The sequence below is a fragment of the Nocardiopsis quinghaiensis genome (assembly GCF_008638365.1).
Lineage (GTDB): Bacteria > Actinomycetota > Actinomycetes > Streptosporangiales > Streptosporangiaceae > Nocardiopsis > Nocardiopsis quinghaiensis.
This window is the reverse complement of the sequence record NZ_VWVU01000006.1, coordinates 226,499-284,169: the sequence shown is the minus strand read 5'-3', so window position 1 is coordinate 284,169 and position 57,671 is coordinate 226,499. Positions and strand designations below refer to the sequence as shown.

At 68.1% G+C, this 57,671-nt stretch carries 40 protein-coding genes, 1 tRNA gene, 2 pseudogenes and 1 other annotated feature (2 of these 44 running past the window's edge); of the genes and pseudogenes, 26 read left to right on the top strand and 17 right to left on the bottom strand.

The window, feature by feature from the left end; translation table 11 throughout:
- The 8 genes and pseudogenes from FYX01_RS15150 to FYX01_RS15120 all read left to right on the top strand — a co-directional run.
- A protein-coding gene (locus FYX01_RS15150; protein WP_190394339.1) for a transposase crosses the window boundary here: on the top strand, positions 1 to 828 show its 3' portion. 30 nt of this gene lie to the left of the window's left edge; 828 of the gene's 858 nt are visible here — the last part of the coding sequence; the start codon falls outside the window, past its left edge; the stop codon is at positions 826 to 828.
- On the top strand, positions 825 to 1,022 hold the full coding sequence (locus tag FYX01_RS15145) for a hypothetical protein (protein ID WP_150241797.1): 198 nt from the start codon (positions 825 to 827) through the stop codon (positions 1,020 to 1,022). The genes FYX01_RS15150 and FYX01_RS15145 overlap by 4 nt, the downstream gene beginning before the upstream one ends.
- 339 nt (positions 1,023 to 1,361) lie before the next feature.
- Entirely contained in the window at positions 1,362 to 7,361 is a 6,000-nt protein-coding gene (locus FYX01_RS15140; protein WP_150241795.1) for a non-ribosomal peptide synthetase, read from the top strand.
- 15 nt (positions 7,362 to 7,376) lie between these two features.
- Positions 7,377 to 7,493, top strand: a pseudogene (locus FYX01_RS27035) (phosphopantetheine-binding protein); the annotation flags it as partial.
- A 120-nt stretch (positions 7,494 to 7,613) separates the two neighbouring features.
- A complete protein-coding gene (locus tag FYX01_RS15135) occupies positions 7,614 to 8,786 on the top strand; it encodes an SDR family oxidoreductase (RefSeq protein WP_263363751.1) in 1,173 nt (390 codons plus the stop codon).
- Complete coding sequence (locus tag FYX01_RS15130; RefSeq protein WP_150241791.1) at positions 8,783 to 10,153, top strand: cytochrome P450; 1,371 nt, start codon at positions 8,783 to 8,785, stop codon at positions 10,151 to 10,153. Before FYX01_RS15135 ends, FYX01_RS15130 begins: the two co-directional genes overlap by 4 nt.
- Positions 10,154 to 10,191: 38 nt before the next feature.
- Positions 10,192 to 11,340 carry a tryptophan dimethylallyltransferase family protein gene (locus FYX01_RS15125; protein ID WP_190394337.1) on the top strand — a complete coding sequence of 383 codons (1,149 nt, stop codon included), beginning with the start codon at positions 10,192 to 10,194 and terminating at the stop codon, positions 11,338 to 11,340.
- 32 nt (positions 11,341 to 11,372) lie between these two features.
- Positions 11,373 to 12,170, top strand: a complete 798-nt coding sequence (locus tag FYX01_RS15120; RefSeq protein WP_317846070.1) for a glucose 1-dehydrogenase — start codon at positions 11,373 to 11,375, stop codon at positions 12,168 to 12,170.
- Positions 12,171 to 12,316: 146 nt separating this feature from the next.
- On the opposite strand, the gene FYX01_RS15115 is transcribed toward FYX01_RS15120, so the two are convergent.
- On the bottom strand, positions 12,317 to 13,084 hold the full coding sequence (locus tag FYX01_RS15115) for a MerR family transcriptional regulator (protein WP_150241787.1): 768 nt from the start codon (positions 13,082 to 13,084) through the stop codon (positions 12,317 to 12,319).
- Positions 13,085 to 13,205: 121 nt separating this feature from the next.
- Here FYX01_RS15115 and FYX01_RS26665 point away from each other — a divergent pair, with 121 nt between their 5' ends.
- The 3 genes and pseudogenes from FYX01_RS26665 to FYX01_RS26195 all read left to right on the top strand — a co-directional run bounded on the left by FYX01_RS26665 (position 13,206) and on the right by FYX01_RS26195 (position 14,612).
- Positions 13,206 to 13,496, top strand: coding sequence for a transposase (locus tag FYX01_RS26665; RefSeq protein ID WP_223830474.1), 291 nt, complete (start codon positions 13,206 to 13,208; stop codon positions 13,494 to 13,496).
- Between the two features lie 20 nt (positions 13,497 to 13,516).
- Positions 13,517 to 13,623, top strand: a sequence feature (AL1L pseudoknot).
- A pseudogene (locus FYX01_RS15105) lies at positions 13,555 to 14,190 on the top strand (IS3 family transposase); the annotation flags it as partial. It overlaps the preceding feature by 69 nt.
- Positions 14,191 to 14,351: 161 nt before the next feature.
- Positions 14,352 to 14,612, top strand: a complete 261-nt coding sequence (locus tag FYX01_RS26195; RefSeq protein WP_190394336.1) for an integrase core domain-containing protein — start codon at positions 14,352 to 14,354, stop codon at positions 14,610 to 14,612.
- 932 nt (positions 14,613 to 15,544) lie between these two features.
- On the opposite strand, the gene FYX01_RS15095 is transcribed toward FYX01_RS26195, so the two are convergent.
- Positions 15,545 to 18,553, bottom strand: coding sequence for a helix-turn-helix domain-containing protein (locus FYX01_RS15095; RefSeq protein ID WP_150241781.1), 3,009 nt, complete (start codon positions 18,551 to 18,553; stop codon positions 15,545 to 15,547).
- Between the two features lie 60 nt (positions 18,554 to 18,613).
- Here FYX01_RS15095 and FYX01_RS15090 point away from each other — a divergent pair, with 60 nt between their 5' ends.
- Positions 18,614 to 18,826, top strand: coding sequence for a hypothetical protein (locus FYX01_RS15090; protein ID WP_150241779.1), 213 nt, complete (start codon positions 18,614 to 18,616; stop codon positions 18,824 to 18,826).
- A 257-nt stretch (positions 18,827 to 19,083) separates the two neighbouring features.
- On the opposite strand, the gene FYX01_RS15085 is transcribed toward FYX01_RS15090, so the two are convergent.
- Positions 19,084 to 20,028 (bottom strand): hypothetical protein, encoded by a 945-nt coding sequence (locus FYX01_RS15085; RefSeq protein ID WP_150241777.1) that lies wholly within the window; start codon positions 20,026 to 20,028, stop codon positions 19,084 to 19,086.
- A gap of 1,984 nt (positions 20,029 to 22,012) precedes the next feature.
- On the opposite strand from FYX01_RS15085, the gene cas7g reads away from it, so the two are divergent.
- From cas7g to cas3g, 3 genes are read left to right on the top strand one after another with little or no spacing between them, the layout of a single operon-like run.
- Positions 22,013 to 23,191: a type I-G CRISPR-associated RAMP protein Csb1/Cas7g gene (gene cas7g / locus FYX01_RS15080; protein ID WP_150241775.1), complete on the top strand. Its 1,179-nt coding sequence runs from the start codon at positions 22,013 to 22,015 to the stop codon at positions 23,189 to 23,191.
- A 4-nt stretch (positions 23,192 to 23,195) separates the two neighbouring features.
- Positions 23,196 to 24,647, top strand: coding sequence for a type I-G CRISPR-associated protein Csb2 (gene csb2, locus FYX01_RS15075; RefSeq protein WP_150241773.1), 1,452 nt, complete (start codon positions 23,196 to 23,198; stop codon positions 24,645 to 24,647).
- Positions 24,634 to 28,692, top strand: a complete 4,059-nt coding sequence (gene cas3g, locus FYX01_RS15070; protein ID WP_150241771.1) for a type I-G CRISPR-associated helicase/endonuclease Cas3g — start codon at positions 24,634 to 24,636, stop codon at positions 28,690 to 28,692. The genes csb2 and cas3g overlap by 14 nt, the downstream gene beginning before the upstream one ends.
- A 3,969-nt stretch (positions 28,693 to 32,661) precedes the next feature.
- Here cas3g and FYX01_RS15065 read toward each other — a convergent pair.
- Together FYX01_RS15065 and FYX01_RS15060 are read right to left on the bottom strand one after the other, a co-directional pair.
- Entirely contained in the window at positions 32,662 to 33,318 is a 657-nt protein-coding gene (locus FYX01_RS15065; RefSeq protein WP_150241769.1) for a class I SAM-dependent methyltransferase, read from the bottom strand.
- Positions 33,319 to 33,462: 144 nt separating this feature from the next.
- On the bottom strand, positions 33,463 to 33,918 hold the full coding sequence (locus FYX01_RS15060) for a glycine-rich domain-containing protein (protein WP_150241767.1): 456 nt from the start codon (positions 33,916 to 33,918) through the stop codon (positions 33,463 to 33,465).
- A gap of 178 nt (positions 33,919 to 34,096) precedes the next feature.
- Between FYX01_RS15060 and FYX01_RS15055 the strand changes: the two genes are divergently transcribed.
- Positions 34,097 to 35,395, top strand: a complete 1,299-nt coding sequence (locus FYX01_RS15055) for a helix-turn-helix domain-containing protein (protein WP_150241764.1) — start codon at positions 34,097 to 34,099, stop codon at positions 35,393 to 35,395.
- A 196-nt stretch (positions 35,396 to 35,591) separates the two neighbouring features.
- On the opposite strand, the gene FYX01_RS15050 is transcribed toward FYX01_RS15055, so the two are convergent.
- Positions 35,592 to 36,755, bottom strand: a complete 1,164-nt coding sequence (locus FYX01_RS15050) for a site-specific integrase (protein WP_150241762.1) — start codon at positions 36,753 to 36,755, stop codon at positions 35,592 to 35,594.
- Between the two features lie 649 nt (positions 36,756 to 37,404).
- On the opposite strand from FYX01_RS15050, the gene FYX01_RS26190 reads away from it, so the two are divergent.
- Together FYX01_RS26190 and FYX01_RS15040 are read left to right on the top strand one after the other, a co-directional pair.
- Positions 37,405 to 37,674 (top strand): tyrosine-type recombinase/integrase, encoded by a 270-nt coding sequence (locus FYX01_RS26190; protein WP_190394334.1) that lies wholly within the window; start codon positions 37,405 to 37,407, stop codon positions 37,672 to 37,674.
- A gap of 24 nt (positions 37,675 to 37,698) precedes the next feature.
- Positions 37,699 to 38,589, top strand: coding sequence for a tyrosine-type recombinase/integrase (locus FYX01_RS15040; protein WP_150241758.1), 891 nt, complete (start codon positions 37,699 to 37,701; stop codon positions 38,587 to 38,589).
- 719 nt (positions 38,590 to 39,308) lie between these two features.
- On the opposite strand, the gene FYX01_RS15035 is transcribed toward FYX01_RS15040, so the two are convergent.
- Positions 39,309 to 39,395, bottom strand: a tRNA-Ser gene (locus FYX01_RS15035).
- A gap of 558 nt (positions 39,396 to 39,953) precedes the next feature.
- Here FYX01_RS15035 and FYX01_RS15030 point away from each other — a divergent pair.
- Positions 39,954 to 41,096: an IS701 family transposase gene (locus FYX01_RS15030; protein ID WP_150241756.1), complete on the top strand. Its 1,143-nt coding sequence runs from the start codon at positions 39,954 to 39,956 to the stop codon at positions 41,094 to 41,096.
- A gap of 10 nt (positions 41,097 to 41,106) precedes the next feature.
- Here the strand turns inward: FYX01_RS15030 and FYX01_RS15025 are convergent, their stop codons facing one another.
- Complete coding sequence (locus FYX01_RS15025) at positions 41,107 to 42,027, bottom strand: helix-turn-helix transcriptional regulator (RefSeq protein WP_150241754.1); 921 nt, start codon at positions 42,025 to 42,027, stop codon at positions 41,107 to 41,109.
- Between the two features lie 199 nt (positions 42,028 to 42,226).
- On the opposite strand from FYX01_RS15025, the gene FYX01_RS15020 reads away from it, so the two are divergent.
- Genes FYX01_RS15020 through FYX01_RS15005 form a run of 4 tightly spaced genes read left to right on the top strand, consistent with a single transcriptional unit; the run spans position 42,227 to position 46,047 of the window.
- Positions 42,227 to 43,663: an MFS transporter gene (locus tag FYX01_RS15020; RefSeq protein WP_150241752.1), complete on the top strand. Its 1,437-nt coding sequence runs from the start codon at positions 42,227 to 42,229 to the stop codon at positions 43,661 to 43,663.
- Positions 43,660 to 44,550: an alpha/beta hydrolase gene (locus tag FYX01_RS15015; protein ID WP_150241750.1), complete on the top strand. Its 891-nt coding sequence runs from the start codon at positions 43,660 to 43,662 to the stop codon at positions 44,548 to 44,550. The genes FYX01_RS15020 and FYX01_RS15015 overlap by 4 nt, the downstream gene beginning before the upstream one ends.
- Entirely contained in the window at positions 44,547 to 45,059 is a 513-nt protein-coding gene (locus tag FYX01_RS15010; protein ID WP_150241749.1) for a hypothetical protein, read from the top strand. The genes FYX01_RS15015 and FYX01_RS15010 overlap by 4 nt, the downstream gene beginning before the upstream one ends.
- 13 nt (positions 45,060 to 45,072) lie before the next feature.
- The gene (locus FYX01_RS15005; RefSeq protein ID WP_150241747.1) at positions 45,073 to 46,047 is read left to right on the top strand and encodes an MsnO8 family LLM class oxidoreductase; all 975 of its coding nucleotides are present in this window, start codon (positions 45,073 to 45,075) and stop codon (positions 46,045 to 46,047) included.
- Here the strand turns inward: FYX01_RS15005 and FYX01_RS15000 are convergent.
- From FYX01_RS15000 to FYX01_RS14965, 8 genes are all read right to left on the bottom strand, one after another.
- Entirely contained in the window at positions 45,959 to 47,137 is a 1,179-nt protein-coding gene (locus tag FYX01_RS15000; RefSeq protein WP_223830473.1) for an acyltransferase family protein, read from the bottom strand. The genes FYX01_RS15005 and FYX01_RS15000 overlap by 89 nt on opposite strands.
- 111 nt (positions 47,138 to 47,248) lie before the next feature.
- Positions 47,249 to 48,502 (bottom strand): FG-GAP repeat domain-containing protein, encoded by a 1,254-nt coding sequence (locus FYX01_RS14995; protein ID WP_150241743.1) that lies wholly within the window; start codon positions 48,500 to 48,502, stop codon positions 47,249 to 47,251.
- A 36-nt stretch (positions 48,503 to 48,538) separates the two neighbouring features.
- On the bottom strand, positions 48,539 to 49,270 hold the full coding sequence (locus FYX01_RS14990) for a hypothetical protein (protein WP_150241740.1): 732 nt from the start codon (positions 49,268 to 49,270) through the stop codon (positions 48,539 to 48,541).
- A gap of 29 nt (positions 49,271 to 49,299) precedes the next feature.
- Positions 49,300 to 50,454, bottom strand: coding sequence for a non-hydrolyzing UDP-N-acetylglucosamine 2-epimerase (wecB, locus tag FYX01_RS14985; protein ID WP_150241738.1), 1,155 nt, complete (start codon positions 50,452 to 50,454; stop codon positions 49,300 to 49,302).
- A gap of 153 nt (positions 50,455 to 50,607) precedes the next feature.
- Complete coding sequence (locus FYX01_RS14980; RefSeq protein ID WP_223830472.1) at positions 50,608 to 52,317, bottom strand: FAD-binding oxidoreductase; 1,710 nt, start codon at positions 52,315 to 52,317, stop codon at positions 50,608 to 50,610.
- Positions 52,318 to 52,355: 38 nt separating this feature from the next.
- A complete protein-coding gene (locus FYX01_RS14975; RefSeq protein ID WP_150241736.1) occupies positions 52,356 to 53,144 on the bottom strand; it encodes an SDR family NAD(P)-dependent oxidoreductase in 789 nt (262 codons plus the stop codon).
- Positions 53,145 to 53,220: 76 nt separating this feature from the next.
- Positions 53,221 to 54,126: a UTP--glucose-1-phosphate uridylyltransferase gene (locus tag FYX01_RS14970; protein ID WP_150241734.1), complete on the bottom strand. Its 906-nt coding sequence runs from the start codon at positions 54,124 to 54,126 to the stop codon at positions 53,221 to 53,223.
- A gap of 264 nt (positions 54,127 to 54,390) precedes the next feature.
- Positions 54,391 to 54,918: a SigE family RNA polymerase sigma factor gene (locus FYX01_RS14965; protein ID WP_150241732.1), complete on the bottom strand. Its 528-nt coding sequence runs from the start codon at positions 54,916 to 54,918 to the stop codon at positions 54,391 to 54,393.
- A 520-nt stretch (positions 54,919 to 55,438) separates the two neighbouring features.
- On the opposite strand from FYX01_RS14965, the gene FYX01_RS14960 reads away from it, so the two are divergent.
- Both FYX01_RS14960 and FYX01_RS14955 read left to right on the top strand, forming a co-directional pair.
- Positions 55,439 to 55,663, top strand: coding sequence for a hypothetical protein (locus FYX01_RS14960; RefSeq protein WP_394350470.1), 225 nt, complete (start codon positions 55,439 to 55,441; stop codon positions 55,661 to 55,663).
- A gap of 9 nt (positions 55,664 to 55,672) precedes the next feature.
- The gene (locus FYX01_RS14955; protein ID WP_223830490.1) at positions 55,673 to 56,683 is read left to right on the top strand and encodes a methylamine utilization protein MauD; all 1,011 of its coding nucleotides are present in this window, start codon (positions 55,673 to 55,675) and stop codon (positions 56,681 to 56,683) included.
- Here the strand turns inward: FYX01_RS14955 and FYX01_RS14950 are convergent.
- Positions 56,680 to 57,333, bottom strand: a complete 654-nt coding sequence (locus FYX01_RS14950) for a hypothetical protein (RefSeq protein ID WP_150241730.1) — start codon at positions 57,331 to 57,333, stop codon at positions 56,680 to 56,682. The two genes, FYX01_RS14955 and FYX01_RS14950, sit on opposite strands and share 4 nt — an antisense overlap.
- Positions 57,334 to 57,555: 222 nt before the next feature.
- On the opposite strand from FYX01_RS14950, the gene hisC reads away from it, so the two are divergent.
- Positions 57,556 to 57,671 carry the 5' end (the start) of a histidinol-phosphate transaminase gene (gene hisC, locus FYX01_RS14945; protein ID WP_150241729.1) on the top strand. Its footprint extends 967 nt past the window's final position, so the window shows 116 of its 1,083 coding nt (coding positions 1–116); it begins with the start codon at positions 57,556 to 57,558; its stop codon lies off the right edge, out of view.

The window sequence follows — 57,671 nt, the reverse complement described above, 5'->3', positions numbered from 1 at the left end:
CGTGATCCACGCGGCCGCCGCTACACCCTTCCCGCCCTGCTCGCCCGCCTGGACCCCGCCCAGCTCACCGGTGCGGGTCTGGCCTGCCTGCACACCCGCACCCCGCCCGAGAAGTGCCCGCCGCGCACCCCGACCGGGGCACCCGAACGCGAGCACCGCCGCGCCCACAACGGGCAGCGGCGCCGATCCCCGCACCGGGCACCCCGCCACATCGCCTACGCCACCGACGGCAAGACCCAGCGCGGAGCCCGCACACGCAAGGGCCAACGCTCCACGTCGGTGGTCTTCCACGCCGCCCGCCACCACGACGCGGCCGTGGTGGCCAGCACCCCGATCCGGAGCAAGGGCGCCGAGACCAGCGCCTTCACCACCCTGCTCGACCAGCTCGACGACGACCACCTCCGCGGGGTGCTCATCACGGCCGATGCCCTGCACACCGTGGCCGACCACGCCGCATACCTGCGCGAACGCCGAGCCCACTACCTGATCTACGTCAAGGGCAACCGGCCGACCCTGCACGGGCAGCTTGCCGCCCTGCCCTGGGACGAGGTCCCCCTCGCCACACGGAGGGACCCGTCCATGCCCACGGGCGGGAAGAGCGCCGCTTGCTCAAGGTCACCGCAGTGGAGGGGCTGGCCTTTCCCGGAGCGCGCCAGGTGGTGCGCATCGAGCGTCACCGCCGCAGGCACGGCACCGTCAAGGGCAGCCGCGAGGTGGTCTTCGCCGTCACCGACCTGGACGCCCACCAGGTCTCACCGGCGGAGCTGGCCGCTCATGCCCGCGGGCATTGGACGGTGGAGAACCGGGTGCATTACGTGCGGGGCGTGACCTTCAAAGAGGACGCGCGCCGCACCCGTACCGGGGCGGCCCCGGTCGTGCTGGGGTGTGCGACCGACATCGTCCGCCAGGCGTTGGCCGTCGCGGGGTGGAAGAACCTCGCGTCCGGGCGCAGAGCCCACACCGATCCGGCAAAAGCTCTCGAACTCCACGGCATCAGCCGAGGTCGGCCTGTATGGATCTGAAACGCGAGAACCCCGGGGTCCTGGGCACCGAACCCAGGCAAAAATCCGACCAATTCCTTTGCCTTTTCTGCGAGTTTGTACCGAATTCTCTTCTTCGTTTTTCTTGTGGATTCGCAAAGTTCCACCCGGTCCGGCCTTCCAGTTTCAACAGGGAGGGTATCGTCGTCCACGGCATGTTGGACGTCTCGACTGTTCGATATGGGCTCCATTTATTTTTCATGCGTGGTTGAGGCCGTTTTTTCCGAAGATCCCGATGTGCTACGAAATTGCTGCCCGGGGTCTCTTGTCGAGCTCTGCCCGACATCCCTTCTTCCTGCTTTTCTTGAGGAGTGACGCGCCGTGCCGAGCGACCGGAATTCCAGTGGGCGACCGCTCACGCCCCCGCTCCTGCACCGCCTTTTCCAGGACCGGGCCGAGCAGTCCCCCGAAGCCGTCGCCGTGGTGTGCGGCGGGGACAGGCTGAGCTACGCCGGACTCGAAGCACGCGCCAACCGGATCGCCCGCCGCCTCGTCGGAAGCGGATGCCGACCCGGCGACATCGTGGGCGTGGCCCTGCCCCGCTCGATCGACCTTGTCGCCGCCGTCCTCGGGGTGGTCAAAGCGGGTGCGGCATACCTTCCGCTGGACGTCCGCCACCCCGCCTCGCGGCTGAGCGTCCTTCTGGCGGAGACCCGCGCGCGAATCGTCGTCTCCGACACCCCCGCCCCGCTCTTCGCCGCCGGAACCGACGTGCTCACCGTGGACGGAGCCGGTCCTGACGGCGACCCGGGGGCTCCCGACGTGCCGGTGAACGCCGAGGACCTCGCCTACGTCATGTACACGTCCGGATCCACCGGCCGTCCCAAGGGCGTGGCCGTTCCGCACCGCGCGGTGGTGTCCCTGGCCGCCGACAGCCGGTGGCGCAACGGCGCGCACGAACGGGTCCTGCTGCACTCTCCGCACACCTTCGACGCCTCCACCTACGAGATGTGGGTCCCGCTGCTGGGCGGCGGGTGCGTGGTGGTCGCTCCGGAGGGCCGCCTCGACATGGCCGAATTGGGGCGCGTCGTCGCCGACGGCGGTGTCACAGGCATGTTCGTCACCAGCGCGCTGTTCAGCGTCATCGCCGACGAGTTCCCCGCATGCTTCGCGGGAATGCGGGAGGTCTGGGTCGGAGGAGAGCAGGTCTCGGCGAAGGCGTGCCTCAGGGTCCTCGACCGCTGCCCGGACCTGGCGCTGGTGAACGGGTACGGACCGACCGAGTGCACGACCTTCGCCGTCTGCCATCCGCTGTCCGGCGGCCGGATCACCGAACCGGTGCCGATCGGTCTTCCGATGGACGACACGCACTGCTACGTCCTCGACGCCTGCCTCAAGCCGGTCCGGCCCGGTGAGCAGGGGGAGCTGTACCTGGCGGGAGCCGGGCTCTCGCACGGCTACCTGCATGCGCCCGGCCTCACCGCCGAGCGGTTCGTCGCCGACCCCTTCGGGCTGCCCGGCACGCGCATGTACCGCACCGGTGACGCGGTGCGCCGGAACGGGGACGGCGCGATCGAGTTCCTGGGCCGTACCGACGACCAGGTGAAGATCCGGGGTTTCCGGATCGAACCCGGAGAGGTCGAGGCGGTGCTGCGCGACCACCCCGAGGTGGCCCAGGCCGTGGTGACGGCGCGGGAGGACCGGCCCGGTGAGCGTCGGCTCGTGGGCTACGCGGTGGCCTCCGACCCCGACGGCCGAGCCGCCGAGGAGGCCGACGACCACCAGGTCGGCGAATGGCGCGGCGTCTATGACCGGTTGTACGGTTCCGCGGCGGAGGAGGGCCCGGCGGGGCTTGTCACTGACTTCTCCGGGTGGAACAGCAGCTACGACGGACGCCCCATCCAGCCCGAGCACATGTACGAGTGGCGCGACGCCACCGTCGAACGCGTCCGCTCGCTGGGCCCGCGGCGCGTGCTGGAGATCGGTGTCGGTACCGGCCTGCTGCTGGCGGGTCTGGCCCCCGGGTGCGAGGCGTACTGGGGCACCGACTTCTCGGCGCCGGTCATCGACGCGCTGCGCCGCCGGGTGGACGCGGATCCGCTTCTCGCCGACCGTGTGGAACTGAGGGTCGGACGGGCGGACGACCTGGGCGGCCTGCCCTCGGGCTGCTTCGACACCGTCGTGATCAACTCCGTCACCCAGTACTTCCCCCATGGCGGCCACCTCACCGATGTCCTGAGAGGAGCGGCCGAACTGCTTGCCCCCGGGGGCGCGATCTTCGTGGGTGACGTGCGCGACCTGCGGCTTGCCGGGATCTTTCACGCGGAGGTCGCCCTGCGCCGCGCGGACCCTGCCGCCGACGCGGCCGAGGTACGCGCGGCTGCCGGACGGCGAGCCGCTGCCGAACAGGAGCTCATGGTCGCGCCCGACTACTTCACCGCGCTCCCTCAAGACGTCCCCCGGATCACCGGCGTCGACGTGCGGGTCAAGCGGGGACGGTACGGCAACGAGATGTCGCGGTACCGCTACGACGTCGTGCTGCGCACCGCACCACCCGCACCGGGAAGCGGGGACCGCACGCCGCTCGACCTGGTATGGGGCGTCGACATCGCCGACACCGACCAGCTGGCAGCCGTCCTGGCGGCCCGGCGGGACACCCCCCATGTCCGACTGCTCGGTGTGCCCAACCGGCGCGTGGCCTCCGCCGCGCGCGCCTGGCAGGCGTTGCAGGACGGCGATGCGGCCCAGGCCAGGCTGTGCCTGGAGGACACCTCCCAGGAGATCCCCGACCCCGAGGAGCTGCACGAGGCCGCACGCCGTGCGGGCCGCGAAGCGGTAGTCACCTGGGCCGCGGACAGCAGCGACGGCGGTCTCGACGCGCACTTCTTCGACTGCCGGGGGGAACGACCGACCGCACCCGCGTTCTTGTACCGTGCACACGACTCCGGCGCCGCGCAACTCCCGCGCCACACCAACAGCCCGGGGCTGTCCCGCCGGGCCGGCGCCCTGTTGGAGCGGGTGCGCTCGCACTTGCGCGCCCACCTGCCCGACCACATGGTTCCTGAGCACGTCGTGGTGCTGGAACGGCTGCCCCTGACCCCCAACGGCAAACTCGACCGCGCGGCCCTTCCCGCGCCGGACCTCGGCGGTGCCGACGGCCGGGCGCCCCGCACTCCGATGGAGGAGCGTCTGTGCGCGCTCTGCGCCGAGGTTCTGGGCGTGGAGCGGGTGACCATCGACGACGACTTCTTCTCCCTAGGCGGGCACTCGCTGTCGGCGACCCGGTTCACCAGCCGGATCCGGAGCGCACTGGGCGCCGAGCTCTCGGTTCGGGACGTGTTCGAGGCGCCCCGCGTGTGCGATCTGGTGAGACGCCTCGACCGGAGTGGGAGGCGGCCCGAGGTCGGGCCGCGGCAGCGCCCCGACCGGGTTCCGCTGTCCCCCGCCCAGTCGAGGCTGTGGTTCCTGCACCGGTTGGAAGGGACCTCTACCCTCTACAACGTGCCGATGCGGATCCGGTTGACCGGACGCCTGGACCCCGAGGCGCTGCACACCGCGTTCACCGACGTCGTGCGCCGCCACGAGATCCTGCGCACGGTCATCGGTGAGCACGAAGGGGTCCCCCACCAGGTGGTGCTGGACGACGCGCGGCCGGAGTTCGGCGTGGTCCGCGCCGATCCCGAGCAGATCGAGGAGCGGGTGGCCGCGGCAGCGCGCCGCGGGTTCGCTCTCGACTCCGAGGTCCCGGTCCGCGCCACACTGTTCCGTCTCTCGGAAGAGGAACATGTGCTGCTGGTCGTCCTGCACCACATCGCGTGCGACGGATGGTCGCTCGCCCCGCTGTGGCGGGACCTGTCCACCGCCTACACGGCCCGCCTCGACGGCCGCGCCCCCGTCTGGCCCCGGCTCCGCGCGCACTACGCCGACTACACGCTCTGGCAGCGCGACCTCCTCGGTTCCGACGGGCTCGCCGAGCGGCAGCTGGCCCACTGGCGGAACGCCCTCGCGGGGCTGCCCGACCGGCTGGCCCTGCCCACCGACCGACCGCGCCCGCCCGTGGCGCGGCACCGTGGCGGCACCGTTCGCCTCGACATCCCTGCGCCGCTGCACCGGGGGCTGGCCGCCCTGGCCCACCGGCACGGCGCCACTCTGTTCATGGTGCTGCACGCGGGGTTCGCCGCGCTGCTCACCCGCATGGGCGCCGGCACCGACATCCCCGTCGGCAGTCCGGTCGCGGGCCGTGGCGACGACGCGCTGGAGGACCTCGTGGGGTTCTTCGTCAACACGCTCGTGCTGCGCGCCGACACCTCCGGCGATCCGCGGTTCCTCGACCTGCTTGCCCGGGTCCGGGAGACCGACCTCGCCGCACACGCCCACCAGGACCTGCCCTTCGAACGGCTCGTCGAGGAGCTCGGGCCCACACGCTCCCTCTCGCACCACCCCCTCTTCCAGGTCATGCTGGCCCTGCAGAACGCGCCTGTGGCCGAGGTCCGGCTGCCGGGAGCCACCGCCGAGGTGGACCTGGTGGGAACGGGGACGTGCCGGTTCGATCTGGTGCTCAGCCTCACCGAGCAGCTCGATGGAGAAGGCGAGCTCCTCGGGCTGACCGGGATCGTCGAGTTCGACACGGACCTGTTCGATCAGGAGACGGTCGAGGCGCTCTCGCGCACCCTGGTCAGGCTGCTCGACCGCGCGGTCGCCGACCCCGACCAGCGGATCGGGGCCATGGACGTCCTTGACGACGAGGAGCGCCGCTGCGTCCAGGTCACCTGGAACGACACCCGGCGGACCCTGCCGGCGGAACCCTACCCGGCGCTCTTCCAGCGCCGGGTCGCCCGGAACCCGGACGCCCCGGCCGTCATCCACGGCGGCACCGTCCGGACCTACCGTGATCTGAACGCTCGTGCGAACCGGCTCGCCCGCGCACTCATCCGCCGCGGCGCCGGCCCCGAACGCTACGTCGCGGTCGCCCTGCCCCGCTCCGCCGACCTGGTGGCCGTGCTCCTCGCGGTCATGAAATCGGGTGCCGGATACCTGCCGCTCGACCCCGCCCACCCCGGCGAGCGTCTCGCCATGATGCTCGCCGAAGCGCGCCCGGTCCTCGTCCTCGGCGCCGATCTGGGCATCGGCGGCCTTCTCTCCGCAGGGGTGTCTGTGGCGCTGGACAGGATCGAGGCCGAGGCCGCGGAGTACCCCGACAGCGATGTCACCGACGCGGAGCGCACCACCGCGCTGCGCCCACACCACCCGGCTTACGTCATCTACACCTCGGGGTCCACCGGACGCCCCAAGGGTGTCGTGGTCACCCACACCGGCCTTCCCGGCCTGGCAGCCGCCCAGCGCGAGCGCTTCGGTGTGACCGGTTCTTCCCGGGTCCTCCAGTTCGCCCCGATCGAGTTCGACGGCGCGGTGTGGGAGATCTTCGGAACGCTGGCCCTGGGCGCGGCCCTGGTCACCGCGTCTCCGGAGGAGACCGCCCCGGGGCCTGCGCTGGCCGGGTTGGTCGCGCGGCACGGCATCACGCACGCCACGCTGCCGCCGGGGGTGCTCGCCGCCATGGACCCGGCCGACCTGCCCGGGGTCTCCTCTCTGATCTCCTCGGGCGACGTACTACCGGCGCACCTTGCCGGGAAGTGGGCGTCCGGACGGCTGCTCGTCAACGGCTACGGGCCGACCGAGACGACGGTGTGCGCCACGCTGAGCCGCCCTCTGGCGGGGGACGACGGCACGCCTCCACCCATAGGGAAGCCCACCGTCGGCATGCGCTGCCGTGTGCTCGACGAGAGGCTCGCCCCTGTGCCCGTCGGAGTTCCGGGCGAACTGTATGTCGCCGGTCCTGGACTCGCCCGGGGCTACCTCGGGCGTCCCGGCCTCACCGCGACGCGGTTCGTGGCCGACCCGTTCGGGGTTCCGGGCGAGCGGATGTACCGCACCGGCGACCTGGTCCGCTGGAGGAGAACGGGGGAGCTGGAATTCCTGGGGCGGGCCGACGACCAGCTCAAGATCCGCGGGTTCCGCGTCGAGCCGGGCGAGGTCGCTGCCCTCCTCGAACAGCATCCGGGCGTCGCCCGCGCCGTGGCCGTGGCGCGCGAGGACACTCCCGGGGACAGGCGCCTCATCGCCTACGCGGTTCCGGCCGCAGACCCGTTGGACGGCGCCGAGCTGCGCCGGTACGCCGCCGGGCGCCTCCCCGCGGCCCTGGTCCCGGCCGCCGTCGTCCCGCTCGACACGCTTCCCGTACTGCCCAGCGGGAAGGTCGACCGGTCCGCGCTGCCCGCACCCCGGTACGGGGCTGGTGCCGTCGGCCGCCCACCGCGCACAGGCGCGGAACGCGTCCTGTGCGAGCTGTTCGCCGAAGTCACGGGGCTGACCCTGGCCTAAGTCGGAGCGGACGACGGGTTCTTCGACCTCGGCGGGCACTCGCTGCTCGTCCCCCGGCTCCTCGGCGGGATACGCGACCGGCTGGGTGTGGAACTCACGGTCCGCCGTCTGTTCGAACTCCAGACGGCAGCCGCGCTCGGCCGGGAGGTCGAGGGGACCGGAACCCGCCGGGTCGGCACCCGCCCCGCAGCACACGACCTCGCCGCCGAGGCCGAACTCGACCCGGGCATCGCCCCGCGCACGACCCGCGCCGTGGATCCCGCCCGTGTCGCCGACCCCCGACACATCCTGCTCACCGGGGCGACGGGATTCCTCGGTACCGCCCTGTTGCGCGAACTCCTGGCCCGTACGTCGGCGACCGTGCACTGCCTGGTTCGCGCCGACGACGAGTTCGCCGCCGCTGAACGCCTCCGGAACGCACTGAACAGCCGCGGACTGCGGATCGACGGCGAGGCGGCGGCCCGGATCGCGGCCGTCCCCGGTGACCTCGCCCGGCCGCTCCTGGGCCTGTCCGAGGACCGCTTCGACCGGCTCGCAGACCTCGTCGACGCGGTCTACCACAACGGGGCGAGGGTGAGCGCGGTGGAACCCTACTCCCGCCTGCGAGATCCCAACGTGTACGGCACACGCGAGGCCATCCGGTTGGCGGCACGCTCGCGTGCGGTGCCGGTGCACTACGTGTCCACCGCGGCGGTGGCGGTCTCCGCCGCCGACAACCCGCCTGTGATCACCGAGGACCGTCGCGTACCCGCGGAGGAGGTCCTGCCCAGCGGCTACGTGGCCAGCAAATGGGTCGGGGAGGGGCTGGTGCGCGCCGCGGCCGAACGCGGCCTGCCCGTCACCGTGCACCGCCCCGGCCGGATCGGTGGGCACTCCGGCACCGGTTCCGGGGGGACGGACGACACTCTGTGGCACCTCGTCCGGGCCATGCTCGTGCTCGGCGCGGTTCCCGAGAGCGCCTCCGTCTCCGCCGCCACCGTCGACCTCGTCCCGGTCGACCACGTGGCGCGGATGATGGTTCACCTCTCCCTGCGGCCCGGGACCGCGGGACTGACCCACCACCTGACCTGCCGGCAACCGGTCCGGTTCACCGCGCTCACCGACGCGCTGCGCCGCAGGGGCCACGACCTGGCCGTACTGCCGGACGCGGAGTGGGGCGAACGGCTGAGGCGCACCCGGGAGCGGAACCCGGAGGCCGGGCTGGAGGCGGCGGCCCTGCTTGAGGGCCTCCTGCCCACCGCCATCGGCCTGGGCGGGCTGCACTTCGACCAGAGAAACACCACCGCGGGCCTCGCCGACGCGGACGTCGGCTTCCCCGTCGTGGATGAGGCCCTCCTCGCGCGCTACATCGCGTACTTCACCGAATCCGGCTTCTTCCCGCCACCGAAGCACGCACCGACCCGAGCGAAGGGCGAAACCTCGTGACCAACCCGTTCGACGACCCCGACGGCCGCTACCTCGTCCTTGCCAACAACCTCGGCCAGCACTCGCTCTGGCCCGCTTCCGCCGACGTCCCCCCGGGGTGGACGGTACGCCGCGACCGGGCCGACCGGGCCAGTTGCCTGAGCTACATCGAACGGTCCTGGACCGACATCTGCCCGGCCGGCCACGCGGACCCGGTCGACTACCCCTTTCGCGACCACGACCGGCTGGAGGTCGACCCCGTCTACGCCGAGCTCCGCCACCACCGGCCCGTGCTCCGCGTCCGGGTGCCCTACGGGGACGACGCGTGGCTCGTCACCCGCCACGAGGACGTCAAGACCGTGCTGGGAGACCCCAGGTTCAGCCGGGCGCTGACCGCCGAGAACGACGAGTCGCGCCTGACCCCTCTACCGGTCAACACCAGCATCCTCGGCATCGATCCGCCCGACCACACGAGGCTGCGGCGCCTGCTCAGCCGAACGTTCACCTCGAAGAGGGTCGAGGGCCTGCGCCCACGCGTGCGGCAGATGAGCCTGGACCTGCTCGCCGACATGGAGTCGCGGGGCGGCCCCGGCGACCTGGTCGAGGACTTCTCGCTCCCGCTCACCGCCCTGGTCATCTGCGAACTCCTCGGCGTCTCCCACGAGGACCGGCCGAGGTTCCGGGTGTGGCTGGACGCGTTCTCCAGCACTACCGCGTTGAGCGCCGCGGAGATCGAGTCGCGCACCTCGGCGCTCTACGACTACATCGCCGCCCTGGTCGAGCAGCGCCGCCGCGAGCCCCGGGATGACCTCGTCAGCGTCCTGGTGAGGGCCCAGGGCGAGGGGGAAGTGAGCGAGCGGGAAGTCGTCGAACTCGTCAGCGTCCTGCTGATCGCGGGCTACGAAACCACTTCGGCCCAGCTCATGAACTCCGTCCACGTGCTGTTCACGCATCCCACGGCATACGCCGAACTGCGCGAGGACCCCTCCCGGATACCGAAGGCCGTGGACGAGCTGCTCCGCTTCGTGCCCCTCGACGCGCACGTCGCCTTCGCGCGCTACGCCCGAGAGGACGTCGAGCTCAGCGGGACCCTGGTCCGGGCGGGGGAGGCGGTCCTCCCGGTTCTGCCCTCCGCGAACCGGGATGCCTCGGTCTTCGACGAACCCGACCGGCTCGACCTGCACCGCGAGCGCAACCCCCATCTCGGTTTCGGCTACGGGATCCACCGCTGCCTCGGTGCGCCGCTGGCCAGGATCGAGGTGGAGGAGGGGCTCGGCACACTCCTGCGGAGGTTTCCCCGGCTGCGCCCCGCGGTGCCTCCGGAGGAGATGGAGTTCAGGAAGGGAATCCAGGTGCGGATGCTCGAACACCTTCCGGTGCACTGGTGAACCGCAAAGAGGACAACGGAAGAGAGGAACACGGGAACGTGAGCATCGACAACCCGTCTCGGGGAGGCGACCCGTTCGTCATCAGCGGCCCGCTGCCTCGGGACCACCCGCTGCGTCTGGCCTCCGACCGCTACCCGCCAGCCACGAGTCGGATCGAGGCCGCCGCGGACAAGCTCGCGCGGTGCCACGAGGGGTTGGGCCTGTCCGGGGAACGGGCAGCCGACGCGGCTCTTCTCCTCGCCGAGGTGTGGGGGCCGTCCGCCGGCCGTGCGATCGGTGACCCGCTCTGGCGCTGCTACATCTCCGTCGACGGATCCCCCTTCGAACTCTCCTTGTCCTGGCGGGACGGGACCGCACAGGTGCGGATCTCGATCGAGGCGCTGGCGGACCCTCCAGAGCCGACCGCCAACCAGGAGTTCGCGTGGGACCTCCTGCGCGGCCTCGCCGGGCGTCCGGGAACACACGTGGAGCACGTCCTCGCGTTGGAGGACCTGTTCCGCTCTTCCTCGCCCCGCGAGCACTACTGGATGGGGCACGGGATCGCATGGCCTCCCGGCGCCGATCCGATGTTCAAGGTCTACCTCGACCCGCACGTCGACGGGCCGGAGCGGGCTCCGGCCGTGGTCGAAGAGGCGATGGAGCGCCTGGGGATGAGGGAGGGGTGGCACGCCACGCTCGCCCACATCGACGGACACGGCGGCCCGGGTCGGATCGGGGCGTTCTCCCTCGATCTGGAGAATCCCGCCAGGGCACGAACCAAGGTCTACCTCCAGTATCCGGACCTGGATGGGGAGGCCATCGACCGGCAGGCCGAGGCCGCCCCGAGCCACGTCCCTGGTACGTTCGCGACCGCCCTGCGCGAGATCCTGGGCCGGGTCGGCCCTCCCTTCGCCAAGCCGCCGGTCACCTGTTTCGCCTTCCGGAAGGGGGAGGACCTGCCGGTGGCCGCCACCCTGTACGTACCGATGGTCCAGCCGTTGGCCCACGACGCCGAGGCCCGCGACCGCGCCGCGGCGTTCATGCGGAGCGTCGGTGCGGACCCGGGCCCGTACACGTCCTTCCTCGACTCCCTCGCGGACCGGCCGCTCAGCGAGACGCGGAACCAGAACTTCATCGCCTACGAGCCCGCACGACCGGGGAAGGGGCCACGCTTCTCCGTCTACTCGGCGCCCGGACTCTACACCTGACAGTTCCGACCGAGAGGAAGGAGACCGGCTCCGTGACTGCTATCAGGCCGGACACGACGAACGGTTCCGAGGAACCCGACGAAGCCGCCCCGGCCACCCCCCTGGCCGGAAGGAACGCCGTGGTGACCGGCGGATCACGCGGCATCGGACGCGCCATCGCCCTGAGACTGGCCAGGGACGGCAGCGCCGTGGTGATCAGCTACAACAAGGACACGGCCGCGGCCCACGAGGTCGTGGCAGAGATACGCGCCGCAGGAGGGCGAGCCTCGGCCGAACGCGTCGACCTGGAGGTCCTGTCCGACCTCGACCGCCTCTTCGCCGCCGCCGAGGAGTTCGGAGGGGTGGACATTCTGGTCAACAACGCGGGGATCAGCGCGGTCGGCGCCATCGCCGACATCACCGAGGCGGAGTACGACCGGGTCATGGCGGTCAATGCCAAAGCGCCGCTGTTCGCGCTGCGCTGGGCTGCGGGTCGCCTCCGCGGGGGAGGGCGGATCGTCAACATCTCCTCTCTGAACACCGCGATGCCCGAGTCCGGGGCGGCCGCCTACTCAGCGAGCAAAGCGGCGCTGGAGCAGTTCACCAGGGTGGCGGCCCGTGAGTTCGCGGATCGCCGCATCACCGTCAACTCCGTCTCGCCAGGGCCTGTCGAGACCGCCATGCTCACAGACGCGAATCCGCCGGAGGCCCTGGAGCAGGCAGCGGCCGCTACCCCGTTCGGCAGGCTCGGGCAGCCCGCCGACATCGCCGATGCGGTGGCCTTCCTCGCGGGCCCCGACGCGCGCTGGATCACCGGCCAGAACCTGCGCGTGACGGGAGGGCTGCTCTGACCCGAACCGCGCGGACGTCCCTTCGCCGGGGCCATCGACCGGGTGGCCGAAGGGGGAGACGGGCCGGTACTCCGCCCCCACGGGTTCGAGGTAGCCGAGCACCTCCCCGTCCCCCTCCCTGCGGTGGGCGCGCCAGTGTCCGGGGATCACGTGGCGCCCTGCCCGCCCAGGCGTTCGCGGGCGTAGACCGCCATGGCGTCGCGCTGGTAGGCGGCCAGCCCCGGGGCGACCCGCTCGTAGACCTCACGCCAGGATCCCTCCTCGGCGTAGACCCGGCCCAGGTGGGCGAACGCTTCGGCGTCGGGCGTCCACATGCGGCACACCCCCAGGTAGTGGGCGTGCACCTCCTCCTGGACGGCCGGGTCGGTGACCGGGGTCCCGGCGGCCATGTGCGCGGCCATCCTCCCCATCTGGGCGGCGACCTCCGAGCGGCTGTACTCCTGGTCCTGTTCGGTCATCCCCTCGGACGCCTGCCGGGCCTGCTCCCACTCGCGCGGCCACTCGGTGCGGGCCCTCTCGCTGTAGGCGGTGGTGTCAAACCCGGCGAAGAGCTCCTCGGGGTGGTTGGCGCCTGCCATGTGGTCTCCCTCCTCCAGTGCGCCGATGGTGCGGCGCACGGTGTCGACGAGGGTGTCGATGCGGTCCCGTTCGGCCAGCAGGTCACCCAGGTGGGTGCGGAGTGCGGCCGCCTCACCCTGCCGCTCGTCCAGCACCCGGGCGATGTCGGACAGCCCCATCCCCAGCTCCCGCATCAGGAGGATGCGCTGGAGCCGGAGGAGTTCGCCCCGCCCGTAGTGGCGGATGCCGCCGGGGCCGGCCCAGGCCGGTTCCAGCAGCCCGATCCGGTGGTAGTGCCGCAGGGTTCGCGAGGTGGTCCCGCTCATCCGGCACACCTCGCTGATCGGCCAGGACATCGTGTTCTCTCCCTCGTCGGGCCGATCTGTCCGGCCTCGAACACGACGTTAGGAGTTGACGCCGTGTCAACCGCAACCCTGATATCCCCGTCATCCGTACGAGTACCCGAGCTGGAGGACTGTGCGTCTCTCCCGCGGCGGCAACCGCAGGATCAACACGGCCCTGCACATGGCCGCGGTGACCCAGGTTCGTCTGGGCCAAGAAGGCTCTGCGTACTACGACAAACTCATCGGCAGGGGCAAGACGAAGACCGAGGCGATGCGGCTGCTGCTGCGGCGGCGTCTGTCCGACCGGGTGTTCTCCGCGATGCGTGCTGACGAACACCTCAGCGCCGAGGCTGTGGTGACCCGGCCGACTTCGGGACCCGGCATTGCAGGAACGACCGTTGTCGAGCTTCGCTCGGCTGCCTGAGGGGGCCGGGTTGACATAGGAGCATCGCGGAGCTCGACCGCCCACACACCAGGTAGTCGCCTACATCGACGTCTACCGTGCCGAGTTCGGGGTCGAGCCGATCTGCACCACGCTGCAGGTCGCCCCGTCCACCTACTACGTGGCCAAGACCCGCCCACCGTCTTTGCGTTCTCGCACCGATGAGGCCACCACCGCCAAGATCCGGGCCGTGCATGCCGACAACTACGCCGTGTACGGGGTGCGCAAGGTCCATGCCGAGCTGAACCGCCAAGGGCACCGGGCGGCCCGCTGCACCGTCCACCGCCTGATGAAGCAGGCGGGGCTGCGCGGGATCACCCGAACCAGGGGTCCGCGCACCACCGTGCAGGGTTCGGTTCCCGATACCCGCCCCGACCTGGTGGAACGCGCGTTCACCGCCGACGCGCCCAACCAGCTGTGGGTCGCCGACATCACCTACATCCGCACCTTCGCGGGCTGGGTCTACGCCGCGTTCGCCATCGACGTGCACTCGCGCCGGGTGGTGGGCTGGCAGGTGTCGCGGTCGTTGCGCACCGATCTGGCGCTGGACGCGTTGGAGATGGCGGTGTGGAACCGTCAGCACGTGGGTCGGCGCATTGATGGGCTGGTCCACCACTCCGACCGCGGAGTGCAGGGTGGATTCAACTGGTCGTCGCAACACCTCGATCACGAGGGTGCGCGATGGGACGCAAAAGAAAACAGCTCCCCGAGAAGCCTGCGGGAGCACGACGCCAGTGGGCGGCGGACCGGGCACTACGGCCTCCGATGCGCTCACCGGGCCGCCCCGAGCCCTCCCGTGCGGTCCAGCGCGACTTCTGGCGTCGGATCGCCTCGGGTGTGACCACCGGCGATTCCTACGACAACGCCCTTGCTGAGGCGTTCCACTCGTTGTTCAAGGCCGAACTGATCCGCAACCGGGGCCCGTGGAGGGGGCTGGACGAGGTGGAGATCGCGGTGGCCGAGTACGTGGACTGGTTCAACCACCGTCGTCTGCACGGCGAGATCGGACTGGTGCCGCCGGCAGAGTTCGAAGACGGCTTCTATGGGCAGCAGGCCGGGTCAACAGAGGGCGAAGCGTTGGTTCCGAGCCTCCAATAAACCCGATACGAGACACTGGCTTCAGCGTCGGTCGTTGACCAGGGATTCATCGCCGAGTGACCGAACGCTTGAGACGTCGAGAGTCTTCATACACAGTGATCGGAGGAGCGATCCATCTTGGTGTGATACAGGACACTCTCGCTTGGTACAAACTTGGTGGCCTGATGCTCCGGATGGGGAGCGATTGGTGTGCGTCGTTGGCACGGATCCTTTGCCAACCGCATCGCTAAATCACGAAAACATGAGGAAACCTGGGGCTTCTCTCGCTTTCGCGATGCGAGAAGCCCCAGGTCAGAGGCGGAGGATCGGGGATTTGAACCCCGGAAGGGATTGCTCCCTAACCGCATTAGCAGAGTTCAAGGTTTGACCAGTCCCTGTGCATGCCCTCTTGTGCCATTTCGTATGGTCACATGCAGTTTGGCTTACCAGGGCATGTTGCCCCATCACAGCTCGTGCCGGGTGGTTCTTGCCCGCCCTGCACCAACAAACCTGGCAGTGGTGGTGTGTTTGTTTGTACCAACCTCTGGTAGTGCGGTACCTACCATCCACCAATGCGCTTCCACCCTCACTGGTTCTGCGTCAACGGGATTTCGTTGCTTGCCGGGAAGTGCGAGAAATTCGTGAAGGGAAATAATTCCTGTATCCGATTTAATATCCAGGATGGCATGAGGTATCCGATGTGTGTACCGATGCGGTCCGCTCTGGTAACACACCATTCTCCGTAGGTGCTCGCTGTCGTTAGTTATACGGCGTGCCGAGTGTGTTGTGTGCCCCATGGGCCAGTTTGGTACGTCCGTGGTACAGGCTGGTCCGGGTGCGCCGCCTTTAGCTGACGGATTTGGATGTCGTCACCCGAGGCAGATGGTGTATGTACACGACGAACAACCGTGCACGAGTGGCCTGTTCGGGTACAGAAACAGCCGCAGGCGGGATCACAGATTTAGTTCGTCCCAGGTCCATGGCTGTGCGGGAGTGCCGTCGAGTTCACGGCCGTGGGGCAACAGGAGTGGGAAAGGATCCCAGAGTCTGCCAGCGTCCATAGTCCTGCGTAGTACATGTAGTACGGGGATATCGTTGGCGGGGTCGGTGTGGTTGGCGGCTCGGGTAGCCAAAGTCGCTGCCGCCTGCTCGTGCCCCGCATCGAGCAGTACATGCAGTAGGTAGGCGTCGTCGGCGCGGGAGGCGGGGTCAGTGTGGGTGGTGATTCGGGTGACCAGAGTTGCCGCCGCCTTTTCTTGTCCAATCTTGCGTAGTACTTGCAGTAGGTGAGTGACGCTGGCCATGTTAGTGGGATTGGTGTGGGTGGCGGGGTCGCGTTCCAGCATGGCTTTCAAAGCCTGTTCCTGCCCCGCCTGATGCAGCACCCACAGCAGGCTGGCGACGCTGTTAGGGTCTGTGAGACCGGCTTGAGTAGCCAGGGTTATCGCAGCCTGTCCCTGCCCCACTTCATCCAGGACTCGCAGCAGATGGGCAAGGCCATTCGGGTAGGCGGGGTTGGTGTAGATCTCGGGGGTGTGCTCCAGCATAATTTTCCGAGGCTCCTCCGTCGCTACCTCACGCAGCTTCCGCAGTAGTTGGTAGATGCCGTTCGGGTTGGTGGAGCTGACGTAGGCAGCGGCTCGGGTGGCTAAGGCCATCGCCGCCTGTTTGTACCCTGTCTCTTTCAGCTCCTGTATCAGGTGGGCGACTCCGTTCGGGCTGGTGAGATCGGTGTGGGTAGCGGGGTCGCGCTCCAGCACAGTTTCCAGTGCTTGTTTCGGCCCCCACTGGCGTAGCACCTGTAGCAGGTCGACGATGCTGTCCGAGTCAGCGAGGTTGATGTGGACGGCGGCCCGCATGGCCAGAGTCGCCGCCGCCTTTTCCTGTCCCGCCTCACGTAGTGCTTGTAGTAGGCGGGTGACGCCCTCTGGGTCGGAGGGATCGCTGTGGGTGGCGGGGTCGCGTTCCAGCAAGGTTTTTAAAGCCTGTTTCTGCCCCGCCCGGCGTAGTTCCACCAGCAGCCGGGCGATACCGGTGGGGTTAGCGAGGTTGGTGTGGGTGGCGGCTCGAGTGGCCAGAGTCTCCACTGCTTTTGCCTGTCCTCTGTGGCGCAGCACCTTCAGCAGGAAGACGATAGCGCTGGGGTCGGCAGGGTCGGCGTGGGTGGCGGGGTCGCGTGCCAGCGCAGTTTCCAGTCCCTGCTCCGTCTGGTGCAGCTCTACCAGCAGCTGGGCAACGCCAGTGGGATGGGTGAGGTCGGCGTGGGCGGCAATCCAGTGAGCACCGTGTCGGTGAGGGTCGAGCTCCGAGGAGAGCAGACGTATGAGGTGCCCTGGAGCTCTGGTGTGGTGAGTCAGTATCGCTCGGTGGTAGAGCCGGGCCGCGTGTTGGAACAGGCCACGAGCCTTAGCGGATTCGGCCAGGGAGTACAGGCTTTCGGGGTCCTGAGTGTGGTCGAGCAGAGCCTGCCACAGGGCGGGGCTGCCGAGTTGGTCGGCGCGGCGGTGGCGTAGGTGTTGGTCGAGGTAGTCGGCCGGTTCGTAGCCGGCCTCGGCGCCGGCGCGGGGTACGTGGGGGTGTAGGGCGGTCAGGGTGTGGCGGATGTCGGTGCGCGCACCATCCGAGCGTCGACCGGTGCTCAACGCGGCCAGTGCCTTCTGGGCCCAGTCGGGGTCGGTGGGGCGTTCGCGGGGGTCCAGTTCCGCGTCGGCGGCCTGGGCGAGCAGGGCTGCGGGCAGGGGAGCGCGGTGGCCCAGGCGGCGGGCGTCGATGGCGGCGGTGAGCAGGGCGTGTTCGACGGCGGTGAAGGTGTGGCCGGGGCCTTGGTCGTAGGCGGCCAACAGGGCGGGGCCGCCGCTGAGGTGCTGGACCACCCGGCCACGGTCAGCGGTCCCGGCGTGGAGGGCGCCGCGCATGCGCCGGTCGCCGCGCGCTGTGGCCAACTCTTCCCACTGGTCTTGTTCATGAGGGGAGAGGTGGCCGGGGACGGGGATGTGGGCGGTGGCCGGGTCGGTGAGGAGTTCGCGGACCTGGGCGTGGGGATCGGCGGAAGTCCCGAACCGGCTCAGCTCTTCCCAGTAAGGAGAGGTCCACAAGGTGCCCACCGCCACGATGCCCGTGCGCTGGTGCAACAGGTGGTGCAGGGCGGCGGCGGCCTCGGCAGCGCTGGTGCCGTAGAAGAAGCGTTGGGCCTCGTTGAGCCACAGCACCACCTGGTCGTCCACCTGCCCGTCGGCCAGAAGACGCAGGAGGTCGTTGGCGGTGGCCGGGCGCAGCAGGGGGCGGTGGGGGGCCAGTGTGTGCAGGGCTTCGTACAGGGCGCGGGTCTTGCCGGTGGAGGAGCCGCCGGTCAGCATCACCAGCACCGACGTTTCCCCGTCCAGAGCAGGCTCCAGGGACTCACACAACCGGACGTCGTGGGGACGGGGCAGGTAGGGGGTGAGGAAGGGGTAGCCGCCCGGGTCGGGGGCGGGCAGTACCGCGGCGTGCACCTGCAACTGGGCGGGTGCGAGATGGTCCACCGGGGCCGCGTTGTCCGCGACGGGGGCGTGCCCGGGTCGCGGATGTGCGGTGGGAGTGACTCCCGGGCCAGACGCAGGGCCCTGTTCGGCTCGACGGTCGAACGCCGGCTTCACCTCGGCGGCACTCTCGCGTAAGGCCAGGAGCGGTCTGTTATCCAGGCCGAGCGCTCTGGCCAGGGCCGTGACCGTCTCCTTGGACGGGATCGCTCCGGTGTTGTTGAGGGCCGCGGTGACCGTGGTGCGGCTCAAAGCTGCGCGTGCGGCCAGCTGACTCTTGCCCAGCCCCGCATTCAACCGGGCGGTGTCCAAACGATCGCCCAGCTGAGCGTGCGCATCCTCCGGTGTGGGCTGCTCACACGTGTTTGCCTGCCCCACACCAACTCCCACTGTGCCTGCCATGTCTGTACATCGTTGTTCATCTTTGTCCAGCTGGTCACCCACGGCCACCCCTTCGACCAGATTTGACGCCAGCAACGCCGAATCGAACCGGAGGAGAAGCCCATGGTTGAGCGGATGATGCTGCTGGCGCTGGCCTGCGCCCTGAGCATGCTCGTGGCGGTACTAGCCGGAGTGGGGGCCGCCTACCTGGCCCGCCGTGACGGCGCCAGCTACCCGAGCGCAATCGGCCGCGCCGCGGCCACCGCCGCCGCCACCCTCACCGTCATCGCTGCCGGGGCCACGGCTCTGGCCGCCCTGCTTGCTCTCTCCGACTGACCACCATCCTCAGAGTCAGGTCGAGGGTGATGGCAGGTCGGGGACGGAATCCTCGTAAGTCGCCGCTCTGCTTCAACCTCGTTCTGGCCAGCGCGGTACAACGCATTACCTGCCGGAACCTAAACAGCCTTATCCAGGTCGCCAGTACCATCGTGTAACTGCCCCATGTCCTTTGAGGAGAGGATTTTTCCTGGCGAACTTGAAAGCTGGATAAAATCGTGAGAACTGCTTGTTAGGGAAATGGAGATCTCATGTATTCACATGGATTCGTTGTCCGGTTCCCAATCCGGATCCTCATCGATCTCATCAATGGCATGGCCGGTGATCCCTGCGAGTCTGAGTTCGAGCCCGTCTAGGACTAGATCGCATACACGGCAACCGAAGTGCCGTGGGCTGAACCAGGCGCCGTAGTCCTCGAGATGGTCGCGACCACTGGCCACGCCGAGAGAGCCACATGCCGGACAGTAGGTCGGGATGGACATGTGCCAACGACTGGAAACAGGGATTGCCTCTAGCGAAACAATGACCTGCTTTTTCTGATCCGCCGGAAGATGGCCAACCTTCATCTGGAAGGTTCCCTTGGCGCGCTGTATCTTTTCCTTGTAGCGCAAGTTTACTTCTGACTCTGTGTCTTCAAGGATTCGTCGGCTCAGGCCCTCGTGGTTCCTCCAAAACCATCCCTCTGTTCGCGATAGGGCTGCCAGGATCTCGTCAATGTATGTGATCCCCGAAGCGAGGAGTTCCTTAGTTCCTGAGCCTTGATCCCACACGCCTAGGTGAGTGATTCCGTTGCGTGCTTCCCTTAGCATCCGAACGCTGTCAGAGTTACCTCTGCTCTTTCTCAATAGGTTTGTGGTTCTGGAAATAACAGTCTCTCCTGCGGCGGTCCGGATGCCCTCCACGCCCTTCTGTGTCTTGTCCTCGTTTCCACTGAGAACCAATAGATCGTCGACCGATGGCCTGTCTGGGGCGAGAAGGACTGTTGATACCGAAGCCAGGTACGCCTTGGAGGCATGCTCTACGGATACCCCCATATGGTGGATAGAAAACATGTGGTCAGACGGTGTATCAATGTAGAAGTCAAGTGAACTGATGGCCCATCGCTGAGCCGACCTCAAGAGGCGTTCGGACATGTTCATGAGGAAAGGATACCCATATGGTCCACCTTCTGTCATCTGGATTTCGTCTACAGTGAAGACCATAAGAGTTCCCCCGTCAATACCTGGAGCCATGTCGCAAACACCGCCACCCCGGTTGCTGGGTGCGACATTCGAAAGCGGTACTTCTGGGGGAAATTCCGTTTGGCGGAATTCGCTTATTTCTCACGCGATGGCATCGCCTGCCGACAAACGTGGTGCGGTCAAAATGGATTTAGGGGCCTGTGGATCTTGTTGGAGCATTCCCTGGTAGGGGGCGCATGGCCTGTTCACGCATCGCTCGTGCTGCACGCTGGGTTCTTCTGGGAGTCGGAGAAAGGGTATTTAACGGCCAGGTGGCCTCGGCGTAGGCGCTCTCTGAATAGGAATTGAGCCCACCTGCCTCTCGTCAGTGTGGTGCAGTCAGCGGCCGCTTCAATGTGGACAGATCCTGAGAAGCCGTTGAGACTCGATCAACTTCGTCCTCCAGCAGTGGACCGAGTTCCTTTAACGTGGACGGCGCCTGAAGAGCTGTTGAGACCGATCGCACCCGCACACCCGGCAGCCCGATGGGGACCTTCAACGTAGACGGCTTCTGAGGAGCCGTTGGAACTTGATCCACAGATCTTCGTAGCTGTTGACCGTGTCCCTTCAACGTGGACGGCTCCTGAAGAGCCGTTGAGACAGTCCAGCCTGCACTCCGGCGGCGGACCACGCACCGCTTCAACTTGGACGACTCTCCAGGAGCCGTTGAGACGGCGGCCAGCTTGTCGTCGTGCGGACCCTCCGGAGCCCTTCAACGCGGACGGCTCACGGAGAGCTGTTGGGACGAGACAAAGCGCGTCGACTGGGCTACGAGCTGAGTCCTTCAACATGGACGGCTCCCGGGCAGCCGTTGAGACATGGTCAGTCCCTAGGCTGAGACCACGGTAATCACCCTTCAACGTATAGGCATCCGTCAAGAGCAGCACCAGGTTCTCTTGCCTTCAACGTAGACGGCCTCGAGGGGCCGTTGAGACTCCTCGGGGATGTAGGCGCCCGACAGGTGCGCGGGTCTTCAACGTGGACGACTCCCGAGGAGCCGTTGAAGAGCGGCGTTCAGTGGCTGTTGAACGCCGCACTGACCGCGCTTCAACGTGGACGGCTCCTGTAGAGCCGTTGAGAAGCCACGCCCACGACCGTGTCGATGCTGTGTGGGACCCTTCAACGTGGACGGCTCACGAAGAGCTGTTGAGAGGGGCGGGCACGTGCGCCCCGTCGAGGTGGGCAGGCACCTTCAACGTGGACGGCTCTCGGGGAGCCGTTGAGAAATGGGTCACCGCCGAAGGCGCAATCCTCGACATATGACTTCAATGTGGATGGTTTCTGAGAAGCCGTTGAGACTGGGCGGAAGTTCGGGTTCGACAACTACAAGGCCCAGCTTCAATGTGGACGGCCCCTGAGGAGCCGTTGAGACGCGACCGCCACCGGCATGGCCGCCACCATCCGCAACCTTCAATGTGGACGGCTCCTGAGGAGCCGTTGAGACGTGCCCACCAGCGTGTGGGCACACGAGCCTGAATCCCTTCAATGTGGACTGCCCCTGAGGAGCCGTTGAGACTGGCGCAGGTCGCGGGCGGTGTCGCCGGTGTTGTGCCTTCAATGTGGACTGCCCCTGAGGAGCCGTTGAGACCCCTCCAGCCACGCCCAGGTGTGCGCGTGCGGATTGCCTTCAATGTGGACTGCCCCTGAGGAGCCGTTGAGACGGCATCTGACCAGGGGATACCCGCGGCAAGCATTTGCGAGAAGGCGGATAGGTCTGCCCTCGTGGGTGTTTTGTCGCTTTTCTGCTTGGGAGCCTCCCGGGGTTTTCATGCTCACTCCAGGTTCGCGCGGGCCGAGTTCCTCACACAGGCACACGGTGATTGCCGGATCGGCAGGCTAACACTCGGTCCTGTCACACCTCACCCCTACGGTGTGGACCGGTGCTACCCACACCGCTGCAACACCCTCCACCCCGCTGGTCACCACCATCACCACGCAACCCTCTTGCCTGTTGAAGGAGACGTTGATGTCCAGCCAGTTCCTGGAGTTGCTGTTGGCCGCGGTGGGGCCTGAGCGCCCTTGGGCGGGGGTGTCGGCCCAAGCCGAGTACCGGCCTGCCGCGGGTGACAAGGTGTTCCCGCCCTCCTACCCTAAGGACAGGAGCCAGGAGCAGAACAACCCGCTGGCCGATGCGCCGTACCTGGCTGAGAAGCACTGGGTGGACGGCGAGCAGCGGTGGGTCGTGGTGCTGGACCAGGTGCCCAGCCAGGCCAACCGCGTCGAGACCGCCCTGCTGGAAGCCCGTGACGAGGGCCGGATCCGGCTGCCGTTGTTCGAGCTCACCACCACGACGTCCCGCGGCCCGGTGCGGATCACCTCGCTGGAGATGCCGCACCGGTTCGCTGACGCCTACCTGCGCGACAGCCAGATCGACGGGGTGCGCTTCCCCAAGACGGAGGTGGGGCAGAAGATTCGCGCGGTCACCGCGAGGGATGTGCGGGCCCTGTTCGAGTACTCACCCGAGTCGCTGCTCTTCGGCGGATGGGACTCCCACCGCAAGGGCCACCAGACCCGGTTCGCCCGCGCCTACTCCTCCTCCATCGTGGGTCTTGACCCCCGCCTGGGCCAACGCCAGGGCGGCCGGATGGACCCGGTCAACCTCACCGGCGCCGTCAAGGACTCCACCAGGGATGACTGGGAGTTCATGATCCCGGGGGAGAAGAAGGCCAAGACCAAGGGCGAGAAGCTCAGCGAACGCGGCCACGGCAACATCGCCCCCAACCCCGCCCACGGCGGGGTGTCCATCACCAGCGCTCGGCGCGCGGGGTGGTTGTCGATGGCCGCGCTGGCACGGTTGCGCTTCGGGGATGCTCCGGTGGAGGCGGTGCGTCTGGCGCGGGCCACGCTGGCGGCGTTGGCGTTGGCCGGGGACCGGTTGGCGTTCGGTGGGCCCTCGGTGTGGCTGCGCTCGGGTTGCGACCTGGTCCACACCGGCCAGCGCCTGGTCTTCGAGGGAGAGGGCGAGATGCGTGAAGAGATCGCGTTGGGGGTGGGTGAGGCGATCGAGGTGTTCCACGAGTTGTGCGAGCGCACCGCCAAGGCCGGTATCACCATGTCCCAGGAGGCCATCGCCCTGGAGCCGGTGCCGGCGCTGGCCAAGGCCATCGAGTACTCGGTGGCCAAGTCCGACGAGTCGGGGGAGTAGTCCTGTGCCGTTGGTGATGAGTGTGCGGCTCCTTCAGGGCCGCTATGACGCCGCCGATGGGTGGCGCGAGAACGTGGAATGGCCCCCCGCCCCCTCCCGGCTGTTCTGCGCGCTGGTGGCCTCGGCCCCCACCGAGGAGGAACGCCGAGCCCTGGTGTGGTTGGAGAATCAGGGGCCGCCGCAGGTGTGGGCGGGAAACCTGCCTGAGCAGGCGCGGTTTCGCTCGGATGGGTATGCGGTGACCAACAAGACCTCGGGCAAGGGCGGCAGCCAGTCCCTGCCCGGGCGGACCACCGCCCCGCTCACCCGGGTCTCAGGCATCCCGGACACAGGCGAGTTCGCGTTCGTGTGGACCGAGTCCGACCCGCCAGCGCAGGTGGAGAAGGCGTTGGCGGAGCTGGCGTGGAAGGTGCCCTACCTCGGGCGGTCCACCAGCACCGTCGCCATCCGCGTCCACACCACCCCCACTCTGCGGCCGGAGTGGACCCCCTACACGCCGGTGGCGTTGGGCGAGCGGGCCACCACATCGCTGGGTGTGCCCTACCCGGGCTACCTGGACGCTTTGGACCGAGCCTTTGAGCAGGGGGGTAGTGCGTGGGATGTGCGCCGCACGATCGGCTACACCACCCCTGACGCCCCCAGCGTGGAAGAGCCCGAGGTGGTGCGGGGCCCGTTCGGGACGATGCTGGTCTTCGCCTTCGGGCCCGAGGTGGTGCTGCCCGCTTCCGGTGAGCTGTTGACGTTGACCGACAAGCTCCGCGACACGGTGATGGCGCGCATCGGCCAGGACATCCCCGGGCAGGTGTCCGGGCACGCCGAACCGGGCCGCCACCACGTGGGCTTTGTGGGGTTGCCCGAGGTCGGCCACCGCCACGCCCGCGGTGCTCTACACGGCTTGGCGGTGGTGCTGCCCCACGAGGTGGACCCCGACGCCGCTGAGGCGGTGCGCCGGGCCCTGGTGGAGGAGCCGTTGACCCACCTCAACCGCGGCTACGGGCCCATCTTCCCCCTCACGCTGCAGACGGGGGCCTCCAACACCAAGGCGCTGAACCCGGCCCGCTGGAGCGCCCCCGGAACGGGCTCGCGGGTGTGGGTGAGCGCGACCCCGCTGATGCTGGACCGGTTCGTGCGCCGCAACAGCGACCCCACCGACAGCATCGCCCAGTCCGTGGTGACCGCGGGCTACCCCGCCCCCTCGCACGTGCAGGTCTCCCAGGCGCCGCTGACACCCGGGGCGATGCTGCGCCCCCGCACAGGCACCTACCCCGCGGGGCGGCCCCGGCGGTGGGTGCTGCACGCCCGCATCGAGTTCCCCGAACCCGTGGTGGGGCCCGTCCTGGTCGGCTCCATGCGCTACCTGGGCCTGGGATTGTTCGAACCCCGCCCCACCGCCCGCCCCCACACCCCGGCTGATGACCGCGCCCGCTTGGAGGAGGTCGCTCATGTCCTTGGCTGAACTGCCCACGTTCACCGCGTTCTTCACAGCCGTGCACGGCCACGGCCCCTTCCCCTGGCAGGCCGCCCTCGCTGACCGGCTCCTCGAAGGTGAGGACTGGCCCGAGGCCGTGGACGTGCCCACCGGGCTGGGCAAGACCAGCCTGCTCGACATCGCCCTCTACGCTGCCGCGGCCGGGGCGGCCGACCGGCGCCGCCGCGTGTTCTTCATCGTCGACCGCCGCCTGGTGGTGGACGAGGCCTTTGAACACGCCAGAGTGATCGCTGACCTGCTCAACGGACACACACCCCCAGACTCGGACCGCACCGCCGCCGACATGGCCGTCCTGGCGGCGATCGCTGACCGGTTGCGCCAGAGCGAGGACCAGGGCCCAGTCGTGGAGGTCACGCGGATGCGGGGCGGCACCACCTGGTCCTGGCAGTGGATCCAACGCCCCGACCGCCACGCCCTGGTGGTGGGGACCGTCGACCAGATCGGCTCACGCCTGTTCCTGCGCGGCTACGGTGTCTCCAACCGGCTGCGCCCCATCGACGCGGCCCTGGTGGGCACCGACAGTCTCATCCTGGTCGATGAGGCCCACCTAGCCCAGGCCATGCTCACCAGTATCGACGCCGCCACCGCCGACCAACCCGCGGACCGGCTCTCCCGGCCGCGTGTGGTGCAGATGTCGGCCACCGTCACCGACGGTGCCGCCCGCCGCGTGCACTCCATCGACGGCGCCGACCACGTCCACCCGGTGGCCTCGCTGCGGTTGACCTCGCCGCGGTGGATGCACTTGGTCGAACCGGAGAAGGTCACCAAGAAGAACGCTTCACAGGTCATCACCGGCCAGCTCGCCGCCTGGGCCCAGGCGTTGGCTGCAGCGCAGCCCATGGCCGGGCCGGTGGTGTTGGTGGTGTGCAACACCGTCGCGCGGGCCCGCGCGGTCTTCACCACCCTGGCCGATCAGCGTGTGGCCTCTGAGCAGGGGGTGTTGTTGATCGGGCGCAGCCGCCCCGTGGACCGGCAACGCCTCATGGACACCTTCTACGACCGCATCCAGGTCAAACGTGAGCGCGGCCGTGAGAGCGAGCCGTTGTACGTGGTCGCCACCCAGACGGTGGAGGTGGGCGCCAACATCGACGCCGATGTGCTGGTGAGCGAGTCGGCGTCCATGGCCGCGCTCATCCAACGCCTGGGACGGCTGGCCCGCACCCCCGAAACCCGCGAAGCACCCGCCGCTGGTGGCGGGTGGAACTGGCGTGCTCCCGCGGTCATCGTCCACGACCCTTCCGTGGAAGACGACGACCCCGTCTACGGCACCGCACGGGCGGGCACCTGGCGGTTCCTGTCCCGCCTGTGCCCGCCCCTGGCCACCCAGCCCAAGCGGGCCTGCGTCGTTGAGGAGCTGGGCACCGGGATCGCGGTCTCACCCACCGCCCTCAAGGACCTGCTCGCCCAAGCCAGTGATGAGGAGCGGGCCGCCCTGCGCGAACCGGCCAAGGCACCCCCGGTGATGCACCCCGGGGTGCTGCGGTCCTGGGAACACACCAGCCCCACCCCCGTGACCGACCCACCCGTGGCGCCGTTCCTGCACGGACTCGACACCCGCGACCCCGACGTCACCGTGCTCTGGCGCGAGGACATCGACCCCGCCACCTGCCTGGACCCGAACACCGGGCAGGTGGCCTCCACGGTGGTTGAGCGGCTACGGTTGGTGCCGCCCAGCAGCGACGAACAACTACAGGTCTCCCTGGCCGCACTGCGCCGCTGGCGCAACCGCAACCATGTCGCGGCCGGCCAGGTCGCCGACCTTGAAACAGCCCCCGCCCCCGAGGTGGAGGAGGTGGCCGAGCAGGAGTTCGTGCTGCGCTACCGCGGCCACCGCGACCTGGAACGCATCACCCTGCAACAGGCCCGCCCGGGGGACACTCTCATCCTGCCCAGCGCCTTCGGCGGATGCGACCGCTACGGATGGGCGCCCCAGCACCACACCGGCCCGGTCGTGGACGTGGCCGACTTGGCCTCGCGCCGCGGCTTCCCGGTTGTGCGTCTGGACCAGCGCCTGATCCACACCGTCGGCCTGGTCGAAGCGGACGATGCCAGCGAACCCGCACGGGCCCTACGGCAAGTACTCGAAGAGCTGCTCGCCGTCCAAGACGCGTTCGAGGAGACCGGCCGGGCCCCCGAGCCAGGCGACTACCGCGCCCCCCTGAGGCGGCTGCGCGCGCTCGTGCACGCACACGACCTGCGCCACCCACTGGCCACGAACCTGACCCTGCTTGCCCAAGCCGCCGAGAACGGCACCCTACTCGTCAAGGTCCTTCCTCAAGCGAGCGAGGACACCGGGCTGCAGGGACGCATCGTCCTGTCCATGCGCAAAGCGCTGCGTGGCGGCGACACCGACGAGGTCTCGGCCTCCACCACCACCGACACCGAACCGGTGTGGCTGGACGAGCACCAGGCCCAGGTCGCCCGCCAAGCTGCGGCTTTTGCCCGCAACATCGGCCTGACCCAGACCGAGGTACACGCCGTCTACCTGGCGGGCCTGTACCACGACGAGGGCAAACGCGACCCCCGTTTCCAGACGATCCTGCGCGGCGGATTGCCCTTGCCCGCCGCCCAGGCGCAGGTAGGGCGGGTGCTCGCCAAGTCGCTCCAGGCTCCGACCGACGCGACCGCACGTGAACAGGCGCTACAGGCTTCGGGCTACCCGCCCGGTACACGCCATGAGGGGCTCTCCGCGCGCATCGCCGAACACCACCTGGATCGTCACGGTCTCGACGGGCAGATGCGGGACCTGGTGCTGCACCTGGTGGCCTCCCACCACGGCCACTCCCGTCCCCTGCTGCCCCCGGTACCCGACCCCGCGCCCATCCAGGTGCCGCTCCCGGCAACCGGTAGCACGGTGGACACCGCGGACCTGCTGGACTGGCGCTCCCCAGCCCGCTTCGCCCGTCTCAACGACACGCATGGCCGGTGGAGGCTGACCCTGCTGGAAGCGGTGGTGCGCATGGCCGACATGTGGTGCTCGGCCGGACAACCGGTCACCACCACCACGCACACACCACAACCACACCAGCACCCCACCCCCACCCCCACCCCCACAGGTGGGACACACACGGTGGCGCTGCCAGCCCTGGACGGACGCGACCCCTTGGGTTTCCTCACCAGCCTGGGCGTACTGCGCCTGCTCCACGACCATCTCGGCCCAGGCCACGTACGGCTCTCGTTCGACCCGTTCCTGGCCACTGCGCAGATCACCAGCCCACTGGGCAACGTGGAACAGATCAGCGCCGCCTTGCGCCGCATCGTCCAGGACATCCCCACCCAAGGGGCTCTGCCGCGGGTGGAGGCGGCCTGGCCACCCCAGATCGGTGTCGGCAAGGACCCCCTGCGCGTTCCCCGTCACCACCTACACGAGTTGCGCGCTCGGGCCCGTCAGCTGGGAGGCGAACACGCACCCGCCTGGGTGCACACCATCGTCACCGACCTGGCCACCGACAACGACGGCCGCGTCGTACTCACGCCCTTCATGGCCCCCGCCGGCGGGCAGAAAGCCGCCACGTTCTTCTCCAAACCCCTGGGACTGGTCCTCAAAGATCCCGAGGTCCTGCACCAGGCCCTCACCGGGTGGCAACGCCTGGAGGGGTGCACCGGGGAGAACCTCGATCACCGGGCCATCCGCACCGCGGTGGACACCACCACCGGCGTCTCCACACCCAGCGGGGTGCCCGGCGCGACCTGGCTGGCCACCCAAGCCCTGCCGCTGCTGCCGCTGTCCGGCGACGGCAGATACCTACGCTCGGGCCTGTGCTACCGCTACAACCGGCAGCGCATCATGATCTGGCCCGTGTGGGAACACCCCTTGGACCTGGACAGTGTCCAAGTCCTTCTCACACATCCGAACCTGACACCCCCACCCGCCGACCAACCGACACCCCGCGTGGACCGCAAGGGCCTGGTCCCGCTGGGGGTGCTCACCGTCGCTGCGGCGCACCGCCGCCCCATCCCGGGGGGCAAGTCCGCAGGCGTGCTCACACCCATGCCCGTCGATCTGCTCTGAGACGCGAACCCCAAGTACCCGCCTTATTCCCGGGAGGTTCCCAACCACAAAACCGCACAAAACGCCTGCCTTGTGGTCGCTGCGAGGTAACCTTTCAGTCCCTCTCTGACGTTCTGCCTGTTCGTAGGCTGTCTTAACGCCCTCAAGCGGGGCGTCTACGTTGAAGCCAGTAGTCGATGCATGCGCTGTGCGACTTGTGCGCGAGTCTCAACACTCTCAAGGAGAGCGTCTACGTTGAAGCTCCACCTCGTCACCCAGCTTGGTGATCGCACCGGCCGGTCTCAACGCCCTCGCAGGGGGCGTCTACGTTGAAGCACCCTCGCCCGGTGGCTCCCGTGGAACCCCATCGAGTCTCAACACCCTTTCGTAGGGCGTCTACGTTGAAGCGGGTGACTGTGGAACCCATCATCTACGCGGAACCGTCTCGACGCCCTTAAGCAGGGCGTCTACGTTGAAGCAGCCACTTGGCCGGGTGAGGATCGTCGGGCATCTTGTCTCAACGCTCTCAAGCAAGGCGTCTATGTTGAAGCAAGCGAGGTGTGGCCGACGCCGTCGTGCGCCTGTAGTCTCAACGCTCTCAAGTAGGGCGTCTATGTTGAAGCGCGGATCCGGTCCGCTCGTCTCTGTTGGCCCTGGAGTCTCAACGCCCTCCAGCAGGACGTCTACGTTGAAGCGCCTGAGCGAAAAGCCAGCTGATGAACATGGCACACGTCTCAACGCCCTTAAGCGGTGCGTCTATGTTGAAGCAGTTCGATCGCGTGCGCCCACAGGGTGTAGCGGATGTCTCAACGCCCCAAGTAGGGCGTCTACGTTGAAGCGGCACCACCAACCCGGACAGCCCGACGCACTGGCTGCCTCAACGCCCTCAGGCAGGGCGTCTACGTTGAAGCCACAGCGGCTCGAAGGACACTGCGAGACCGGTGATGGTCTCAACGCCCTCAATCGGGGCGGCTACGTTGAAGGTTCGACCGGCAAGCCTGATCCCTCGGGTCGCTGCTGTCTCAACGCTCTTAAGCAGGGCGTCTACGTTGAAGCCACGTCCAGACCTGTTCAGCGTGCCGCCGCGGCAAGTCTCAACGCCCTTGAGCGGGGCGTCTACGTTGAAGGAACCCGACCACCGCCACGAACGGGTACCGGTGCAGGTCTCAAAACCCTCAAACAGGGCGTCTACGTTGAAGCGGGGTGGAGGCTGGGCCCGGCATGATGGCGGTCTTAGAGTCTCAACGCCCTCAAACGGGGCGTCTACGTTGAAGCTCTGCGTTCTCGATCTCGGACACCTCGCCCAGCTCGTCCCAACGCCCTCGCGCAGGAGGTCTACCTTGAAGGGGCCATGGCGCTGGCATCCACGGCTTCGATTGCAGAGCTCAACGTCCCCTCAGGGTCGTCTACGTTGAAGCGAGCCGCTGGAGGAGGAGGCCTACCTCATCCAGCTGGCTGTCTCAACGCCCTTGAGCAGGGCGTCTACGTTGAAGGAGTACCGGCCTAGTCCGCATCGCCAACGGCAGCAGGTCTCAACGCCCTCCAGCGGGGCGTCTACGTTGAAGCGTGGTCACGTCGATCTCCGCGCCGTGACGCATTGCGTCTCAACGCCCTCAAGTAGAGCGTCTGCGTTGAAGCCTGCAGGTCCAGCACACGTACAGGGAACGCAGGACGTCTCAATGCTCTCAGGTAGAGCGTCTGCGTTGAAGGTTCCAGGCCTGGTTGGGTGGTGGTCCCGCCTGTGGTCTCAACGCTCTCAAGCAGGACGTCGACGTTGAAGCAGCCGAACCTGGCGCTCGGGGTCCGCGCAGGACCAGGTCTCGACGCCTTCCGGCAGGGCGTCTACGTTGAAGCGCCAAGGAACTAGTCACTTGCGCCTGCGCTACTAATCTCAACGCCCTCAACCGGGGCGTCTGCGTTGAAGGTTCTCCGAGGTCGCTCCTGAAGGGGCTCCCATGCAGTCTCAACGTCCTCAAACAGGGTGTCTACGTTGAAGCCTGCGCCAGGCCGTTCAGCGGTCCGCCGTCATCCAGGTCTCAAGGCCCTCGAATAGGGCGTCTACGTTGAAGCACTCCGAGCATTCCCGGGCGCACCACCGTGGAGGAGTCTCAACGCTCTCAAGCAAGGCGTCTACATTGAAGTGCCGGATGGGACCGCGGTGTGCTTTCCCGCTGGTCGTCTCAACGCCCTTACGCGGGGCGTCTATGTTGAAGCACGCCCATCAGCGTGCCGGCCGTGTACCCGACTCCGTCTCAACGTCCTCAAGTAGGGCGTCTACGTTGAAGGCTCATGTGGACGAACGACCTCAAGCAGGAAGTGCACGTCTCAATGCCCTCAGGCAGGGCGTCTACGTTGAAGGTGCTGGCCGTGTGCCGACGGGCAGGACTGATCCAAGTCTCAACGCCTTCCAGCGGGGCGTCTACGTTGAAGCATCCAAGAGACTTCTGAAGATGACCGAAAGAAGACAGTTTTAACGCCCGCGCAGCGGCGTCCACGTTTGAAGATCCAGGGGCATATCCCAGCGCTCCATCGAGCGCCGTGTCTTAATGTTCTCGCGTAGGGCTACGTTGAAGGAGCCAGTGCCACGGGTCGTCCGGTTTCGTGGTTGCCAGTCTCAACGGCTCCGTGAGGGGCGTCTACGTTGAAGGACCGCGGTCGTCACCACACTGGCGCCGCTGCTGACGTTCTCAACGCTCTGTAGGTGGCGTCTATGTTGAAGCTGCGTCTTGTACTTGTCGAGCCCGAGCTTCCGCCCGGTCTCAACAGCTCCTTGGGAGCCGTCCACATTGAAGGTTCGCGATGTACAAGTCCACCTCGCCCGCACGCGGGTGTCTCAACGGCTCTTCGGGAGCCGTCCACCGTTGAAGGAACGCCTCCTACGATCTGTCCCTCCTCCACCGGGAGGTCGCAACGCTTCTGATTGGGGCGTCTACGTTGAAGCACGCCCATCAGCGTGCCGGCCGTGTGCCCGACTCCGTCTCAACGCCCTCAAACAGGGCGTCTATATTGAAGGGAAGCCGGAGAGAACCTCACCACACCCACCATCTCGCCTCAACGCTTCCGAGCGGGGCGTCTGCATTGAAGGCCTACATGGCTGCACACGTCTCCTCTCTCTAGAGGGGTCTCAACACCTCCAACCGGGGCGTCTACATTGAAGATTCCTGGGTGAGGTGGTGTGCCAGCTGGTGACGTGTCTCAACGTCCCTGGGTGGGCCATCTACGTTGAAGATCCACCTGGGTGGCAGGACCCGACCCGGGCCCGGTCTCAACGCCCTCGAGCAAGGCGTCTAGGTTGAAGCGCCTCGTCGAAGACGTACAGCAAGTGGTCCGCTGGTCTCAACGTCCTTGAGCGGGACGTCTAAATTGAAGCTCGACAATCACATGCTCTACCGGTGGACGAAAGCCGTCTCAACGCTCCCGAACAGGGTGTCTACGTTGGAGGGACGGGGCCAGGGCGGTTTCGCTGTGGCCCCACGTGTCTCAACGCCACCGAGCGGGGCATTTACGTTGAAGGACGCCCGACAGGGGCAGGTCGCGGTGCAGCCACTCGTCTCAACGTCTCCGAGCGGAACGTCTACGTTGAAGGTTGTGGTTTTTCCACAGGTTGACCACGGTCACAGCGTCTCAACGTCCTTGAGGGTGACGTCTACGTTGAAGGCTCGGGCGGCATGTGCGTGTCCATGGACTGTCCGCAGGTCTCAACGTCCCTCGAACGGGGCCGTCTACGTTGAAGGATGAGCGCTATCAAGCACGTCCAGATGGGGTTGGCATCTCAACGTCCTCGAACAGGCCGTCTACGTAAAGGAGTGAGGTGCACCCGGTCATCGAGCGCAACTGAAGTTGATTCGGCTCGGTGGAGGCGGTCGTTGTAGGTCGTTTTGTTCGGGTGAACGTCAGTTGTGAAGAAGAAGCTGCAGTTCCCGAGCGTCTCGAAAATGATCTTCAGACCCACACTTGGGGCCGGTGCGTGGCTGGTTTGCCCGAAACTGGCTACAGGCTCTTGTGCGCCACCCCGATGAGGGTGCCCACATGGTCAGCCTCGGGAGCTGGTTCCACCCACATCTGCGCGTGCTCGAAGCCCGCGGTGCGCAGAAGCTCCTCCCATTCTTGGGGCTGGGCGGCCCACTGGTGCAGCCACACCCGCCGCCCGCGGAACCCGCCCCCGTACATGCCCTGCGGCCCATGTGCGCCCGGCACCGGTTCGGCATGGGCGAACACCAGCCGGCCGCCCGGCATCAGCCGATCATGGACCATAGGCAGCAGCACACCCGGGTCGGTGAACCACACTGCGCCCCACACCGAGTAGATCGCCTCCCACTGCTGCTCGGTGCTTGCCAGGAAGTCGCACACATCGCCCTGGTGGAAGAGAGCCCCCAAGGGTTCCCACCGCTCGCGTGCCTGCTGCACTTGTACGGGTGAGATGTCGATGCCTTCGGCCTTGACTCCGTCACGGACTAGCGCGGCGACTTCGACCCCACGGCCGCACCCTAGCTCCAACGCCGTGGCAGGGCTCTCGAGTAGTTCGCGTCCGGGCCCGTGGTCGTCCCACTGCGTCCACCCGAAAGCCGTGTCCAGGGCAGTGTCAGCGGTGACGCCGCTGGCGTAGCGGTCCCAGTACTCGGGCACGGTGGAGGTCGGGTTGGCCATGACAGGTCCCCTGCGGTCTGGGTGACAGGACCCGGCTCACGCTAGCGCGGACCTGTTCTCAGGCGCAGGGGAACGCGTGCAGGGCCACCACACCGACCGTGAAGACTCACCTGTGGTGTGGCAGCCCTGGCTGGGGTCGGGGAGCTAGTGGCAGTTGCTTCCGGGGTGGCACGGTGAGCACCTGGCCGCGTCCCGGTCCCACAGCGGCCAGTCCACGGCGAACCCGTTGGCCTCGATGACGCGGGCGGTGCGCTCCACCGTCCTGTCGTACTTGAACGCGATCTCGGGCACGTGCTCCAGGAAGCGGCCCTGGAAGTGGGTGGCGCAGAACTCGCGGTAGTTCACCGTGTCTAGGATGAACCCGTGCACGGCGATGTCCACCAGCGGACCGCAGCCGATCTGCAGGCCCTGGCCCCACTTCTCCATCGCGGTGATCAGGTACGCCACGGCCTGGCCGAAGCACCGCTGGGCCATCACCGTGTCCCAGGGGTGGTCGCGGGTGAGCAGGAGGATCTGCCGCTCCCACACCTCAGGGGAAACGAACGCACGGGGGTCACGGGTCGTGGACGGTGCGGCCACGGTCTCGACGGTCGCGGTCATGGGTCACCTCTTCCGTTCTGCGCCCCGCGGCGAATCCGTGGGGGCTATGAACCCAGGAAACGACCGCTCTACCAAGAGGATCAATGCGCCTGCGGCACGGGGACATTGACTCAAGAGGCAATCTTGCGCCGGGCCCTGGATGGGTAAGGTCCTTGACCCGACCTCCAGGAGTTTCGAGGTGAAGGTCAGCCGCTCCACCCGCGCTCAGCTCGCCCGCGAGGCCTCACGCATCCGCGCCGACCAGCAACGCCACGGCGCCACCATCACCGCCATCACCGACCAGATCACCCGCCACCTGCCCATCACCCCGTTGGAGGCCTGGCGGCTGGCCTACGGGTGGTCACGCCGCCACGTGGTCGAGGCCGTGTGCGATCTCTACCTCACCGACGGACTCGCCCCGCCCGGTCTGACCACCGCCATGCTGTGCCGGTGGGAACACGGCCAGGCGCGCCCCGGACCCGACTATCTCCATGACCTGGCACGCGTGTACGGGGTCCCCACAACACGGTTGGGTGTTCCCCTCCCCACCTATGGCCGCGGTTGGTACGGTCACCCCATACCGCAGCCGCGACAGGAGCACCACATGCCCCCCGAGTACCCCGAGCTGACGGCCATCGCCGACAGCATCACCCTGCACAGCCAGGACACCACCGGGGACCTCGCCCAACACGCGCTGAACTTCTACGAGCAGCGCTACAGCGACTTTCCACCACGGGTACTCGCGGCCGAGGTCTCCCGATGCCGAGCCCTGCTGATGGGCAGCACCGACACCGACATCCAACGAGTACTGGGATGGATGTCCGCCCTCCTGGGCAATCTGGCCCACCACACCCAGGACCCCACAGGCGCCCTGATCCACCTGGGCACCGCTGCCCGCGTGGGTGAGCACGTGGGCGACACCTTCCTAACCACATGGGCCCTGGGCGCCCAATCCATGGTCGTCATGGCCCAGAACCGGTCGACCGACGCTCTCGAACTGGCTGAGCAGGCCGCACATCTGGCGAGCACACCGCTACGCACGGCGCAGATCAACGCTTGGTGCCGGCTGCGCCCCTTGGCCGCCCTCGGACGCACCGACGAGCTCCTCGCGAACACCGCCCAGGCCCAGCGCGAGATGGACCGGGCGGAGGATGCTCCCGGCCGGTTCGGGTTCGACCGAGCTGAGTTCGAGCTGCACTTGGCCGAAGCACTCCTCTCACTCAACCCGGCCAGGTCGGTCGAACACGCCCAAACGTCAGCGGCCCTCAAACGCTCGGGCTCGCCCGGGTGGGCGGCTGCTGTGACTGTGCATGCACGAGCCCTGGCCGCTCAGCACCATGTGCGCGATGCAGCTTCGTTGGGCGAAAGTGTGCTCGATGCTGTTCCCGCCGGGTCGCTTCGAGCCACCACACGGCAACGGCTCCACTCTCTCGTGACCGACCTGGATTCCACCCCGGTCGGCCTCGCCCTGGCAGACCGGGTCTCTTGCCTCGGCTGAGTCGCCACCGAAAGCCGTGAGACGGCCCGGATACAACACCACAATCCAGTTCACCAACAGCACCTGGGCTCAACCGTTCCACGGTAGAGGCGACGCCGAAGGGTGTGTCTCCTGCGGTCGAGGCGGTACACCCACGTGCACCCTCCCTCGTCCCGGTACAGCTCACCCCCTCCACCACGTACAGCTAGGGGAGAGTTCAGGCAGGTTCACGGCCCAGGAGGGTGAAGACCGCTTCTGCGGCCTGGTGGTCGTTGTAGGGCATCACGTTCGTGTAGACGTCAGCGGTGAAGGCATAGCTGCTGTGCCCGAGCGTGTCGGAGATGATCTTCATGTCCGCGCCCGCGGCTAGCGTGAGGCTCGCGGCGCAGTGCCGAAGGTCGTGGAACCGGATCGGAGGCAGGCCAGCCTCGTCCGACAGGTGGAGGAAGCGCTCTCGCAGGGTGTGGCGGCTGACCCGCTTGCCCCACGGATCGGTGAAGACCAGCCCGCTGTGCGTCCACAGCAGACCACTCCGCTCGCGCTCGCGCTGTTGGGCATGGCGCCAGTGGCGCAGGGCCACGACGTTGGCCTGCCCCAGGTGGATGGTGCGGCGGCTGCGCTCTGTCTTCGTGCCTTGGATGGTCAAGGAACCCGGCGCATTGAGATCGACGTCGGGCCACCGCAGCCCCAACAGCTCACCACACCGGGGGCCGCGGCTCATCGCCAGCTGATACAGCGCGAAGTAGCGATCACCCACCTCGGCTAGGTGGTGTAGGAAGGCCACGCACTGCTCGGTGATCCACACCATGACCTTGGCCGGCTTCTGGCCGGTCTCCCGCCAGGCATCGACCCGCGCCTGGGTCCACATCATGGGCGGCTCTTTCGCCACCGGAGGGAGACCGGTGTGGGTGGCGGGGTTGGTGACGATCAATCCCTTTTCGCACGCGTCCGTCAGTACCGAGCTGATGACCGCGTGGACCTTGCGGATGCGTTTGGCGCTCAGGGGGTACTGCCAGGTGCCTTGGAGCTTACGTGCGCCACCGTGGGTCCTGGTTGCAGCCAAGCGTTCGGTGATGGCGGGGACCAGGTCGTTGGCCACCATGTTCTGAGCGCCCAGGACCAGGTAGAGGGCCTGCAGATGCGGGGGCAGCAGCTTGACGAGCTTGAGCTCGCCCACGGCCGGGATGAGCAGGTGGTCGATGATGCGTGCGTAGTCCTCGAACGAGTTCTTGACCAGCCTCGGCTTGTTGCGGACCAGCCAATCCTGGAAGTACTCGGCCACGGTGACCTTGTAGGCGCAGGGGAGACCGCCCAGACTGGTGCGCAGGATCTCGGCTCGGACCGCCGCCTCGACCTCGGCGCGGGTGCGGAAGGGCCCCACCCTGGGTTGGTTACGCTTACCGTCTGCGCTAGGTGCGCTGTAGCGCCCATACCACTGTGCGTGCCCGGCCCGTTTGAATTTCGGGCACTCCCCTCTCCGGTAGGGCTTCTTCGTCTGCGGGTTCCGGCAAAAACACGTTCGAAAGAAGCTCCCGTTGATGGTGCAACCTCCAGCAAGCGGGGGGGGGGGTGATGTGCCAGTGCCTGTTATTCCCCCTATTCAAGCGATGCAACATTCCTCTTTGATAACTTCAAAGGCAGTCCTCTTTGTTGCAGCTCGCCTAAAATGCACTCGCGCGGTGAGTGTAACTTCTCGGATGACATCCTCAACCTTGAGGATTGACCCCCAGAGAAGACAGACGCCCCAGCTCCCACGGCCGAGAGCCCAACGCCCCGAGGGAGAGCACGGGGAAGTATCGAGTGCCCCCGCCGCAGAGCACAGCCCCTCACATACCGTGTCTGCCATAATCGTCCACCGAAGCGACAACCCAACGGCCACACACGAAAACGGAGGGCACCAAGTGCGCGGTAGCGTCAACCGACTTTGCTGGTGCAGGGATACCGAGACAAAGCGTCCCTACCGTCAGGGCCAGTGTCCCAAGTGGGCCAACCCCGCACACGGCAAGTGGTATGCACGCTATAGCCAGCCCATGGAAAAGGGAGAGCGCTGCCAGGGCCGGCTGGGCCCCTTCGACACCCAAAGACAGGCTCGAGCAGCGGTCACAGCCGCCATCGCCCGGACCAGGATCGGGCTGGTACCCCACGTGCCCTACCAGACCGTCTCCGAGCACGTTCAGGGATGGCTGGAGCTCCGCAAACCCGGCTGGACGGTCAGTACCTACAACGACTACGAGACCGTCTGGCGACTGTTCATCGCACCAGCCCTCGGGAACATCAAACTCACCGACCTCACCTGCTAGCACCTCAACCGCCTCTACGCGGCCATGGGTACCAAGCCCAACTCCGAGCTGGACCCCTACGAGCGCAAGCTCAGGCGGCGCCTTCAAGCGGCACGGGGACAGACCTCAGTCAAGGCGGTCTGGACACCATCCAGCCCAGGGCGCATCCACAAGGTGCACGCGGTCATCAGGTCTGCTCTGACCCAGGCCTGCAAGACCGGGCTCCTCAACCACAACCCCGCCCAGTACGTGTCCCTGCCGCGGCTGTCCTACCGACGCGCTCTGGTATGGACCCCGGAGAACATCGACTTCTGGCGCCGCACCGGAGAAAAGCCTTCTTCCGTTATGGCCTGGACCGAGAAACAAGCGGGACGTTTCCTCGACCAGATTGAAAAAACAGAAGACCGCGACATATCCCTGTTTCATCTAGCGTTGACCCGTGGCCCTCGATGCCAGGAGATGCTCAACCTCAAGTGGAGCGACATGGTCCTGGAAGATTCGGGAAAGGTTGCCATCCATGGAACCAAAACTCCGCGCAGTCAGCGCACCATCAGTTTGGGTAAAGCGAACGTTGAGCTACTGAAGAAATGGCGTCGAGCTCAAAAGCGCGAGCGTGGAATGTCCGGAAAGCAGTGGGCGGACGCGGGCCATGTGTTCACTGACAAGGACGGAAAGAGGATCACTCGCCAACAGCTCTGGAGGAAGCTGGGAGATCTGGCTCAAGAGGCGGGATTGCCGCCAGTTAGAATCCACGACCTTCGGCACTGCGCGGCGAGCCTTTCCCTGGCTGCCGGAACGGACCTGAAGGTGATCTCGGAAATGCTCGGGCACCGGAACTACAAGTACACCGCCGACACCTACGTCCACGTGATGCCCAAGCACGACCAGGTGGCTGCTGAAGCGGTGACAGGAGTTATTCCTCGCCGCGCGGCTTGACGCTCCAAGCCTCGAAGGGCGCCTCACCTGGAGGCTAAAAGCTCACCTCGTCCGGCCTTGGAGAGCAAACCAATGGTGCAGCTAAGGTACCTGCCCAACCAGCGATGGTGCCTCTGACCTGTATCAGTGCTGGCCCAGCCGCTTCGACGTCTCCACTCGGAGCGCACGGCGTCTACGCCTGCGCAGCATGGGCGCAGGTGCTCTTTGTCATGCTCCCTGCCGCTGCGTATCGATGGCCCGCGGCGCCGATACCTGCGCCAGGAACGAGTGGGTGTTGCCTGCGTCCAGAGGTTGAAGGGGCTGGATGACCTGCGGTTTTGCCCTCTGGAGCGCCTGTAAGCGGCAGGCCGCCTCGGTCGACGATCAGGGTAATCCCTCATCATGCGATCGGATGTTCGAAGCTCCAGGGGTCTCACGCACAGCGAGGAACGGCGTTCGCCGCTTTTCTGTGACCCAGGTCACTCTCGCTTGGTGCAAAAATGCCCGGATTTGGCTCGGATCGAGGCCCTGGAGAGCTGAACGGTACCGCACGCCTTTGGCGGCACCCCTCGGTCCCAAGCTGCCTGCAGAGTCATCCTCGCAGGTCAGTGACCAGGACGGCGAGCCGTGGGTGGCTGGCGTGCGCGGCTGGCACGGATTCTGTGCCAACCACCCCCCAGACATGAAGAAACCTGGGGCTTCCCTCGCTCGCGCGATGCGAGAAGCCCCAGGTCGGAGCGCGGAGGATATGGGATTTGAACCCATGAGGGGGTTGCCCCCCAACCGCATTAGCAGTGCGGCGCCATAGGCCTCTAGGCGAATCCTCCTGCGTGGGACCAGCCTACAGACACCACAGACTGTTGTGCAAAACGGAGGTGCGGTCCGGGGGTGCATCCGCTTCGGTGTCGGGATCCGGGGGTGCGCCCGCTGTCCCGTGCCCTGTTCCGCTCCCGCCCGTCTCGGGGCGGGGAGGTGTCAGGGGCGGGGCGGCGGGGCCGTGCGCAACGCTTGGGAAGCGGTTGATGACCGTTCGTCTACGGATGTGGACCACGGTTCCACCCGCTGTCCATGTGACAAATGACACAGGTGATTCAGGCGTCCGATGGCCGTGCCACCGAGAGTCCCAGGTCGGCATGACGATGGCGGCCACCCGACCCGAGGCACACGGGCGTCGTTCCGGAGGACGTCCGGATTCGGCCACAACAGCCCGTACGCACTTGTGATGCGAAAACGGGCTGAGCCCTCCGACTCTGTGGCCTGCTGTTCCTCACGGTGCGTTTCCGTTCATTACAGGACAATCCGTCTGTTTTCTCTCTCCGTCGGGTGATAAGAAAAGCTCTGCTCAAGCAAAAGCGGGCGATTCCGTCAGAAAGAGGAGACCCACCATGGCGCAGCTGACCCGATGCCATCCGAGCGAGCGACCACGGGGCCAGTACGACGACACGACTCGGCTGGAGACTTTCGTTCAACGCGTCTTCCAGCACATGAACCGGCCCACGCAGCGGCAGTCGGCGACCGTCTACATCCGGGGAATCCTCGCCACACCGGGCAAGAAGTCGATCAACCGCATCGCTTCCACCCTCGGACTGCCCGACAGGGTGCGGCACTCGTTAAGGCACCTGGTCAACGACAGCCCGTGGGACTGGGAACCCGCGCGCGCCGAGCTCGCGCGGAGCGTGCACGACCTGGGCGAAGCACATGCCTGGGCGCTCGTGCCCGCGTTCATCCCCAAACGGGGGGCGAAGTCGCCCGGCGTCCACCGGGCCTTCGTCCCCACCATCGAACGTACGATCAACTGCCAGATCGGCATGGGGCTGTTCCTCGTCGGCGGAAACGGCGCCGTCCCCGTCGACTGGCGGCTCGTTCTGCCACACCAGTGGGTACGCGACGACGAGCTCCGCAGGGGCGCCCGTGTTCCGGACGACGCCCTGGCGCGGCCCCTGTGGGCGGAGATGCTCCACCTCGCCGACGCCACCAGGGCCCTCGACTGCCCGCCCGCACCGCTGGTCGCCAAGGTGTGCACCACGTCCGACACCACGGGTCTGATCCGAGGGCTGGCCCGCAGGCGCCGGGACTTCGTGCTCACCGTCCTGGAACGGGTGGAACTGCCCCTGGCAGCCTCACCGGTCCGGTCCCGCGGCGCCGTGGACATTCTCTGGTCGGCTTTCCTGCGCGGACACGCCTCCGCCACCGGCCACGGCGGGCGCCGCCTGCTGTCCACCCTGGTCCGGCTCGACGACAGCACCCCGCAGGGCGGTTCCTACCGTCTGTTCGCCGAATGGCCGCGCGGGGCGACCCGCCCCGTCCGCATGTGGTTGACGAACAGGACCGAACTTCCGCTGGGCGAACTGCTGGACGTCACGTCCGTCTACCAGTCCGCCCTGCTGACGGTCCAGGACCTTCAGGACCGCTTCGGACTCCTGGACTTCGAGGGCCGGACATTTCCGGGCTGGCACCACCACGCCACACTCGTCTCGGCCGCCTACTGCTTCGACCGGCTACCGGCGCGAGCACTCACACCGACCTGAGCCCGAGGGATCAGGGCCTCGCCCCGACCTGCTCCCCTGCCCCCGGAGCACTTTCCCCGCGCACGTCCGTGGCGGTGGGCGCCTCCGCCACCGCCCCCGCCAGGATCCGCAGCGCGTTCTCCGACGGACTTTCCGGCTCCGCGCTGTAGGCGATGATGCGCTGCCCCGGGCTCCCCGGGATCTGCAGCGTCTCGAACGCCAGCTCCAGTCCTCCCGCGACCGGGTGGTGCATCCGTTTGGTCCCCGACGTGCAAGTCCGCACCGGGTGCCGGGCCCACCGCTCCGCGAACGCCTGGCTCTGCATGGTCAGCTGCCCGATGAGTTCGGCCAAGCGCCGGTCGTCGGGGTGGCGCCCCGCCGTCAGCCGCAACGACGCGACGGCCAGGGTGGCCTCCTCAGCCCAGTCCTCGTACAGCTCCCGCATGTGCTCGTCCAGAAACAGCAGCCGGGTCAGGTTGGGTCGTAGCGCCGGGTTGTCCACGTCACCGAGACCGATGTGCCCCGCCAGCAGTCCGTGACCGAGCTCGTTCCACGCCAGGACGTCGTTGCGCCGGTCGAGCACCAGGGCCGGAATGTGGGTCATCGCGTTGATGAGCTGCCGTGCCGACGGACTGGCGTGCTCGGGACGCGTCGGGTTGGGCCGGCCCGGGGGCGCGGGGGAGGCGAGGTCCATCAGGTGCGCGGTCTCGTCGTCGTCGAGCAGCAGCGCTCGTGCGATCGCGATGAGCACCTCGCGGGAGGCCCTGGCACTGCGCCCCTGCTCCAGCCGCGTGTAGTGCGTCACGCTGACCCCGGCCAGCAGGCACAGCTCCTCCCGCCGGAGTCCGGGGACGCGGCGCCGGTCACCGTGCGGCACCAGGCCGACGTTCTCGGGGCGCAGCGCGCCGCGGCGGCTCTTGAGGAAGGCACCGAGTTCGGATGCGGGGGTCATACAAGCCTCTTCTCTCCCGGGACGGCGGTCACCTTCCAGAGAACGCTTCGGTTGAGAACCGGCTTCCCGTGCGCGCCCCGCCAGGGTGGTCATGGCGTGACTACCCTCCCCGGGGCTGCCCACAACAGAGTTCTGGCTCCGCTCCCCGGCACCCGCGAGGGTTTCTGTCGTCGGAGAACCAAGAGAGAGGCCCGCCACCATGTCGGTGAACACCGATCCCGTCGTCTCGGGTGCGGAGAAGGATCCCCCCACGCGGTTGACCCCGCGCATGACTGTCATCCTCGTCGTCCTGCTGTCAGCCCAGTTCATGTTGGCCGTGGACTTCTCCATCCTGAACGTGGCGCTGCCCGTCATCGGGGAGGGTCTGGGATTCACCCTGGCCAACCTCCAGTGGGTCGCCACCTCGTTCGCGTTGTGCGCCGCCGGTTTCACCCTGCTGTTCGGCCGTATCGCCGACCTGTTCGGACGCCGCCGCCTGTTCCTCGTCGGACTCGCCGTCCTCGGGATCGCTTCGCTCGTGGGCGGGATCGCCACCTCTCCGGAGGTCCTGATCGCGGCCCGGGTGTTCCAGGGCCTGGCCACCGCCGCGGTGACCCCGGCGGGCCTGTCCCTGTTGACCACCTCCTTCCCGGAGGGGCCGCTGCGCGAGCGCGCACTGGGACTCAACGGTGCCCTGATGTCAGCCGGCTTCACCACCGGAGCCATCCTGGGCGGCCTGCTGACCGACCTGCTGTCGTGGCGCTGGGCGTTCTTCATCAACGTCCCCGTGGCGCTGGCCGTGCTGATCGTCGCGCCCATCGTGATCAAGGAGTCCCTGCCCACCGACCGGCCGAAGCTGGACACCCCCGGCGCCCTGCTGGTGACCGGCGGACTGCTGGCCGTGGTCTTCGGCCTGGCACAGGCGGGCGAGGCCGGCTGGACCTCGATGACCTCCCTGGTGTCGTTGGCCGTGGGCGTCGTCCTCTTGGTGTTGTTCCTCCTGGTCGAGCGGAAGGTGAAGGCCCCGCTCGTGCCGCTCGGGGTGCTGCGTCGGCGCACGGTGGCCTGGGGGAACATCGCCGGATTCCTCGCCTTCCTCACGGAGACCTCCCTGGTCTTCCTGATGACCCTCTACCTGCAGCGCGTCCTGGGCTTCACCCCGTTGGCGGCGGGCATGTCCTTCGCCGTCCTCGGTGCCGGCACCGTCCTGGGCGGTGTCTTCGCTCCCAGGGTCATCGGCCTGAGCTCGCCCAAGGCGACACTGATCATCGGCGGACTGGTACAGGCCGTGGCGACCTTCGCCCTCCTGGGACTGGGTACCGGGCAATCGAGTATGTGGCTGCTGCTGGTCGCCACCTTCGTCGGCGGCGTGGGCAACATGTTCGTGATCGTCGGGTTCATGGTGACCGCGACCTCAGGCCTGCCCGACCATGAGCAGGGCCTGGCCACCGGCCTGGCGACCATGACCCAGCAGGTCGGCATCACCATGGGCACTCCGATCATGAGCGCCGTCGCCACGTCGGCGATGGTGGGCACCGGGACACTGGCCATCCTGGACGGACTGACCATGGCCGTGGCGGTCAACGCGGGACTGGTCCTCGTGGGGGTGCTCACGAGCGCGCTGTTCCTGCGGAGCCCGAGGAGGGTCGGGGCGTGACCGCTCCGGACCCGTGGTACCGGACGTCACCCGTCCTCCAACCGACCGAGCGGTTCTGGCGACCGGTCCGGGCCACGGCTGGCGGGCACTCCGTCCCAGCACGTGTACACCTGGTCCAGGGCCGCCCGGTCGGCTGGCTGGTGTGGGCGCACGGTGGGAGCTGGCGCGGCGGGTCCGCGGCGGAGTGGCACCACGCGACGGCCGCCCTGGCCCGGATCTCGGGGTGCCTGGTGGTCAGCGTCGACTACCGGCTCTCGCCGCGGCACACCCACCCGGCTCCGGTGGAGGACGTCCTGGTCGCCCTCGCCTGGGTCCGGAGCCTGGCCGGACGGTCCGGCCTGCCCACGCGGATCGCGGTGGGCGGGGACAGCGCGGGGGGAACGATCGCGGCCGCGGCCGCTGTCGCGGAGGCCGAGGCGGGCGAACCCCTCGCGATGCAGGTCCTGGCCTACCCCCCGTTCGACCCGCTCTGCCGAGCGGACTCCTACCGCACCAACGACTCGTTCCCCACCGCCGAGGGGCTACGGGAGTCCTGGCGCGCCCATCGGGGCGCACGTCCGACCGTGTTCCGCGACGGCCGGACGCTCCACTCCAGTCCGCTGGACGCCGAAGACCTCGCGGGCGTGGCCCCGGCCGTCCTCGCGGTGGGCGACCGGGACCCCGTCCGGGACGACGTCACCGCATACGCCCGGCTCCTGAACGAGTCGGGCGGCTCCGCCGAGCTGCACATCCTGCCGAGGACCGGGCACGGGGCACTCCTCAGCCCGGTCACCGAGCCCACCGACATCCGTCACCGGCTCGCCGGGGCGCTCCGCGCGCGGTTCATCGGTTCGGCCGCCGGAGAACACGCCACCGCATCGGTCCCACACGAAGGAACGGACGCATGACCAGCGCGAACGAACACGAACACGCCTACCTGTCCTCTCTCAAGCGGCACTTCGCCGATCTGCGGGACGGGACCCATGGCGGGGCCGCCACCCGCAAGGAGAAGGAGGAACTGTTCCACCGGGCGGTGGAGCTGCTCGCCCCGTACGCCAACGTCGTGCTGGCGGAGGTCGACCACACCATGCTGCTGGAGACCGGCACGGTGGAGGAGGGCGGAGTGCGGCGGACCCCCGACGGCGGCCTCGCCGCGACGTGGGCCCTGTCCTGGCCGGAGCAGCGTGCGGTCCGCATCCCTCCGATCTCGATCATCGCCCACTACGGGGGCGGCTTCCATCACCCGCACGTGCGCGGGGCGACGGTGACCGAGTGGCCGCTGAACGTCTTCACAGCCGGACAGGCCGCCGCCGAGGTCCCGCTCCTGCGGTCGATCGCCGCAGGCGACCTGCACAACCTCGTGTTCCGCGCGGACTACCGCATCGTGCCTGCCACCGTTCGCCGCGAGGGCGAGTAGAAGGGGTCCCACCGTGACACAGCCACGCCTGTCCATTCTCGACCAGTCGCCCGTCGGCGAGGGATTCTCCGCTGCCGACGCCCTCGAAGCCGGTATCAGGACCGCCCGGGCCGCCGAGCGCCTCGGCTACCACCGGTACTGGGTGGCCGAGCACCACGCCTCGCCCGGCTTCGCCGGTGCCGCCCCGGAGATCCTGGCTTCCGTGCTGCTCGCCAGGACCGACCGCATCCGGATCGGCACCGGCGGAGTGCTCCTGCCCCGGTACCCGGCGGAGAAGGTCGCCGAGGTCTTCGCCACGCTCGCGACCCTCTTTCCAGGACGTGTGGACATGGGGATCGGACGGGCGGGCGGGCCGGCGGACCGCTTCCCCGAGCAGCTCGCCGAACTCCTCTCCCTGCTCGGTATGTCCGTCACCGCGCCGGGAACCCGGACGGTGACGGCCCGCCCGGAGCTCCCGCCGCCCCTGTGGCTCCTGGGCGGCGGGACCGGGTCGGCGCAGCTGGCCGGGCTCCTCGGTTGCGGGTTCGCGTTCGCCCACTTCCTCGATCCGAGGCCCGCGGAGACGGCCCTCGACAGCTACCGGTCGGGCTACGAGCGCGCCCGCGGCCACCGGGCGCCGGGCGGCGTGCTCGCCGTACGCGCCGTCACCGCCGACACGTCCGAACGGGCCGAGGAGCTGGTCCAGGCGATGCTGCTCTGGCGGGCGCGCAAGGATCTCGGCCTGGACCTGCCGATCCCGTCGGCCCAGGCGGTCCGGGACCATGCGTGGACACCGGAGGAGCGGCAGCGCGCATCGGTCCGCCGCTCCTCCGTGGTGTCCGGGACCCCGGTTCAGGTTCGGGACCGACTGGTCGTCCTGGCCAAGGAGCACGGCGTGGACGAGCTGATGGTCAACACCCTCACCTGTGACTCTGGAGACCGTCTTCGTTCGTACGAGCTTCTGGCAGAGGCGTTCGGACTCGACGGGGACGGGCGAGGTGGCGCATAGCCGGGGTCTCGACGAACCGGTACAGCAGCCAGCCTCCGAGCAGGGTGGCCAGGAAGTAGCCGACGAGCACGGCCGTTCCGCCCGCGACACCGAACGTGGCCCCGTCGAGGAGCGAGCTCGCGTAGAAGATGGTGACACCCTGGATGAGGTAGAAGCCGAAGGAGACCTCGCCGAACCAGACCATCGGGCGTGAGCTCAGGAAGCTCCGGCGCCCCTCGACGTCGGCCACGGCGGTGGCGGCGATGATCACGCCGATCGGGATGATGGTGGCCGCGACGAACGTGTACTGGAACGACACGATGAACCCGGCTCCGTAGCCCGCGGCCATTAGTACGAGTGACCAACCCATGCCCAGGGCGCGCGGCCAGAGCCCGGCGAGGACGATGCGGGCCAGCAGCATGCCCAGGACGAACTCGAACAGCCGCCCCGGCGGGAACAGGTAGCCGAACCAGAACTGGGTGTCGGAGATCGGTGTGATCGCCGACGTGGGGGTGTCCGGGATCAGGTGGGTCACCACGAGCTGCAGCACGACCGTCCCCGCGACGGCGGCCCCCGCCCACAGCCAGAGGGCGCGCTCACGGATCCGTTTCACGGGTCCGATGAGGAGCGGGAACATCAGGTAGAAGAGCAGTTCGCTGCCCAGCGACCAGCTGGGCGGGCTCATGGACAGGCTGATCTCGGGCTGTGGGAAGAACGTGTGCACCAGGAACAGGTTCGGCAACCAGTGCCACACGCTGGTGATGGCCGCACCGGCGAACAGGACCAGGGAGAGAGCGAAGACGACCAGGTGGTTCGGGAAGATCTTCACCATGCGGCGCCGCCAGAACGACAGCACCGACTGTCCTGGCCTGGCCGACCACGCCAGGACGAAGCCGGACAGGACGAAGAAGAACGAGACACCGATGTATCCAGCGTTGAGGAACACCTTCTCAAGCGTTCCGGCGACCGCGGGATTCGCGAAGGGGTTGATCGGGTCGTGCGGCGGGATGGGTGACGCCGACAGCGATATGTGGAAGAGGAACACGGCGAAGGCCGCGAAGAACCTCAGTCCGGTCAGGGACGGCAGGTTCGCCGGTCGAGGTGTGGTCACGGGCATAACAGAAGCCCCTTTGCTGGAATGGGGGATGGGCCGCCCCGCGCCGAAGGGGCGCGGGGCGGGATGGGGGAGGGGGATGTGGGGAAGGTGCGGGGACGGGAGTCGTTATCCCTGTTCGGTGCGGTTGTGGTGGACCACGATCCGGGCCTCGTCGGCCACGTAGTAGTTCTGTACCGAGTAGGCGATCGTGGCGAAGTCGAGCCTGCCGTCACCGGTGAAGTCGGCGGTCGCGATCCGGGCGACGGACTCGTCGCTCACACGCCATTTGGCCCACACCCCGTTCGCGGCGTCCACGGCCTTGTAGTAGACGACCCCCTGCCATGGCCAGGGACCGCGCAGGGCGACGAGGAACTCGTCGTCGCCGTCGCCGTCGAAGTCCGCGCAGACGATCTGGTGCCCGGGCCCCTCGCCGCTCTCGTTGGGGTCGCCGTACACGTCGAGCAGCGTCCGACGCCACCCCGTCCCCTCCGGTCCGCCGTCGGTGGACCGGGTGTAGACGGCGACGGTGTTGCCATGGAACGGTTCGACCGCCGCGACGTAGGCCATGGCGTCGTTGCCCAGGCGCCCGGCGTTGACGTCACCGCTGCCCTTGAAACCGGTCTGCTCGAACTGGGTGAGCTCGCCGGTGCCGACCAGCTCCCTGACCCACTCCGCACGGTCGTTGTCGTAGTAGAGCCAGGTGACGCCCTCGTCCGAGGCGAGCAGCAGGGAGTCGCGGTCGGACCCGGGAATGAGCCCCTTCTTCTTCTCGGCGCCGTGGATCATCCGGAAGTGGGTGTCGTCGATGACGGTGCGTTCCCACTCCGGAGCCGTGTGGACGTCGTCGGGACGCGTGAACATCACCACGGGGAGGACCGCGTGCACGTCCTCCTCGGCGACGATCGGCAGCCCGATGATTTCCAGCCTCTCGGTCTGGGTGAAGTAGCCCGCCCGTAGACGGTGCATGCCTGTGGCGCGTCCGACGTAGTGGCGCTTCCACCGGTCCTCGTCCTTGTGCGGGGAACCGGGGTTCTCCAGCCAGTCGATCTTGCCGCCCTCGGGGTCCGGGTCGACGATGGTGCCGATCGGCCCGTACAGCTCGTAGCAGACCAGGATGTCGGCGGACCCGTCGCCGGTGACGTCGGCGAAGTCGCCGCCCACCGGCATGTGGATGCCGTCGGCCACCAGGCGGCGGGGCCAGCCCTCGCCGTTCTGGTACCAGTACACCTCGCCGAGCCGCAGCCCCCAGCCGAACAGGTCGGGTCTGCCGTCTCCGTCCAGGTCGGGAGCTTCCAGCCAGTAGCCGTCGCGCAGTCTGTCCGCGACCACCTCCGGGGTGAACGCGGGCGGGCGGATGCGGGGGCCTTCGTCGTCGGCCATGGGTGTTTCCCTTCGTGTCGTTGTTCTGTTCGCGGTTCAGGGGAGCCGGTGGTACTCGACCGCCATCCACACGCAGTCGGTCTCGGCGTGGTACTGGTGCCAGGGGTAGACGAGTCCGCCCTCGTCGGTGCGGGCGCAGAAGGGGTTCGGCGTGGTGTGTCCGGGGGCCATGGCGAGGTCCTCGTAGAGGGTCGCGTGGTCCTGTTCGGTGAACTTCTGCATCCGGCCGATCCCCCGGACCTGGGTGTGCACCTCGATGAAGTCGTGCAGCCTGTGGATGAAGCAGTCGGTCCCCGCGGGGGCGAACCAGAGGTTGACCCACACGTCGAATGTTTCGACTCCGCCGGCCTGTTGGCCGAGCAGGAGCCCGGCGTCCAGACGGAGCGTGCCGATCCGCTCCCGCGGTCCTCTCCACAGAGGGGTCTCACGGGGGAAGGGCAGGCCGCCGGTGACGTGGGGATCGGTCAGGAGGTCGCCCAGGAGGGACCACCCCGGTTCCCCGGTGATGTCGGAGACGGGCTCCCCGTCCTCGACCTCCAGCAGGACCAGGCTGTCGGCGTGGTCGAGGGTGACGCCGGACAGGATCGTGGAGGACAGCGGAGGGATCGCCCTGCGCGGTTCACGGGCCACGAAGACGGGCGTGGTACCCGTGTTGACGACGATGGAGGGGGCGTCCACCCGGTGGTTCCCGGCGCCGTTCACGGTTCGGGCTCTGATGCGGTCGCCGGCGATGCGCAGCGCCCGCACCGGGTTCGTGGTCGTGGTCATGGCTTCCTCGTACGTGGTGGTGGACAGCGTCAGACCGCGGCCAGGACCTCGGGGGCGAACGGCTCGGGAGCCTCCCCGCGGCCGAAGAAGTGGCTGATCGCGGCCATCGTCCGCTCGGTGGCGCGGCCGTCGCCGTACGGGTTGACCGCGGCGGAGAGGCGCCGGGCCTCCTCGGGAAAATCGAGGAGGCGCACGGTGTTCGAGACGATGCCCTCACGGAGGGTGGAGACCAGACGGGCCGTACCGGCCTCGACCGCTTCCACCCGCTCGGTGACGTTGCTGATGACCAGTGTCGGAGTGCCCAGGGCGGGGCCCTCCTCCTGTGCGCCGCTGCTGTCGGACAGGATGATGTCGGCGCGGTTCATGAGCCGGGCGAAGCCCAGGTAGGGCATGGGATCCACCACGGTGATGCCCGGGTGGTCCCCGATCGACGGGAGCAGGGCCTCGCGTACGGCCGGGTTCCTGTGCAGAGGCACGACCATTCGCACGTCCGGCCGATCGGCTATCTCGGCGAAGGCACGGCCGATCTCGGGCAGGTGCGGCCAGGCGTCCCGGCGGTGGGCCGAGGCGACGATCACGGTTCTCGGATCCTCGTCGAGGTCGTCCAGCGCGGGATCGCCGAAGGAGGTGGACCGGCTCGAGGCCCAGCGCAGCGCGTCGATCACCGTGTTCCCGGTGACCGCGATCGTCGCCTCGTTGATCCCCTCGGCCAGGAGGTTGTCGCGGTTGCCCATGGTCGGTGCCAGGTGCAGGGCCGCCACCTGGGCGATGAGCCTGCGGTTGCCCTCCTCCGGGAACGGGGACGCCAGGTGTCCGCTGCGCAGCCCGGCCTCGACATGGATGACCGGGACGTTGTGGTGGAACCCGGAGAGGGCCCCGGCGAGGGTGGTCGCCGTGTCACCGTGGACCAGGATCGCATCCGGCCTCTCCGCGGCGAACAGTTCGCCGAGTCCGTTCAGGGAACGGGCCGTGACCTGCGAGAGCGTCTGGCGCGGCGTCATGATCTGCAGGTCGACATCCGGTGCGAGACCGAACTGGCACAGCGTCTCGTGAAGCATCTGCTGGTGCTGGCCGGTGGAGACCACCACGGGCTCGAAGCAGGGGTCCTCCCGGAGTGCGTGGATGACGGGTGCGAACTTGATGGCTTCCGGACGCGTTCCCAGGATGATGGAAACGGAATGCATGGCCGTGCACTTCCTTTCTTCCATGAGCAGCACAAACCGATACCAAAAAGGTATGGAAACAGGTGGTGAAGGAGACGGGGGCCGGGTGTCTCACCCGAGTTCATCGCGGCTGTCGTTGTGGAAGTTCTCTGAGCCGATCAGCGGCGGCAGTTCCTATTCGGCGGGTTCGATGGAAAGTGCGTGGCGGAAGACGTTGGCAGGGTCGTACTTGCGCTTCACTTCCTGGAGCCTGGCGTAGTTGTCCTTGTAGTAGAGGTAGTGCCAGGGAATTCCGGACGTGTTGTAGTCGTCGTCGGCGATGTCGTTGTCCGCGTAGTTGATGTAGCAGCCGTCCATCCGCTCGCCGGGCTCGGGGACGCCCTTGGTCTCGGCGAAGAAGTCGGCGTACAGGCCGCGGATCCAGGAGAGGTAGAAGTCGTCGTCGGCGGCGTCGGCCCAGAAGTTCTGGAAGGTCATCTTGAAGATGCTGGAGCGCTGGGCGTTCGCGGTCGCGTGGGAGTCGACCGCGTTGACCCGGGCTCCGAAGGAGAACAGGACCAGCATCGTGTTCGGGTTCCTGTAGTCCGACCGGGTCATGTAGTCGTACAGCGCGTTGAGCTGCGTGTCCGTGAAGTTCTTCCGCATGTACCCGGACTTGTGCGCGGCTCGCATCGTGGGATCGGTGATGGTCGGGTTGTTCGTGCCGACCAGTTTCGTCGCCTGGAGCCAGGGCATCTCGCGCGGTTCCACCAGCCCGGGCAGGGCGGGGAGTTCCCCGGAGGGCGCGGTGCTCGACGCGGGGGTGAGTCCGGTACCGGCGAGGATGGCTTCGGTGTACCTGTCCAGCATGTCGCGCGCGTTGGGGATGGTCGCGTCGACCTGGGTGAACATGCTCAGCGAGCCGTGAACCTTCGAGTTCACGTTGAACAGACTGGACAGGTGCCTCTCGTCCGAGTCGGGTCCGGAGTGCTTCCCGTGCCAGCTGCCGAAGTTCTTGAGCACCCGCTTGAACGTGTTCCGGTCCACCTGGTCCCAGGGAAGGTCGACGGAGGAGACCAGGACGCGGGAGGGCGGAGAGACCAGCTGGTCGGAGGGCTCGGTGCCCTTCGCGTCCGGGGAGCGGAACCAGTAGCGGGTGACGAGGCCGAAGTTGCCGCCGCCACCACCGGTGTGCGCCCACCACAGGTCGCGGTTCGGGTCCTTCCTCTCTCTGGTGGCCACGACGGTGCGGGCCGAGCCCCTCTCGTCGACGAAGGTCACGCGCACCGCGTAGAGGTGGTCGACGACCAGGCCGTGGGCCCGGGACAGCAGGCCGTAGCCTCCTCCGCTGATGTGCCCGCCGGCGCCGACGCTGTAGCAGATCCCGCCCGGGACGGTGACGCCCCAGCGGTTGTACAGGGCCTCGTACACCGGGAGCAGCCTCGCCCCCGCGTCCACGTAGAAGGCGCGCATACGCTTGTCGTAGCCGACTTCGGTCAGGGGGGAGCAGTCGAGTATGACCTCGACGTCGGGATTGCACACCAGGTCGGCGAAGCAGTGGCCGCCGGAGCGCAGAGAGATGCGCTTACCGGCCCCCACCGCCTCCTCCAGGGCGTTCTCGGCGTCCTTCGCGGAGGTGATCATGCGGATGTAGTCGGGTTGGGCGACATACCGCTGGTTGTTGCCGGTGGTCAACAGCGGATAGCGGGGATCGCCGGGGCCGATGGTCGCCCCGGGAGCGGGCTTGGCGGCGGGGACGGCCGCCGCCTCGGCGGGAGCGGGCATGACGGCCGACAGGCCGCCACCGGTCGCCACACCCGCCGCCAGGGCACCGAGCCCACCGCCCAGGAAGCCGCGTCTGCTGGCGGCTCCGTCGGTCCGTCCGGCTCTGTCGGTCGTGGTCACAGGACACTTCCCTTCTGGATGTTCCGGGTATCGGGGGGTTACAGCTGACGCAGGGCGCCGCCGTCGACGGACCACTCCGCGCCCGTGACCTGTGAGGCCAGCGGGGAGAGCAGGTAGGTGATGACGCGGGCAACGTCCTCGGGGGTGCCGATCCTGCGGCTGGGCAACTGCCGGTCCTCGCGGATGAAGCGCTCGACGGCCTCGTCCGGGGAGTCGATCCCGTAGCCCTCGGCCAGCTTCTCCGCGAGCCCACCGGGGTCGTCGAACAGCGGGGTACGCGTCGGCCCGGGAGCGACCACGTTCGAGCGCACGCCGAGCGGGGAGAACTCGGCGGTGAGGGTCTTCGACACCGAAAGCAGCGCGGTCTTGCTGGCCGCGTAGTCGGGGATCGCGGGCGCCGGGAACCGCGCGGCCTCACTGGCCACGTGCACCAGGCTGCCTTCACCGCGCTCGACCATGTGCGGCAGCACGGCCTTCGTCACCCGTACGAGGGAGTGGAAGTTGAGGTCGAACGTGGCCTTCCAGTCCTCGTCGTCCGCGTCCAGGAATCCCTGGCGGAACCGGAGCGCCCCCACGTTGTTGACCAGGCCGTCGATCTGGCCGAACGTGTCGAGCGCCTTCTCGGCCAGGCGCTCGGCCGACCCGGCGTCCCGCAGGTCCACGGTGACCGGCAGGACGGATTCGCCCCTGTCCTTGAGCGGAGTGGTGTCGCGCGCGGCGCCGACGACGCGCGCACCTTCTTCGACGAGCAGGTCGACGGTCGCCGAGCCGATGCCCTTGGAGGCTCCGGTGACGATGACGACGCTTCCGGCCAGGCCGAGCTCCATGTGTGTGCCTTTCTTCGCTTTCCGTTGCCGGGCCCCGGTCACTGAGCCGTCCGGGGTCCTGGGCCAAGGGCGGGGTTCAGGTGCCGACGGGGGCCGGCTGTACGAGTTCACCGAGCCAGGCACGGAACTCGGGGCCGAGGTCGTCGCGTTCACAGGCCAGGCGCACCGTGGCCTTGAGGTAGCTGAGGCGGTCGCCGGTGTCGTAGCGGCGACCGGTGAAGACCACCCCGTGCACGGGTCCCGAGCTGTGCGAGGCCTGTTCGTCGAGGGCGTCGGTCAGCTGGATCTCGCCGCCGCGCCCGGGTTCGGTGCTCCTGAGCAGCCCGAAGATCTCCGGGGACAGGACGTAGCGGCCGATCACCGCGTAGGAGCTGGGCGCCTCGGAGGGCGCGGGTTTCTCGACCAGGCCGGTGATCCGGAGGGCGTCCCCGGCTGCGGTGGGTCGCACGTCGGCGCATCCGTAGAGGTGGGTGCGGTCGGGGGGCACCTCCATCAGGGCCACGACACTGCCGCCGTACTTGTGCTGGATCCGTGCCATGTGCGTGAGCAGCGGGTCCCGGGGGTCGATGAGGTCGTCGCCGAGGAGCACGGCGAAGGGCTCGTCGCCCACATGGGACGCCGCGCACAGGACGGCGTGGCCGAGCCCGAGGGCCTCGCGCTGGCGGACGTAGTGGATGTCGGCGAGGACGGAGGCCGCCTCCACCCCCGCCAGCCTCGCCCGGTCGCCCTTGCGCTGGAGGACCTCCTCCAGTTCCGGATTGCGGTCGAAGTGGTCCTCCAACGGGCGCTTGTTGCGGCCGGTGATCATGAGGACATCGAGGATTCCGGAGGCGGCGGCCTCCTCGACGACGTACTGGATGGCGGGTTTGTCGATGACGGGGAGCATTTCCTTGGGGACAGCCTTGCTCGCGGGTAGAAAACGCGTACCCAAACCGGCTGCTGGAATGACAGCTTTGGTTATGTGTGCCGATTCGTTTCCCATGTGGGTACCGTACTGTCCGCCTTCTGAACGGAGGGCGGAACGGGAGTACGCCGGAACGACTTGGGCAAGTCAGAATCACCGTTCACCCGGTGGTAACAAAATGCGCTGGCAGGTTGAATCATCGTTCACCCGGGGGTGACGAAGCGTGTTCCCCGGGGAACTGGCCGATATGGGGGGAGGGGGCCGCGAGGGCCGCGCGGCAGCCGCGGAGCGGCTGTGGGAGCGTCGTCGGTGCGCTCCCGGCACCGGGACGGGTTCACCGGGTCAACCGAGGGTGCGCTCGATGATGAGGTCGGCGTCCAGGCGCAGCTTCTCCACCGCGCGTGACAGCGTGCTCTTGACCGTCCCCAGGGTCACTCCCATCCGCTGGGCGATCTGCGCCTCGGTGAGGTCGTCGTAGTAGCGCAGCACCACCGTGGTCCTCTGCCGGTTGGGCAGGCGGTCGATGGCGCGCTTCACCACGTCGGCCAGGTCGCTGCGCCAGGTGGGATCGTCCACGCGCTGCTCGGGGATCTCGTCGGTCGGGTAGACGTCCAGCCGCTTGCGACGCCACTCGGAGATCTGGGTGTTCACCATGGCCCGGCGCACGTACCCGTCGATGGCCTTCGGGTTGGTGATCCGGTCCCAGGAGAGGAAGGTCTTGACGAGAGCGGCCTGGAGCAGGTCCTCGGCGTCGGCGTGGCTGTTCGTGAGGGACCTGGCCATGCGCAGCAGGGCCGGGCCGCGCTCGGCCACGTAGCGGCTGAACTCGTCGTACCTGGGAGTCCGGGTCGTTCCCGTCACGCCGACCACCGACTTTCACGGGCGCTGCGTGTGCTTCCGTCGTGTTCCTCCCTCCTAACTCTCACACAGGAGGCGCAAACATCCAGGCACCTGTGGCCCACGTGCCGACAAACCGCACGGCGGGTGCCGGACCGGGTTCCCTGCGGCCCCCCCCCGAACGCGGCCGCGGGCCCGGGCGGACGTGGGGAGTACCGGCCGCGGGCTGTGCGGAGGCGGCCGTGGCAGCGAGGTTCTGAGGAGGTTTGTGCATATTTGCGTCTCTTTCAAGTTCTCTAGGGCCTATGAGTGGATTTGTGGGCACAGAATGTGGTGATGCGATCGCACCTCGTGCCAGGTGGGAGGTGCGGTCCGCGCGGGACTCCGTGCTGGCGCCCTTCGGCGTTGGGGATGCCGTGCGGCGTGCTCCCCAGGACACACCGCCGACACGGACCGGCGCGTACGGCACATGCCAGCGTGGCGGCGGTGTACGGACCGACCGGGACAAACGGGAGCGAAGCGACGGGTCGCGTGACGAGGGGGCTCAGCCGGTATGCCAGTGACGGACGTCAGGCGGGACCGCAGGAGCTTCACCTCCGCGGTGCTCGGTCCCCGGAGCGCGCCCGGACCCACACCACCCGGGCACCGCGTCGTACGCGGCGCGGTCGTCGGTGCGGACTCCCGCGTGCTCTGCCTGGCCGTCCCCGGCGGCGAGGAGCGGTTCCCGTACGACCGCTGCTTCGACGCGACCGTCACCGTCCGCGACGGGGAGGGATGACCCATGCCCATGCTGCCGGAGATCGCCGAGGCGGCCCGCGAGGTCCAGTCACCGCTCCTGGCGGTGCTGCTCCTGCTCGGGGCCCTGGCCAGGACCACCAGGAGGGCGGGCGGGACGGGCCTGACCGTCCTGGCGCCCGGACGCCTGCGCCGCCCGTCCACAGTCGCTACGGGCCTGCTGGAGGCCGCGTTGGCGGTCGGCCTGCTGGCCGTGGGCGGGCTCCTCGGTGAGGCGGTACGGATCCTCGCCGCGTGCGTGTTCGCCGTCTCGGCGGTGGCCCTGTTACCGGTGCGCGGACGCGCCCCGGAGGCGGGCTGCGGCTGCTTCGGCGGGCTGGGCCGGATCCCGGCCGGCTGGCGCGCGCCGGCCCGGGCCGGGCTGCTGTCGGCCGCCGCCCTGGCCGCGCTCGGGCTGGAGTCCGCCGGATGGCAGGTGGTCGCGTCGGCCGGGCCGACGCACGCCGGGGTGCTGGGCGCGGAGCTTCTGGTCCTGGCGTTGCTCGGCCCCGAGCCGCGTGGGACGGCCACGCGCCGCTTCCACCGGGAGCCGTGTGACCTGCGCGGGGTTTCGCCGCGTCACACCATGCGGGTGCTGCGCCGCAGCGAGGTGTGGCGTACCAACGTGTCGGTGATGACGGGGTCCGAACCCGGCGACGTGTGGCGCCAGGGCTGCTGGCGGCTGCTGCGCTACGACGGGACGCGTCACGGACGGCGTGTGGACGTGGTGTACGCGGTCAGGGCCGGCGGCAGGCGCGACACGGCCGTACGCGCGGTCCTGATCGACCGCGCCAGCGGAGCGGTGGTCGCGTCCTTCGGAGCGGTCGCCCGGACCACCCTGCCCAGCCCGCCGCGCAAGCTGCCCCGCCCGCGCCAGGCGGCCAGGCGGGACGCGGGGCGGTACGACGCGGCCAGGGCGGCCCGGACCCTGCGGGCCGCGAGGGCGCACCCCGCCGGGAGCAGCCCGGAGGCGCGCGACCCGGACGGGCGCGATCCGGACGGGCGCGAGCCCACGCCGGCCTAACCGAGCATCTGTCGCTGCCTCTCGACAGCGGCCTCGCTGAACTCCACGAGCATCTCCTCGTAGTCCTCCAGCTCACCGGCTCCGAGGACGGACGTGGTGCCGACGAGGCCGCCGTTGCGGTACATGAGGCTGAACATGCGGCTCTCCACCCCCTCCGAGTCCACATCGATGGCGAAGGCCCGCGACTCGTCACCGATCCGCGGTACGTCCTCCAGGTCGCGCACCCCGTAGTGGGAGGAACTCCCGTCCTCGTAGGTGGCGGTGTACTCGGCGCAGCTCTCCGGCGGTTTCGTGGACAGGGCCTCCGCGGCCGTACCCTCGTCCATCCGCACCAGCATGTGCGTCACCGAGCCCCCGTCCCACTCGTAGGCGGCCACCGACGCGGGCGCCTCGCGCACGCCCTCCAGGCTTCCCCACTGGTTGGAGGCGTCCAGGCACTCGGGCTTGTCGAGTTCGGTGGAGGCCCGTACCTCCTCGCTGTACTTCACTGTGACAAGCTCGGAGTAGGTACCGCTCTCGCTACCCTCGGACATGAGCGTGGCGTCGCGGACGTGCAGGGGCTGAGCCTCGTGCAGCGCGGCGGCATCGGCGCCGGGGGCCTCGGCCTGGTCGTTTCCGCCGCCACCGCACGCGCTCAACAGGATCGTCATGGGTAGGGCCACAGGAAGAACCAGTGACCGGACCAATCCCCGGGACTCTCCCAGCCGGAAGCCCGGACCAGCGGTGATTCGGGTCGATCTGGCGGAACAGGGACGCAAGCGCATGGTGATATCTCCTCGTTTGTGCGATATTTCCGCTGGGAGCGGTGACCCACCCGCACGCGATATTGCTGAGCGTGTCGCGGGGCTAGCACAAAGTATTGAGGAAGGACAATGGTGTCGGAGTCGAAATCGCCATATCTGCGGTCGGTGCTGGAGAGCATCCCGCCCTACAAGCCGGGCCTGAAGGTCGTTGGGCCCAACGGGCGTTCGATCAAGCTGTCCTCCAA

Coding starts and splice junctions, on each gene's coding strand:
- FYX01_RS15115 (WP_150241787.1), bottom strand. CDS start 13,084: ATGTCCTGGCCGATCAGCGAGGTGTGCCGGATGAGCGGGACCACCTCG.
- FYX01_RS15090 (WP_150241779.1), top strand. CDS start 18,614: ATGGTTGAGCGGATGATGCTGCTGGCGCTGGCCTGCGCCCTGAGCATG.
- FYX01_RS15085 (WP_150241777.1), bottom strand. CDS start 20,028: ATGGTCTTCACTGTAGACGAAATCCAGATGACAGAAGGTGGACCATAT.
- cas7g (WP_150241775.1), top strand. CDS start 22,013: ATGTCCAGCCAGTTCCTGGAGTTGCTGTTGGCCGCGGTGGGGCCTGAG.
- cas3g (WP_150241771.1), top strand. CDS start 24,634: ATGTCCTTGGCTGAACTGCCCACGTTCACCGCGTTCTTCACAGCCGTG.
- FYX01_RS15065 (WP_150241769.1), bottom strand. CDS start 33,318: ATGGCCAACCCGACCTCCACCGTGCCCGAGTACTGGGACCGCTACGCC.
- FYX01_RS15060 (WP_150241767.1), bottom strand. CDS start 33,918: ATGACCGCGACCGTCGAGACCGTGGCCGCACCGTCCACGACCCGTGAC.
- FYX01_RS26190 (WP_190394334.1), top strand. CDS start 37,405: ATGGAAAAGGGAGAGCGCTGCCAGGGCCGGCTGGGCCCCTTCGACACC.
- FYX01_RS15040 (WP_150241758.1), top strand. CDS start 37,699: ATGGGTACCAAGCCCAACTCCGAGCTGGACCCCTACGAGCGCAAGCTC.
- FYX01_RS15030 (WP_150241756.1), top strand. CDS start 39,954: ATGGCGCAGCTGACCCGATGCCATCCGAGCGAGCGACCACGGGGCCAG.
- FYX01_RS15025 (WP_150241754.1), bottom strand. CDS start 42,027: ATGACCCCCGCATCCGAACTCGGTGCCTTCCTCAAGAGCCGCCGCGGC.
- FYX01_RS15020 (WP_150241752.1), top strand. CDS start 42,227: ATGTCGGTGAACACCGATCCCGTCGTCTCGGGTGCGGAGAAGGATCCC.
- FYX01_RS15010 (WP_150241749.1), top strand. CDS start 44,547: ATGACCAGCGCGAACGAACACGAACACGCCTACCTGTCCTCTCTCAAG.
- FYX01_RS14995 (WP_150241743.1), bottom strand. CDS start 48,502: ATGGCCGACGACGAAGGCCCCCGCATCCGCCCGCCCGCGTTCACCCCG.
- FYX01_RS14990 (WP_150241740.1), bottom strand. CDS start 49,270: ATGACCACGACCACGAACCCGGTGCGGGCGCTGCGCATCGCCGGCGAC.
- wecB (WP_150241738.1), bottom strand. CDS start 50,454: ATGCATTCCGTTTCCATCATCCTGGGAACGCGTCCGGAAGCCATCAAG.
- FYX01_RS14975 (WP_150241736.1), bottom strand. CDS start 53,144: ATGGAGCTCGGCCTGGCCGGAAGCGTCGTCATCGTCACCGGAGCCTCC.
- FYX01_RS14970 (WP_150241734.1), bottom strand. CDS start 54,126: ATGGGAAACGAATCGGCACACATAACCAAAGCTGTCATTCCAGCAGCC.
- FYX01_RS14960 (WP_394350470.1), top strand. CDS start 55,439: ATGCCAGTGACGGACGTCAGGCGGGACCGCAGGAGCTTCACCTCCGCG.
- FYX01_RS14955 (WP_223830490.1), top strand. CDS start 55,673: ATGCTGCCGGAGATCGCCGAGGCGGCCCGCGAGGTCCAGTCACCGCTC.
- FYX01_RS14950 (WP_150241730.1), bottom strand. CDS start 57,333: ATGACGATCCTGTTGAGCGCGTGCGGTGGCGGCGGAAACGACCAGGCC.